This window comes from Streptomyces sp. SD31, from assembly GCF_052068475.1.
Taxonomy (GTDB): Bacteria; Actinomycetota; Actinomycetes; order Streptomycetales; family Streptomycetaceae; genus Streptomyces.
This window is the reverse complement of sequence record NZ_JBQHCX010000007.1, coordinates 397977-455647: the sequence shown is the minus strand read 5'-3', so window position 1 is coordinate 455647 and position 57671 is coordinate 397977. Positions and strand designations below refer to the sequence as shown.

Here is a 57671-nt window from a genome sequence, read left to right as displayed (position 1 = left end):
CGGGCGGCAGGGACAACCGGGTCCAGGACTCTCGGTAGCGCCGGCCGTCCAGAGCGGAACGGCCCTGCCGGCGGGAGCGCCAGGACGCCAGCGCGGGAGCCACGGCGGCGGCGGTGTCGGGGGCCAGGTCGAGCTCGGCGGCCAGGTCGCCGCCGTCGACGAGGTCCCAGAACTCCGTGTCGACCGGGTCGGCGGGGCGGGCGGCGGGCTCGGGCCAGTAGCGCTGCCGCTGGAAGGGGTACGTGGGCAGGTCGACGCGGTGTGCGCCGGTGCCGTCGAAGAGGGGCGCCCAGTCGACGTGCGTACCGGCGGCGTACAGCCGGGCCAGCGCGGTCACCGCGGCCGCCTCCTCCGGGCGGTCCTTGCGCAGTAGCGCGACCACCGGCACGTCGTCGGCCGGGGACGTGCCGGAGGAGGTGGCGTCGAGCCCGTCCGGTATTAGCGCGGAGAGCACCCCGTCGGGGCCCAGTTCCAGGAAGGCTGTCGCGCCCTGGTCGCCCAGGGTGCGTACGCCGTCGTGGAAGCGGACCGTCTCGCGGACATGGCGGACCCAGTAGTCCGGCGAGGTCAGCTCGCCGGGCGCGGCGAGCCGGCCGGTCAGGTTCGACACCACCGGAATGCGCGGCTCGGCGGCCGGCACATCGGCGACGGCGGCCCTGAAGTCCTCCAGCATCGGGTTCATCAAGGGCGAGTGAAACGCATGGCTGACCAGGAGACGCCTAGTCTTGCGGCCGGGGAACCGCTCGACGAGCGCGCCCACTTCGGCCTCCTCGCCCGCGACGACCAGCGAGCGGGGGCCGTTGACGGCGGCGATCGACACCAGGTCCGTCAGATGCGGCAGCACCTCGTCCTCGGTGGCCTCGACGGCGACCATCGCGCCGCCGGTCGGCAGTTCCTGCATCAGCCGGGCCCGCGCGGACACCAGGCGGCAGGCGTCGGCCAGGGTGAACACGCCTGCGACGTGAGCGGCGGCGATCTCGCCGATGGAGTGCCCGGCGACGAAGGAGGGGGTCACCCCGAGGGACTCGACGAGGCGGTACAGCGCGACCTCGACGGCGAACAGGGCGGGCTGGGTGTGCCGGGTGTCGTTCAGTGCGTCGGCGTCATGGCCCCACATCACCTCGCGCAGCCCGGGGTCCAGTTCGGCGAGGGCGGCGTCGAACGCGGCCGCGAACACCGGGAACCGTTCGTACAACTCCCGGCCCATGCCCAGCCGTTGCGAGCCCTGTCCGGAGAAGAGGAGCGCAAGCTGCCGGTCCTGGGCCGTGCCGCGCGCGATCTCGGTGCCGTCGGCGAGCACCGCCCGGTGCTCCAGCGCGGTCCGGGTCGTCGCCAGCGACAGCGCCACGTCCAGCGGGGCCGCCTCCAGCGCGGCCAGGCGGTCGAGCTGGGTGTCGAGGGCTGGGGCGGTCCGGGCCGACACGACCCAGGGCACGACGGAGGGCGCTACCGAGGGCGCGTTGCCGGGCCGGTCCGCCGGATCGTCCGGCTCGGCCTCGGGCGCGGATGCGGAGGCGGGGGCCTCCTCCAGGATCAGGTGCGCGTTGGTGCCGCTGACGCCGAAGCCGGAGACGCCGGCCCGGCGGGGACGGCCGGGGTCGGTCCACGCGGTGGGGGCGGTGAGGAGTTCGACGCCGCCCGTGCTCCAGTCGACGTGGGTGGAGGGGGCGGTGATGTGCAGGCTCTTGGGCAGGACGCCGTGGCGCAGGGCCATCACCGTCTTGATGACCGAGGCGACGCCGGCCGCGGCCTGGGTGTGGCCGATGTTGGACTTGACCGAGCCGAGCCACAGCGGCCGGTCGGCGGGCCGTTCCTGGCCGTAGGCGGCGATGAGCGCCTGAGCCTCGATGGGGTCGCCGAGGGTGGTTCCGGTGCCGTGGGCCTCGACGGCGTCGATGTCAGCGGGGGTGAGTCCGGCGGCGGCGAGCGCCTGGCCGATGACCCGTTGCTGGGAGGGCCCGTTGGGTGCGGTCAGGCCGTTGGAGGCGCCGTCCTGGTTGACGGCGCTGCCGCGCAGCACGGCCAGCACGCGGTGCCCGTTGCGGCGCGCGTCGGACAGGCGTTCCAGTACGACGAGGCCGGCGCCCTCGGACCAGCCGGTGCCGTCGGCGCTGTCGCTGAACGCCTTGCAGCGCCCGTCGGCGGAGAGGCCGCCCTGCCGGGAGAACTCGACGAACGTGGCCGGCGTCGACATGACGGTGACGCCGCCGGCCAGCGCGAGGGAGCACTCGCCCTGGCGCAGTGAGCGTGCCGCCCAGTGCAGGGCCACCAGGGACGAGGAGCAGGCGGTGTCGACGGTCACGGCGGGGCCCTGCAGGCCGAGGGTGTAGGCGATGCGGCCGGAGACGACGCTGCCGGCGGTGCCGGTGGTCCAGTACCCCTCGGTGCCCTCGGGCGCGGCGGTCAGGCCGGTGCCGTAGTCGTGGTACATGACGCCGGTGAACACGCCCCCGTCGGTGCCGCGCAGCGTCGCCGGGTCGATGCCGGCGCGTTCCAGGGCCTCCCAGGACACCTCGAGGAGCAGCCGCTGCTGGGGGTCCATGGCCAGGGCCTCGCGCGGTGAGATGCCGAAGAAACCGGCGTCGAAGTCGGCGGCGTCGTGGAGGAATCCGCCGTGGCGGGTGTGGCTGGCGCCGGCGGCGAGGGCGTCCAGGTCCCAGTCGCGGTCGGTGGGGAACGCGGACACGACGTCCGTGCCGGTGTCGACGATCCGCCACAGGTCCTCGGGGGAGGCGATGCCGCCGGGGAAGCGGCAGGCCATGCCGACGATCGCGATCGGTTCGTCCAGCGGTACGAGTGCGGCGTCGGTGGGCGCCGTGGCGGGGCGTTCGCCGAGGAGTTCGGCCCTGAGGTGACGGGCGAGCGCGGTGGGCGTCGGGTGGTCGAAGGCGACCGGTACGGCCAGGTGCAGGCCGGTGGCGGTGGTGAGCCGGTTGCGGAGGTCCACGGCGTGGGCGGAGGTGAGGCCGAGTTCGCGGAACGTCCTGCGCGGGGCGACGCGTTCGGTGCCGGTCAGGGCGAGCACGGCGGCGACCTCGGTGCGCACGAGGTCGAGCAGGAAGGTGTCGCGCTCCTCCGGTGTCCGGGCCGTGAGCTGCTGCCGCAGTTCGGTCAGCCGGTGGTCGTCCGGTGCCGTCAGGGGTGCGGAGACGTCGATCAGTCCGCGCAGCAGCGGGGGCACTTCGGCCTGTGCGGTGCGCTCACGCAGGGCGGCGCTGTCGATGCGCATGATCACGGCCTGGGTCATCCCGGCCCCGGTGGCGATGTCGAACATCGCCGTGAACTCCTGGTGGGGCAGGTCACGCACGTGGCCCGAGGTGGTGGGCGCGTCGGGGGAACCGGCGGCGAGGAACAGGGCGGGCAGGCCGCGGTCGCGGCGGTAGCAGGCCAGCGCGTCGAGGAAGGCGTTGGCCGCCGCGCGCTCCTGCGAGCCGGGCAGGCCGAGGGCGCCGGCGACGGTGGACAGCATCACGAAGGCGCGTACGTCGCCGTCCTTGGTGAGCTGGTGCAGGTTGACCGCGCCGGAGACAGCCGTGCGGAACGCGTCGCGTTCGTCGGCCCCGGTGGCGCCGGGGGCGTCCGCGTACTCGCCGTCGCAGTGGACGACCGCGCCGACGGGCCGCTTCAGTCGGCCCAGAGCTTCGGCGAGGGCCTTGCGGTCGGTCACGTCGCAGGCGGCGACGGCCACCCGGGCGCCGAGTGCGGCGAGTTCGCCCTCCAGCCGGGCGGTGGCGTCGTCGCCCCGGCCGCGGGGGCCGATCAGCAGCAGGTGCCGGGCGCCGTAGGCGGCGACGAGGTGCCGGGCCAGGGCGGCGCCCAGTGGGCCGGCCGCGCCGGTGACGACGACGGTGCGCTGGGGGTCGACTCCTTGCGCGAGGCCGGAGTTGACGGTGGCGGACACCCGCTTCAGACGCGGTGCCAGCACGCTTGCGGAACGCACCGCGAGCTGCGGCTCGTCGGTGGCGACGGCGGACGGCAGCACGCCGGGCGAGGTGTCGTCGGCGTCGATGTCGACGAGGGTGAACCGGTGCGGGTGGGCCACCTGCAGTGAGCGGAGCAGCCCCCACACCGGGGCGTGCAGGAGGTCGCGCACGCCTTCCTCGCCGGCGGCGACCGCGTTGCGGGTGAGCACGACCAGGCGGCAGGGGGCGAGGCGGTCGTCGCCGGCCCAGGTCCGGAGGATGTCGCGCACCTCGTCGGTGGCCGTGTGCGCGGCGCGGGCGAGTCGACCGCCGGGGTCCAGGTCGTCGGGGAGGCACAGCACGGCCACGTCCGGCGCGGGATCGCCGTCCGCCAGGGCGGTGTGCAGGGCGGCGGCATCGGTGTGCGGGGTGACCTGGAGTCCGGTGGCGGTGAGGGCGGCGGTGAGGCCGAAGCGGTCCGGTCCCACGACGGCCCAGCGTGCGGCGGCCTGGAGTCCGGCGGTGCGTAGCGAGGGCAGTGGCGCCCAGTCCATGCGCAGCAGTGCCTCGTGCTGGCCGCCGCTCGCCGCGCGCAGCCGTGCGGGGCGCTCGCGCAGGACGTGCCGGGTGATCTTGCCGGAGCTGGTGCGCGGGATGTGGTCGATCTCGTAGACGGCCTCGGGCACCTTGAAGCCGGACAGTTGGGCGCGGCAGGCGTCGTAGAGCTGTTCGGGGTCGAAGCCGTCCTCGGCGGGGACGACGAAGGCGATGGGCACCTCGCCGAGCACGTCGTGCGGGGTGCCGACGACGGCGGCGTCGAAGACGCCGGGCACCTTCAGCAGGACCTGCTCCACCTCGCCGGGGTGGATGTTCTCGCTGCCGCGGATGATGAGTTCCTTCACCCGGCCGGTGATGGTGAGGTAGCCGAACGCGTCGCGGCGCGCGAGGTCGCCGGTGCGGTACCAGCCGCCCGGCATCGCCTGTGCGGTGGCCTCGGGCTGGTTGTGGTAGCCGAGCATGAGGTTGGGGCCGCGCACCCAGACCTCGCCCTCGGCGCCCTGCGCGACGTCCTCGGCGGTGTCGGGGTCGACCAGACGCACCGTCACCCCGGGCACGGGCAGTCCGCAGGAGCCGGGGATGCGGGTGCCGTGCGGCCAGTTGACGGTGATCAGGCCGCAGGTCTCGGTGGAGCCGTAGCCGTCGAGGAGGGGGATGCCGAAGACCGTCTCGAACTCGGCGCGCAGCGGGGTGGGGCAGTTGGAGCCGGCGGTGAGGCAGCGGGTGAGGGTGGTCGCGCCGGGGGGCGCGGGGCGTGCGCGGGCCGCCTCCAGGAGGTGGTGGTACATGGTCGGGACGCCGGCCATGAAGGTGTACGTGTCCTCGTCGAGGGCGTGCAGCACCTCGTCGGCGGAGAAGCCGTCGAGGAGGCGTGCGGTGGCGCCGGTCGCGGTCACGCCGATCACGCACAGCACATGGGCCAGGGAGTGGTGCAGCGGCAGCGGCCACAGCACCGTGTCGTCCTCCGAGAGGCCGACGACGGGTGCGTAGCAGGCGGCGACCGACCACAGGCAGGAGCGCTGGGTCGACAGCACGCCCTTGGGCTTGCCGGTGGTGCCGGAGGTGTAGAGCATGAACGCGGCCTCGTCCAGGCCCTGGTCGTCGCGGGCGGGCTGCGCCGGGTCGCGGCCGACGAGGTCGTCGTACGACACCAACGCGCCGCTGCCCGGGCGGGGTTCGGGGGCGTCGCCGGTGACGACGACCCTGAGGTAGGGGCGGCCCGGCAGCAGGGTGCGTACCTGCTCCAGGTGGGCGGGGTCGGTGATGACCACGCGGGCGCCGCTGTCGTCGGCGGCGTGGGCGAGTTCGGCGTCGGCGCAGTGCGGGTTGAACGGCACGGCGACGCCGCCGGCACGGGTGACGGCGAGGTAGCTCTCGACGATCTCGACGCCGTTGCCGAGGTGGATCAGCGCGCGGTCGCCGGGTTGCAGGCCCAGGTCGGCCAGATGTCCGCCGAGGCGCCGGGTGCGCCGCTCCAGCTCCGCGTACGTCACGGTGCGCCGGTGGTCCTGGAAGGCGACCTTGCCGGGGATGCGCTCGGCGTGATCGCGGAGCAGGTCGGACAGGGGCCGGATCAGTTCGGTGCGAAACATTCCGACGACGCTCCCTCATTACGGGCGACAGGCGCGATGCTGACGTCGAGCATGCCCGAACAACAAGTAGGAAAAATCCGAGTCATCGGGCCGCCGGAAGCGCTCCCCCTATCGAATCCCGGGCACCGGGCGGAACCACCCCTATGACCCCCCTATCCGCACGCAGCTCCAAAGGTCCACGCCGGGCGGGCCCGAAATGCCCGTACTGCGGGTGCTACGAATGAGGCCGATCGATTTCCTGATCCCGAGAAGGGCGTTCTTCGATGACTCAGGTGAATCCGGCGGTCGGCCTCGGCCTTCCTTCCTCCACTTTCATGAATCCGGCCGATGTCACCGACGCGGTGCTCGGCGGGAACGTCCTCGGAGTCGTCAACTACACGACCGAGCCGACCGATCCGGGCATCGAGAACGGCGCGCTGACGATCGGCCTGCACATGGCGCACACGGCGGACGAGGCGTTCGCCGAGGTGTGGACCACCGACCGGCCGGTGGAGACCGGAGTGGTGCGGGAGGTCGCCTACGCGCACGACGGCGAGTATCTGATCGTGGCGGGCCGCATCCCCCAGGCCGGTCGCTATACGGAAGCCACCCGTGCCGCGTACTGCACCGCGCTGGAGCTGATGGACGGCCTCGGCTACAAGAACTGCTTCCGGATGTGGAACTTCGTGGCCGACATCAACGGGGACAACGCCGACGGCCTGGAGGTCTACCGCGACTTCTGCCGGGGGCGCGCGGAGGCGTTCGAGCTGTTCCACTTCGGGGACCAGGAGGTGCCCTCCGCCACCGGCATCGGCGCGCTGGGCGGCGGGATCTCCTTCTACTTCCTGGTCAGCCGGTCGGCCGCGCCGACCTCGGTGGAGAACTCCAAGCAGGTGTCCGCCTACCACTACCCGCAGCAGTACGGCCCGCGCCCGCCGAAGTTCGCGCGCGCCACCTACCTCGCCGAGACGCACACCGACCGCAGCGGCGGGCAGATCTATGTGTCGGGCACCGCGAGCATACGAGGACACGAGACGCTGTACGAGGGCGATCTGGTGAAGCAGGTGGAACTCTCGCTGGACAACATCGCCCACCTCATTTCCCGGGACAATCTCGCCGCCCATGAGATCGAGCGGCGCACCGGACTGAGCGACCTCGACAACATCAAGGTGTACGTGCGCCACCGCGAGGACATTCCCGTCGTACGCCGAATGTGCTCGGAGTATTTCTCACCCGCCGCGAGGACCGCCTATTTGAACGTCGACGTCTGCCGTTCCGGTCTCCTGGTGGAGATCGAGGGAATCGTCCCCTGAAGCCCTGTCGCACAACTGGGCAATCACCTCGACACCTCGGCCCTATCATCCGGGAGGCGTGATCGATTCCGTTTCCCGACCGCGGAGATGCCCCCCATGATGCCGTCCTCAGCAGCGCGCTCCGGCCCCGCCGCCTCCGGTCTCACCGCGGACGTCGCGGTGGTCGGGTGCGGCCCGGTGGGACTCGTACTGTCCATCCTGCTGGCCCACCGCGGATGGCAGGTCGTCATCCTGGAGAAGTACGAGAACCAGTACCCGTTCCCGCGCGTGGTCGCCTTCGACGGCGAGACCGCACGCACGTTCGCCACGGCGGGCATCGGTGCCGAGCTGATGGAACTGGGCGAGCCGCTCGGGCAGTACATGTTCCAGAACGGCGCGGGCCGGGAGCTGTTCAGCTTCGAGGCACCGTACGAGCCCGGCCGCGACGGCTGGCCGATCGCCACCGTCATGCACCAGCCGACATTCGAGAAGGCGCTGCGCGCACATGTCGCCGAACTGCCGAACGTCACCGCCCTGTTCGGGCACGAGGTGCGGCAGATCACCGACCACGGCGACCATGTCGAGATCACCGCCCCGGGCGCCGGCGAGCCGGCGGACGGGCGGGTCACGGCGTCGTACGTCGTCGGATGCGACGGCGCGAACAGCTTCGTGCGCGACGCCATGGGCGCGAAGCTGACCGACCTCGGCTTCGCGCACGACTGGCTGCTCGTCGACGTCGTGTTCCACGAGCCGCGCTCGTTCCGCCCCAACGACGTCCAGATCTGCGATCCGAACCGGCCGACCACGATCGTCGCCTCCGGCCGGGGCCACCGCCGCTGGGAGTTCATGCGGCTGCCGGGCGAGTCCGTCGAGGAGCTCAGCACCCACGAACGCATGTGGCAACTGCTCGCACCGTACGACGTGACGCCCGAGAACGCCGATCTGACCCGCAACATCGTCTACACGTTCCAGGCGGCCCTCGCCGACAGTTGGCGGGCCGGGCGGCTGCTGCTGGCCGGTGACTCGGCGCACCTGATGCCGCCGTTCGCGGGGCAGGGCATGTGCTCGGGCATCCGGGACGCGGCGAACCTGGCGTGGAAGCTGGACCTCGTGCTGCGCGGCACGGCCCGCGACACGCTGCTCGACGTGTACCAGGCGGAGCGGTCCCGGCAGGTGCGGCACACCATCGACATGTCCATCGAGGTCGGCAGGATCGTCTCCGAACTCGACCACGCGGCCGCCGCACGCCGCGACGCCTATCTGATCGGCCTGCACTCCCGGCCCGACGCTCCGTCGTTGTCGCCGTCGTGGTTCGCCCTGGAGGACGGTGTCGTACGCCGTGACGCCTCGGGGTCGGTGGCGCCGCGGGCCGGTGAGCTGTCGCCGCAGGGCGTGGTGGCGCGCGGCACGGTCAAGGACCGCTTCGACGAGGTGGTGGGCCGCGGCTTCCAGCTGATCACGACCGTCGACCCGTACGAGACACTGTCCGAGGACGACCTCGACTTCCTCAAGTCGATCGGGACGCGCCTGGTCCGGGTCCTGCCGGCGGGGATCCCGCCGAAGCGGGCGCGGGATCACGAAGTGGTGGACGTGCAGCGGACGTATCTGCCCTACCTGGCGCAGACCCGCCAGACGGGGGTGCTGGTGCGGCCGGACCACTATGTGTTCGGGTTCGCCGCGGACCGCGCCGACCTGTCGGTGCTGGTCGGTGAACTGCGCGAGCAGCTGCACCTGGCCTGACCCGGTTCAGGCCGTGTCCGGCAGATGGCTGTGCAGGCCGGTCGGCAGGTCCTTGCGGTACTTCACGTTGAGTTTGCGGTAGACCCGGGTGAGGTGCTGCTCGATGGTGCTCGGGGTGATGAACAGCTTGCCGGCGATCTCCCGGTTGGTGAGGCCGACCGCGGCGAGCGCCGCCACGCGCCTCTCCGCGTCGGTGAGCCGGGAGATCGGGTCGGTCGGCGGCTGTTCCTCGGATGACTCGTCGTCGGGCCCGCGCCGGCTGGGCAGGAGTTCGTCGCGCAGCGCCGTCGCGTCGCACACGTTCGCCACGTGCCAGGCGCGCCGGGCGACGCTCCAGGCCCGCCGGTGCTCGCGCAGCGCCTGGTGCGCGTTGCTCAAGTCGCCCAGTGCGCGGGCGAGTTCGTACTGGTCGCCGCACTCCTGAAGGACGGCGACGGCCTCGTCGAGCAGCCGGGGCCGGTGCTGGGGCGCGGTGGTCGCCGCGAGCAGGCGCAGGGCCACGCCGCGGGTGCGCGAGGTCTCCGGGCCGAGCCGGGCGAGCTGTTCGCCCAGGAGCCGTTTGGCCTCGTCGCGGTTCTTGCCGTGCCGCAGCCACGCCTCGGCGGCACTGGTACGCCATGGCACGAGCACCGACTGGTCGATGCCCCACTCGGTCATCAGCTCGCCGCACGAGAGGAAGTCCGCGAGCGCGGCGTAGTGCCGGTCGGTGGCCAGGTAGTGGTGGCCGCGGGCGTGCAGGTAGGGCAGGCCGTAGCGGCTCTGGAACATGGCGTCGGGCACGGGCTGGGTGAGGTGGGCAGCGGCCTCCTCGTGCCTGCCCTGCTTGGTCGCCGTCTCGACGAGGACGCCCAGCGGGGCGCCGACCGCGACTCCCCAGCCGCCCGGGGGCATGAGGGTGAGCGCGTCGCGGGCGTGGGCGTGGGCCCCGGCGAGGTCGCCCTCGCGCAGGGCGATGTCGCCGCGCACCCCGGCGTAGAGCGCCTGTGCCACGGCGAGGTCCCTGGCCCGGGCGTCGTCGAGGAGTTTGTCGCACCAGGACCGGGCGAGGTCGAGGCGGCCGGCGTGCACGAGGGCGTGCAGCGCGGGCAGTGCCGTCTGGGGCCCCCAGGACATGCCGTCGCTCGGCCGCGCGACCTGCAGCACGTGCTCGGCGTCGGTGACGGCGTGTTCGTCGGGCCCCTGGGTGAGGACGGTCGTCAGCGCCGTCACGGCCCTGAGTGCCGGGCCGGTGGTGCGGCCGGCCGGTCCGCTGTCGCGGTCGGTCCCGGCGGGTGGCCGGGTGCGTCGGGCGAGCGGCGGGTGGGTGCAGGCCAGCCACAGCTCGGTGGTCCGGTCGGCGGTGCCCGGCTGGTGGCGGGCGCGCCGCAGCCGTTCCATCGCCTCGGCCGCCTCGTCGACGCGCCCGTGCCACAGCAGGGGCGGCACCAGGGAGCGCACATCGCGGTCGGACAGCCGCCCGGCGCGCATCGCGTCGGTGACGGTGGTGAGCCGGCGGCCCGCGGCGGCGGGGTTGACCCGCGACTCCACGCGCACCAGCTTCGCCGCGATCGCCGCCTGCCGGTGTGCCTCGGGGCAGGCGCGGTGGGCGCGTTCGAGGCAGCGCAGCGCCGTGTCGATCCGTTCCTCGCGCAGCGCGTGCTCGGCGGCCTCCTCGAACACCGGTACCGCCCAGCTCTCGTCGGCCCTGTCGGCTCCGTCGGCGCGCAGCAGGTAGGGCGCCACCTCGGTCGCGGGCGCTCCCTCGTCGTGCAGCAGCAGAGCGGCGGTCCGGTGGGTCCGGCCGCGTTCGTCGGCGGGCATGTCGTCGAGTACGGCGGTGCGGGCGGCGTCGGTGCGGAAGCGGCCGTCGGCCAGCAGCCCGGCGTCGGTCAGGAGGTCGAGCGCCGAGCGCACCGCCTCGACATCGAGGCCGGCGAGGCGGCCCAGCCGCTCGACGGTGGCGTGGGCGCCGGTGACGGCGAGCGCGCGGGCGACCGCCACGACGTACGGCTCGCAGCGGTGGACACAGCTGACGAGGGCCCGGCGGAACCCGGGGCCGGGCGCCGGTACGCCGTCCGCGTCCGGCCCGGCCGTCCGCCGGTCGGCGAGCAGGCACCGGGCCAGCAGCGGGTTCCCCCCGGTGAGCGCCATGGCCTCGCGGCCCGCGTCGGCGCCGCCGAACAGGTCGGTTATGCCCGCCTCCGACAGGGGCGCCACGCCGATCTCATGGCAGTGCGGGTGCCGTGACAGCTCGGTGTGCAGCGGGGAGTGGGCGACGCCGGGGCTCGCCGTGCGGGCGAGGAGCAGCAGGATGCCGGCCCGGCCGAGGCGGCGGACGAGCGACAGCAGCCAGTGCAGGGACTGCGGGTCCGCGTGCTGCACGTCGTCGACGCCGATCACCAGCGGGCTGTCCGCGGCGAGGTCGAGCAACGCCAGGCACAGCGTGTGCAGTTGGTGGGCGGTCGCGGGTCCCGCGGTCCGGGCCGCCGCGTCGAGCAGGTCCCTGACCTCGGCAGGCGCGCCGAGCGCATGCAGGAGCTGGCCGGCCACGCCGAAGGGCAGGTCGCGTTCGAGGGCCGAGCAGGTCGCGGACACGAACCGTTCGCCGCAGCGGTCGCCGAACCGGTGCAGCAGCTCGGTCCTGCCGCAAGCCACCGGGCCCGTCACGAGGGCGACCCGGCCCGATCCGGCGACGGCGTCCGACAGCAGCGCGGTGAGGTTGGCCCACTGGGCGTCGCGTTCGATCAGTCCCGTGCACCCCGCCTCGGCGCGCCGGTCCGTGCCGGTCATGTCGCTGCACCTCTCACCTGGGGCCCTTCCGACGGAGTCCGCGCGGCGTCGCGATGCCCGTCAGGCGCTCTCACCGCACCGCGAGAGCACGAACGGACGCCGCTCCCTCTGGTACGGAGATCCGTCAGAAGGGCCCATGGCCGCGTGCTCATCGTCGCGGCCGCGGACGGGGTGCCGAAAGCGCAGCACAGAGGTTCTAGGGCATCACCTGGACATCGGGCGGGCGGCAACTCTAGGGCTTCACCTCGACATGGCCCGCACCCGGCGACACCGGCACACGGCGTCGGGCAGGCTCGGCGCCACCAGCAGATTCCGCGGTGCCAGATTCCGTCATGCCGCCTGAAGGGTGCAGCCATGAGTCAGCGGCCGATCCTGTTCGTCAGCCTGCCCGAGAGCGGTCTGTTGAACCCGATGTTGGTGCTCGCGGAGGAACTGTCCCGTCGCGGCGTGGCCGACCTGTGGTTCGCCACCGACGACAAGGCGCGCGAGGAGGTCGCGGCGACGGCGGTCGGCTCCCCCGTCGAGTTCCTCTCCCTGGGCGAGGTCGTCTCCGAGATGTCCTCGGTGACCTGGGACGACAGCACGTATGCGGCGGTGACGCAGCGGTCGCGGTTCAAGGCGCGGCGCGCCGTGATCGAGCAGACCGACCGGCCCGCGCTGCGGGTGCCCAAGTACCGGGCGCTGGAAGAGGCGGTGGAGAAGATCCGGCCGGCCCTGATGGTCGTGGAGAGCATGTGCCAGTTCGGCTGGGAGCTCGCCATCTCCAAGGGGATCCCGTTCGTGCTCAGCGACCCGTTCGTGCCGTCGAACCTGCTGACCTCGGCCGTGCCGATCGGGCCCTCGCACACCCCCAAGGGCTTCCCGGTGCCGCACTCGGGCCTGCCCGCCGACATGTCGTTCCTGCAGCGGTGGCAGAACAGGCTGTTCCAGTGGCGGACGCTGGCCATGGCGTTCGGGAAGTTCAACAAGGAGCGCAACGCGGTCGACGCGCGGGTGCGGGCGGAGCTGGGCATCGCCCCTGAGGCGTACGGCCAGTTCTGCCGCGTGGAGCGGTCCGAGCTGGTGCTGTGCTACTCGATCCCGGAGATGGACTACGCCTTCGACATCCCGGCGAAGCTGCGCACGGTCGGCGCGCTGGTGCCGCCGCTGCCGCAGTGCCCGCCCGGCGAGCTGTCCGCCTGGCTCGACGCGCAGGGGTCCGTGGTCTACATGGGCTTCGGCACGATCACCCGGCTCACGGCCGGGCAGGTGCGGGCGTTCGTGGAGGTGGCCCGGCGGCTGGAGGGCCGGCACGCGGTGCTGTGGAAGCTGCCGCGCGACCAACAGGCCCATCTGCCCGCGGACCTGCCGGGGAACCTGCGGGTGGAGACCTGGGTGCCGTCGCAGCTGGACGTGCTGGCGCACCCGAACGTGAAGGTGTTCTTCACCCACGCGGGCGGCAACGCGTACACGGAGAGCATCCACTTCGGCAAGCCGATGGTGTCCCGTCCGCTGTGGGTCGACTGCTACGACCAGGCCGTGCGCGCCGAGAGCTTCGGCGTGGGGCTCACGCTGTCGAAGCCGCACACCGTCGACCCCGACGACGTGCTCGACAAGCTGACGCGCGTGCTCGACGACCCCGCGTTCACCGAGAACGCCCGGCGTCTGGCCGCGCTGCAACAGGCCGCCGGCGGCCGGACCGCCGCCGCCGACCTGATCCTGGACCTGCCCGCGCTGTCTTCGGAAGTGAGTCGATGAGCTTCACGTATCCCGTGTCGATGCCGTCGCTGAAGGGCAACGAGCTCGACTACGTCACCCAGGCCGTCACCAGCGGCTGGATCTCCTCGCAAGGGCCTTACGTGCCCCGCTTCGAGGAGGCGTTCGCCGCCTACAACGGGGTGGCCCACGGGGTGGCCTGCTCCTCGGGGACGACCGCGCTGACGCTCGCGCTGCGCGCCCTCGGGGTCGGTCCCGGCGACGAGGTGATCGTGCCGGAGTTCACGATGATCGCGTCCGCGTGGGCGGTCACGTACACGGGCGCCACGCCGGTGTTCGTGGACTGCGCCGACGACCTCGACATCGATGTGACGAGGATCGAGGAGAAGATCACCCCGCGCACCAAGGTGATCATGCCGGTGCACATCTACGGCCGGCGCTGCGACATGGACGCGATCCTGGAGCTGGCGTACGAGTACAACCTGCGCGTGGTGGAGGACTCCGCGGAGGCGCACGGCATCGCGCCGACCGGCGACATAGCCGCGTTCTCCCTGTTCGCCAACAAGATCATCTCGGCGGGCGAGGGCGGCATCTGCCTGACCGACGACCCCCATCTGGCCCGCCAGATGGCGCATCTGCGCGGCATGGCGTTCACCCGGGACCACAGCTTCCTGCACAAGAAGCTCGCCTACAACTTCCGCATGACCAACCTCCAGGCGGCCGTGGCGCTGGCCCAGACCGAGCGGCTGGACGAGATCCTGGCCACCCGGGCACGGATCGAGAAGCGCTACGACGAGGGACTGCGCGGCATCGACGGCATCACCTTGATGCCGGAGCGGGACGTGCTGTGGATGTACGACCTGCGCGCCGAACGCCGGGAGGAACTCCGGGAGTTCCTCGCCGGCCGGGGCATCGAGACCCGCCTGTTCTTCAAGCCCATGAGCCGCCAGCCCGGCTATCTGGACCCGGTCTGGCCGACGCTGAACGCGAACCGCTTCGCCGAGGACGGCCTGTATCTGCCGACGCACACCGAACTGACCGAGGAAGACCAGGAGTTCATCGTGGCGCAGGTCCGCGCGTTCTACGAGGTGTCGTCATGACCTCCTCCCCCACGGCCGGCGCCGAGGCCGACGCCGAGGACGAGATCGTCCCGTTCGTGCTGCGCCGCCCCGGCGCCCCGTTCCCGCCCCCCGAGTACACGGACTTCCGGCAGCGGCCCGGCCTGGTGAAGGCCGCACTGCCCTCGGGCGACACGGTGTGGCTGGTGACCCGGCACGAGGAGGTGCGCCAGATCCTCACCGATCCGCGCATCAGCGCCAACCCCGCGCACCCGGGCTTCCCCCGCCCTTCGCGCACCGGGGGCGTGCCCACCGCCGACGAGGTCCCGGGCTGGTTCGTGGCGCTCGACCCGCCGGACCACACCAAGTTCCGCAAGGCGCTGATCCCCGAGTTCACAGTGCGCCGCATCCGCGCGCTGCGGCCGGTCGTCGAGGAGATCGTCGACCACACCATCGACCAGATGCTCGCCCGGGGCGACACCGCCGACCTCGTCGAGGACTTCGCGCTGTCGGTGCCGTCGCTGGTGATCTCGTCCCTGCTCGGTGTGCCCAAGGTGGACCGCGGCTTCTTCGAGGCCAAGACGAAGGTCCTCGTCACCATCAACTCGACCGACGAGGAACGCGACAACGCCTCCCAGCAACTGCTGCGCTACCTCAACCGGCTGATCGCGATCAAGACCAAGCGGCCCGGCGACGACCTGATCAGCAAGCTGGTCGAGGGCGGGCTGCTGTCCCCGCAGGAGCTCTCCGGCGTGGCCATGCTGCTGCTGATCGCCGGCCACGAGACGACGGCCAACAACATCGCCCTCGGCGCGGTCACCCTGCTGAACGACCCTCGGTGGATCGGCGACGAGCGCACGATCGAGGAACTGCTGCGCTTCCACTCGGTCGCCGACCTGGTGGCGCTGCGCGTGGTGGTGGAGGACATCGAGATCGGCGGCCGGCTGCTGCGGGCCGGCGAGGGCGTCGTACCGCTGGTGGCCGGCGCCAACCACGACCCCGCGGCCTTCGACCACCCGCATGTGTTCGACCCGTCCCGGTCCGCGCACGGGCATGTGGCGTTCGGCTACGGCGTCCACCAGTGCCTGGGGCAGAACCTGGTGCGTCTGGAGCTGGAGGTCGCCTACCAGAAGCTGTTCGCCCGCATCCCGACCCTGCAGATCGCGGTTCCGCCGGAGGAACTGCCGTTCAAGTACGACGGGGTGCTCTTCGGACTCCACGCACTGCCGGTGCGGTGGTAGCGCCCCTTCAGCGCCCCTTCCCGGAGGAAAGATCATGACGCGCATCAGTGTGGACACCGACAAGTGCATCGGGGCGGCGCAGTGTGTGCTGACCGCGCCCGAGGTGTTCGACCAGGACGACGACGGGTTCGTCGCCCTCCTGCAGGAGGAGCCGGAGGGGCCGGAGGAGCGTTCGGCACGGATGGCCAGGTCGGTCTGTCCGGCTCAGGCGATCACCGTGCACGAGTGACCCGCCCCCGAACGCTTCCGAGCATCGAAACGGCCCCCGCCCTTGGGCGGGGGCCGCTTTTCGTGCGGGTCACCAGGTGACGGGGAACCTCGCCAGGCCGCCGGCCAGCCGGCCGCCGGGGTGCGACTCCAGTTCGGCCTCCGGCACCGCGAGGCGCAGCGAGGGCAGGCGGGAGAACAGTGCGGTGTAGGCAACGGCCAGGATGATGCGCACCAGCGGCGCGCCCGTGCAGTGCCGCATGCCGTGCCCGAACGTGAAGTGCGGGTTGGGCGTGCGGGTGACGTCGAAGCGGGACGGCTCCTCGAAGGCGCGGGCGTCGTGGTTGGCCAGCGAGAAGTCGAGCATCACCAGGTCGCCCTCGGCGATGGTGACCCCGCCGATCTCGATGTCCTCGCTCGCGTACCGGGGCAGCACGGGGCTGCCGATCGTGGCGCGCATGACCTCGTCGACCGCCCGGACCATGACGTTCGGGTCGGCCATGGCGAGGGCGAGCTGGTCGGGGTTGCGCAGGAACAGCAGCACCCCGAAGTCGAGGTGGGAGGCGAGCCCGGACAGGCCGGTGAACAGCAGCGTGACCGTGTGCAGTCCGATCTCCTCGTCGGTGAGACCGGAGTCGATGAAGCGGGAGATCACGTCGTCGCCGGGTTCGTCACGGCGTTTGGCGCCCAGCTCGGCGGCGTAGCCGAACAGGGCGTCCATGCCGGACTCGGCGTGCTGCCGGTCGGTGTCGCCGACGGTGTCCATCATGGCGAGCAGCCGCCGGCGGTCCTCGGCGGGGACGCCGACCATGTCGCACAGCGCCTGCTGGGAGTACTCCATCGAGTAGGACTCGTGCAGGTCCGCGGTCGGGCCGGCGGCGATGATCCCGTCGAGCGTGGCGTGCGCGATCGCCTCGACGCGGGAGCGGCGGTCGAGGACCTTCCGGGCCGCGAAGCTCTTGGTGTACAGGACACGCTTGTTCTCGTGGGCGCGCCGCTCGGTCTCCACGTCGTCGCTGGTGACGAGCATGTCCAGCATCGGGTTGCGGAAGAACCGGGGCGCGTTCTGCGGATCCTTGTGCGAGCGGCCGAGGCGGTGGTCCTGCAGCAGCGCCTTGACCTCGGCGTGGCGGGTCACCAGCCACCCCTCGTCGCCGGCGGGCGTGAGGATGCGGCACACGGGGGCCTGTTCCTGCAGACGCAGGCGGATGTCGCTGAAGGCGAGGATCGAGGGCTGTTCGACCCCGATCAGGGGCAGTTGCTGTGCGGTGGACATGGGTTCCTTCCGGCTGGTGGGGGTGGCTGGGGCCCGCTGGTGGGGGTGGCTAGGGCCGGTCGGTGGCCAGGGTGGTGAGCCAGTCCTCGATCACGCCGGCGGTCAGGGCGGCGTCCTCCTTGACCATGGCCATGTGGTCGGTGGGCACGATGCGGATCTCGTCCGCGGGTACGGACACCTCCTGGCCGGTGGTCGTGAACTCCGTGCCGTCCACTTCCCGGCCGCACCGCACGAGCAGCTTCGGCACGGTGGGGTGCAGGCCGGTGTCGGTGATGCGGACGAACCAGTGGGCCATCGCCGACAGGCGCGCACTGTTCAGGTTCACCGCGGGCGAGTCCATGGTGGTGAAGTAGTTGGTGGTGACCGAGTCGAAGTCGAGGCCCTCGTTGGTGTCGTAGTTGAGGCTGAGCGTGTCGAGCATGATCACGGCTTCGGGGGCGATGCCCCAGGTCTCCTCCAGCACGGCCGCGGCGAGGTAGGCCAGGGTGCCGCCGGAGGAGTGCCCGACCAGGCAGAACGGTTCACCATCGCTGGCGTGCAGCACGCTCTCGGCGACCCAGCGCACGGCGGCCGCGGTGTCCCTGGGCAGCGGCTCGCCCGGCTCGAACCCGATCAGCGGCAGCGCCGACACCTGCCGTTTGCCGCGCAGGTGCGCCGCGAGGCGGGCGTACATGTGGACGCCGGCGGTCGCGCCGGGCGCGCTGACGCAGATCAGCTTGGGCAGCGCCGGGCCGTCGGCGAGGGTCACCGCCGTGGGCAGGTCCTCCAGTTCGGCCGGGGTCTCGAACATCGGGCGCAGGTTCGCCACGGCCTTCAGCAGGCTCAGGCCCTGCAGCACCTTGCCGGTCGACACCGACTCCATGAACAGCCCGAACACGGTGTCGGACGGGTCGATGGCGGCGCCGGTACCGGCGGAGGCCGCGGCCGGGCCATGGAGCGTGCCGAGGTCGGCGAGCAGGGTCCGGGCGAGGTTCGCCGGGGTCTTGTTGTCGAAGACGATGGAGCCCGCCAGCTTGCGGCCGCCCAGCAGTTCGCCCAGCTGGTTGCGGAGTTCGACGGCGATGAGCGAGTCGAAGCCCAGCTCCAGGAAGTCCTTCTCCGGGTCGACGGCGCTCGGGTCGGGGTGGCCGAGCAGCGCCGCCGAGGTGCCCACGACGAGGTCGCGCAGCAGGGTCTCGCGGGCCTCGGGGCCGGCGCCGCGCAGCCGGTCCAGGACGGTGACGGCGGCCTTCTCGGCGGGCACCGCGGTGGGCGCGTCGGTGAGGAGGCCGCGCAGCAGCGGGGCGACGGGGCCGTGGGCCCGCTGGCCGGCCGGGTTGACGTACATCGGCACGAGCAGTGCCTCGTCGCGGGCGAGCGCCGCGTCGAACAGGGCGAGGCCCTGCTCCGCCGCGAGGGGCGGCATCCCGGAGCGCGCGATGCGTTCCATGGCGGCCTCGCTCAGCCCGCTCGTCATGCCGCTGTCCTGCGCCCAGGGACCCCACGCCAGCGAGACGGCGGGCAGCCCCTCGGCCCGGCGACGGACGGCGAGGGCGTCCAGGTAGGCGTTGGCGGCGGCGTAGTTGCCCTGCCCGGCGGCGCCCATGACGTTCGCGACCGACGAGTACAGCGCGAACACCGCGAGGTCCAGGTCCCGGGTGGCCCGGTGCAGATGCCAGGCACCGTCGGCCTTGGGGCGCAGCACCGCGTCGAGGCGTGCGGGGGTGAGGGTGTCGACGAGGCCGTCGTCCAGCACGCCGGCGGTGTGTGCGACACCGGTCAGCGGGTGGGCGGCGGGCACGGCGGCGAGCAGTTCCGCGACCGCGTCCGCGGTGGAGACGTCGGCGGCGACGACGGTGACCGAGGCGCCCCGCGCCTCGAGTTCGGCGCGCAGTTCTCCCGCGCCGGGCGCGTCGGGGCCGCGGCGGCCGGCGAGCAGCAGGTGCCGTATGCCGTGGCGGGCGACGAGGTGGCGGGCGAGTGCGGCGCCCAGGCCGCCGGTGCCGCCGGTGATCAGGACCGTGCCCTCGGGGTTCCAGGCGGGGGCGGACGGCGCGGTGGCGGGCAGTTCGGCGAGGCGGGCGACCTTGACGACGCCGTCGCGGACCAGCACCTGGGGCTCGTCCCACGACACCAGCCGTACGACCGTGGCGATCGACACGTCCGACGCGTCGAGGTCGACCAGGGTGAACCGGCCGGGGTGCTCCGCCTGTGCGGTGCGCACCAGGCCCCACGCCGCGGCGGCGGCCAGGTCCTCGCCGGTTGCCGCGCCCCGGCTGACGAACACCACGCGGGCGCTCTCGTACCGCAGGCTCTCCTGAAGCACCGTCAGGACCCGGGTCGTCGTGTCCCGCACGCTGTCGGGCGTCTCGGCACCCGACACCGACACGACGAACACGTCCGGCGCGGCGGCCTGGCCCGCGGCGTCGGCCAGGGTCTCGCCGTAGCCGGTGACGGTCTGGCCCGCGCTGTAGAGGACGTGGGCCACGTCGAACTCGTCGGTGCCGACCACGGCCCAGCGGGCGGTGGCCACGGGCACGCCGTCCAGCGGGGCGGTGACCCACTCGACCTCGTGGAGCGCGGGGCGGTGGGCCTGCTGCGGTCCGGCGTACGGGCCGCCCGGCGCCATGGTGGACTGCGGCCAGAACCGGTGCCGGTCGAACGGGTAGGTGGGCAGGTCGACCCGGCGGCCACCGGCGTAGAACGACGACCAGTCGACCTTCGCGCCGGCCGTGTGGAGCCGGGCGAGCGCGGTGACGAGGGCGGTCTCCTCGGGCCGGTCCCGGCGCAGCAGGGGCACACAGCCGTCGACGAGGGCGGAGAGCACGCCGACCGGGCCGACCTCGACGAAGGTGGCGTCGCCGATCGCGGCGACGTGGTCGGCGAACCGCACCGCGTCTCGTACGTGCCGCACCCAGTACTCGGGCGAGGTGACGTCGCCGGTCGTGGCGATGGGCAGGCGCGGCGTGTGGAAGGCGAGGTCCTTGATGGAGCTGCGGAACTCGTCGAGCATCGGCTCCATCAGCGGCGAGTGGAAGGCGTGGCTGACGCGCAGCCGCTTGTGCTCCCAGCGTTCGGCGATCCGCAGGACCTCGCTCTCCTCGCCGGCGATCACCACGGAGTCGGGGCCGTTGACGGCGGCGACGGAGACCTGCGCGGTGAGGTGCGGGAGAACGTCCGCCTCGGTGGCCGTCACCGACACCATGGCGCCGCCTGCGGGCAGGGCCTGCATCAGGCGGGCTCGGGCGGTGACCAGCGTGGCCGCGTCCTGCAGCGTGAGGACTCCGGCGACATGTGCGGCGGCGATCTCGCCGATCGAGTGCCCGGCGAGGTGGTCGGGCTTGATGCCGTAGGACTCCAGCAGGCGGTAGAGGGCGACTTCGAGGGCGAAGAGCGCGGGCTGGGTGTTGCCGGTGCGGTTCAGGGCCTCCTCGTCGTCGCCCCAGATCACGTCGCGCAGCCCGGGGTCCAGGAGCGCGAGCGCCTCGTCGAGGGCGGTGCGGAACACCGGGAAGCGGTCGTACAACTCGCGCCCCATGCCCAGGCGTTGGGCGCCCTGGCCGGAGAACAGCACGGCGAGCGGGCGGCGGGTCACCGTGCCCCGGGCGAGCACGTCGCCGTCGAGGAGTACGGCTCGGTGCTCGAAGGAGGTGGAGCGGGTGGTCAGCAGGGAGTACCCGATATCGACAGCGCCGACGGGGTCGCCGGAAAGCTGTTGTGCCTGCTCCACACGTGAGTTCAGGGCGGTGTCGGACTTGGCGGAGACCAGCCACGGGACCGAGGAGGGGACCGCAGAGGCGGCCGGGCGCTCACCGGCCGCGGGCGCTTCCTCAGCCGGCCCCACCTCAGCCGGCCCCACCTCAGCCGATGCCTCCTCGACCGGCGCCTCCTGGATGATCACGTGCGCGTTGGTGCCGCTGACACCGAACGACGACACACCGGCCCGGCGCGGCTTCTCCGTGGGCGGCCACGGCACGGCGGAGGTGAGCAGTTCGACGTTCCCGGCCGTCCAGTCGACGTGCGAGGTCGGCTCGGTGACATGCAGGGTGGGCGGCAGTTCGGCGTGGCGCAGCGCCATCACCGTCTTGATCACCCCGGCGACGCCGGCGGCGGCCTGGGTGTGACCGATGTTCGACTTGATCGCGCCCAGCCGCAGCGGCGTCTCACGGTCCTGTCCGTAGGCGGCGATCAGCGCCTGTGCCTCGATGGGGTCGCCGAGTGTCGTGCCGGTGCCGTGCGCCTCGACGGCGTCCACGTCGGACGGGGTGAGGCCGCCGGAGGCGAGCGCGGCGCGGATCACCTCGCGCTGGGCGGGGCCGTTGGGCGCGGACAGCCCGTTGGAGGCGCCGTCCTGGTTGATGGCGCTGCCCGCGAGCACGGCGAGCACGGGGTGGCCGTTGCGGCGGGCGTCGGACAGCTTCTCGACGAGCAGCACGCCGATGCCCTCGGACCAGCCGGTGCCGTCGGCGTCGTCGGAGAACGCCTTGCAGCGGCCGTCGGCCGCCAGGCCGCCCTGGCGGGTGAACCCGGCGAAGTTCGACGCCGTCGTCATGACGGTGACGCCGCCCGCGAGGGCGAGGGAGCACTCGCCGCCCCGCAGCGCCTGCGCCGCCAAGTGCAGGGCGACCAGCGAGGAGGAGCAGGCGGTGTCGAGGGTGAGCGAGGGGCCTTCCAGGCCGAGCGTGTAGGAGACCCGGCCGGAGATCACGCTGGCCGCCGTGCCCATGCCGGCGTGGCCCTCGACGTCCTCCTGCGAGGCGATCAGCACATGGCCGTAATCCTGGCCGTTGGTGCCGACGAACACGCCGGTCCGGCTGCCGCGCAGCGTCACCGGGTCGATCCCGGCGCGTTCGATCGCCTCCCACGAGGTCTCCAGCAGCAGCCGCTGCTGCGGGTCCATGGCCAGCGCCTCACGCGGGGAGATGCCGAAGAAGCCGGGGTCGAACTCGGCCGCGTCGTACAGGAATCCGCCCTGCAGGGTGGCGCTGTCGCCGCCGGCGAGCGTGCCCAGGTCCCAGCCCCGGTCGGTGGGGAAGCCGGAGACGGCGTCCCGGCCCGAGGACACCAGGTCCCACAGGTCCTCGGGCGAGCGGACGTCGCCGGGGAACCGGCAGGCGATGCCGACGATCGCCACCGGTTCGTGCCGGGCGTTCTCCGCCTTCTCCAGCCGCTGCCGGGTCTGGTGCAGGTCGGCGGTGACCCACTTCAGGTACTCCACGAGCTTCTCGTCGTTCGGCATCGCCGCAAACCTTCCTGGTCAGCTCTCGGTACGTCGGCCGAGTTCGTTGTCGATGAAGGCGAGGACCTCGTCGGTGCTCGCGGCGCTGAGGCGGTCGGCCACCGCCGTCTCCTCCTGGGGCGCGGCGGATCCGCCGTACTGGGCGAGGAGGTTGCGCAGCCGGGCCAGGGCGCCCGACTGTGCGAGGTCGTCGTGGGTGCCGGCGGCGAGGGCCGCCTCCAGCCGGTCGAGTTCGGCGGTGATCGCCGGGGTCTCGGGGGCGGCGCCCAGCAGTTCGCCGGCCAGCTGGTCGGCGAGTTCCTGCGGGGTCGGGTGGTCGAACACCAAGGTGGCGGCGAGCTTCAGGCCGGTCGCCGACGACAGGCTGTTGCGCAGTTCCACCGCGGTGAGCGAGTCGAAGCCGAGCGAGCGGAACTCCTTGTCGGCGTCGATCGCGGCAGGTGTGGCGTGCCCGAGGACGCCGGCGGCGTGTCCGCACACCAGGTCCAGCAGGTACTTCGCGCCCTCCTCGGGCGGCAGCTCGGCGAGCAGGCCCGCCAGGTCGGGTGCGGCCCCGGTCGTGCCGCCGCCTGCGGTGCGCTTGCCGCCGCGCACCAGGCCGCGCAGCACCGCCGCGACCTCGACGGGCCGTTCGGTGCGACCGGTGGCGATCAGCGCGGGCACCAGCAGCGCGTCCTCGCGGGCGATGGCGTCGTCGAACAGCGCGAGGCCCTGTGCCTCGGACAGCGGTGGCATCCCGGAGCGTCCGAGGCGGTCCATGGCGCCCTCGGCGAGGTGGGCGGTCATGCCGCTGTCCTGCGCCCACGGCCCCCACGCCAGGGAGGTGGCGGCGAGGCCGAGGCCGTGCCGGTGGGCGGCGAGGGCGTCGAGGAAGGCGTTGGCCGCCGCGTAGTTGGCCTGTCCGGCGGCGCCGGTGACACCGGCCACCGACGAGTACAGGACGAACGCCGCCAAGCGGTGCTCGCGGGTCGCCTCGTGCAGGTTCCAGGCGCCGTCGACCTTGGGGCGCAGCACCGCGTCGAGCCGTTCGGGGGTCAGGGAGCCGATCACGCAGTCGTCGAGCACCCCCGCCGTGTGCACCACCGCCGTCAGCGCGGGCACCGACGCGACCAGCTCGGCGACCTCGGCACGGTCGGCGACGTCGCACGCGGCGACGGTCACCTCAGCGCCGTATCCAGCGAGTTCCGCGCGCAGCGCCTCGGCCTCCGGCGCGTCCGGCCCCCGGCGGGATACGAGCAGCAGGTCCCTGACGCCGCGTCGCGTCACCAGGTGGCGGGCGAGTGCGGCGCCTAGGCCGCCGAGGCCGCCGGTGATCAGGACGGTACCGTCCGGGTCCCAGTCGCGCGGTGTGCCGTCGCCGGTGACCCGGGCGAGCCGTCCGACCAGCACCTCGCCGTCGCGTACGACGACCTGGGTCTCGCCGGAGTCGAGCAGCGCGGGCGCGAGCGGCAGGGCGGCCGCCGGGTCGTTGCTCTCGACGAGCAGGAGCCGGCCGGGGTTCTCGGACTGCGCCGAGCGCGCCAGGCCCCACACGGTGGCCGCCGCGAGGTCGCCGGGGCGGGTGGTGAACACCAGGCGGGCGTCGGCGTACCGGTCGTCTTCGAGGAAGTCCCGTACGACGGCCAGGGCGCGCCCGGCGAGCGCGTGCGCCTCGCCCGGCACGTCGCCGTCGCGGGCGGCCTCCAGGGCGAGGGCGACCACGTCGGGCACGGTGGTGCCGACCTCGGCGAGGTCCGTCACCCGTGCCACGGTCGGCGCACCGGCCGCGTCGAGCTGCGCGGGCACCCAGTCGAGCCGGAACAGGTCCTTCTGCGCGGCGCGTTCGGCGAGGGGGGCGCCGAAGGTGACCGACCGGGCGGAGAGGACCGGCGCTCCGTTGCCGTCGGCGGCGGCGAACGAGCCGTCCGCGCCCCACCGCACGCGCAGCGCCGAGGCGCCGACGGCGTGCAGGGAGACACCGTGCCACTCCAGGGGCACCCGGTCCGCCTCGCCGTCCCGCACGGCGCAGTCCAGCAGCGCCGGGTGCACGCCGTAGAACTGGGCGTCGGCGGCGCCTTCGGGGAGTTCGACGGGCGTCCAGCCGTCGCCCGTGAAGTCGGCGACATGCTCGCCCGGTGCGAGGACGCCGGAGGCGAGCGGAGTCCAGGGCCCGTCGCCGTCGGCGCGTGAGTGAACGGTCAGCTCCCGTTTGCCGTCGCCGTCGGGTGCGCCCACCCACACCTGGAGCACGCCCGCTGTCAGCGGGGCGGTGACGGTGAGGGACTCGACGGTGCCGAGGCCCACCTGGTCGGCGGCGCGGAACGCGATCTCGGCGAACGCGGTCTCGGGGAAGCCGACCGGGAGCCGGTTGGTGAACACCACCGCGTCCGCCCCGGCGACGGCCATGGCGGCGCCGAGGATGGGGTGGTCGACGGGGCCGAGACCGACGGCGCTCACGTCGCCGGTCTGCCGCAGCGGCGTCGGCCAGTAGCGCTCGTGCTGGAAGGCGTACGTCGGCAGCGCGACCCGGCGTGCGCCGGTGCCCTCGAACAGGGGCGTCCAGTCGACGTGCACGCCCGTGACGTGCAGCCGGGCGAGTGCGGTGAGCAGGGCGGTGGGTTCGTCCCGGTCGCCGCGCAGCAGCGGGATCGCCGCGGCGGAGGCGGACTCGGTGATCAGGGCCGAGAGCACACCGGTGGGACCTATCTCCAGGACCGTGTCCGTGCCTGCGGCTTCGAGCGCGGCGACGCCGTCGGCGAAGCGGACGGTCTCACGGACGTGGCGGACCCAGTAGTGCGGCGAGCACAGCTCGTCGCCGGTGACGAGGTGTCCGGTCAGGTTGGACACCACGGGGATCTGCGGCGGGGCGAACGACAGGTCCGCGAGCAGCTCACGGAAGTCGTCGAGCATCGGCTCCATCAGCGGCGAGTGGAAGGCGTGGCTGACCGGCAGCCGCTTGGTCTTCCGCCCGTTCTTCGCGAAGTCGTCGGCGATCTGCCGGGCCTCGCTCTCGTCACCGGCGAGCACGACGGAGTCGGGTCCGTTGACGGCGGCGATCGAGACGCTCGCGGTGAGGAGCCGGGCCACCTCGTCCTCGGTCGCCTGGATCGCGATCATCGCGCCGCCCGCGGGCAGCGCCTGCATCAGCCGGGCGCGCGCGGTGACCAGCGTGGCCGCGTCCTTCAGCGTGAGCACGCCGGCGACATGCGCGGCGGCGATCTCGCCGACGGAGTGCCCACCGACGAAGGCGGGCCGGACGCCGTAGGACTCGACGAGCCGGTAGAGGGCGACCTCGACGGCGAACAGCGCGGGCTGGGTGTGCCCGGTCCGGTTCAGCGCCTCCTCGTCCTCGCCCCAGATCACGTCGCGCAGCCCCGGCTCCAGGAGCGCCAGCACCTCGTCCAGCGCGGCACGGAACACCGGGAACCGGTCGTACAACTCCCGTCCCATGCCCAGGCGTTGGGCTCCCTGGCCGGAGAACAGCACGGCGAGTTCGGGCCGTCCGGCGCGGCCGCGGGCGATCTCGTGGCCGTCCAGGAGTACGGCGCGGTGCTCGAACCGGGACCGGTCGAGCAGGGAGAGTCCGACGTCGAGCGGGTCGGCCTCGACCGCGCGGAGCCGGGTGAGCTGGGCGTCCAGCGCCGCTTCGGACTTGGCGGAGACGGTCCAGGCGGTCGGCGGTCGTGCCGTGTCGGGGCGGGGGGCCGGCGCCTGCCGGCCGGACCGCGGCGTCTCCTCCAGGATGACGTGCGCGTTGGTGCCGCTGAGGCCGAACGAGGAGACGCCCGCGCGGCGCGGCCGGTCCGCGGTGGGCCAGGGGGTGGCCTCGGTGAGCAGGGACACCGATCCGGCGGACCAGTCGACGTGGGTGGTCGGCTCGGTGACGTTCAGGGTGCTCGGGAGCACCTCGTGGCGCAGCGCCATCACCATCTTGATCACCCCGGCGACGCCGGCGGCGGCCTGGGTGTGGCCGATGTTCGACTTGATCGAGCCGAGCAGCAGCGGCCGATCGGCGTCGCGGTCCTGGCCGTAGGCGGCGATGAGGGCCTGGGCCTCGATGGGGTCGCCGAGGGTGGTGCCGGTGCCGTGCGCCTCGACGGCGTCCACGTCGGCGGCGGTGAGCCCGGCGGAGGCCAGCGCCTGCCGGATCACCCGCTGCTGCGAGGGACCGTTGGGCGCGGTCAGACCGTTGGACGCACCGTCCTGGTTGATCGCCGAACCGCGTACGACGGCGAGCACCTCGTGCCCGTTGCGCACGGCGTCGGAGAGCCGCTCGACGACGAGCACGCCGATGCCCTCGGACCAGGCGGTGCCGTCCGCGCTGTCGGAGAACGGCTTGCAGCGGCCGTCGGGGGCGAGCCCGCTCTGCAGGCTGAACTCCATGAACGCGCCGGGCGCCGACATCACCTGCACCCCGCCGGCCAGCGCCAGCGAGCACTCCCCGCCGCGCAGCGCCTGCACGGCCAGGTGCAGGGAGACGAGCGCCGAGGAGCAGGCCGTGTCGACCGTCATCGACGGGCCTTCGAGGCCCAGCGCGTAGGACAGCCGGCCGGCGATGACGCTCGGCGAGGTGCCGGTGCCGGAGTAACCCTCCAGGGACTGCTCGGAGTTGAGCATCAGGTGCGCGTAGTCCTGCCCGGAGGCGCCGATGTAGACGCCGGTACGGGTGCCGCGCAGCGCCACCGGGTCGATGCCGGTGCGCTCCAGGGCCTCCCAGGAGGTCTCCAGGACGAGGCGCTGGTGCGGGTCCATGGACACGGCCTCGCGGGGCGAGATGCCGAAGAACGCGGCGTCGAAGTCGGCGATGCCCTCGATGAAGCCGCCCTGTCCGGTGACGCTGCGGCCGGCGCCCTCGCCGACCAGGTTCTCGTCCCAGCCCCGGTCGGTGGGGAACGGCGTGATCGCGTCACGGCCCTGGGCGACCAGCTCCCACAGGTCCTCGGGGCCGTCGACGCCGCCGGGGAAGCGGCAGGCGATGCCGACGATCGCGATCGCCTCGCCGTCGTGCCGTGCCGCGACGGACGGCAGGTCGGGCTCGTCGGCGCCTGCCGGGCCGCCGAACACCTCGGCGACCAGGTACTCGCCGAGTGCCTGCGGGGTCGGGTAGTCGAACACCAGGGTCGCGGGCAGGGTCAGGCCGGTCGCCGCGCCGAGGCGGTTGCGCAGTTCCACCGAGGTGAGCGAGTCGAAGCCGAGGGCGCGGAACTCGCGGTCGGCGTCCACGGCGTCCGGCGAGGCGTGCCCGAGCACCGCTGCCGCCTCGCCGCGCACCACGTCGACGAGGGCGCGCACCCGGTCGGCGGGGCGGGCGTCGTCGAGGCGCCGCAGCGCCCCTGCCGCCGTGCCGCCCGAGGTGGCCGTACGGCGGCCCCGCAGCAGGTTGCGCAGCAGCGGCGGCACGAAGCCGGTGGTGACGGTGCCGGTGATGACGCGGGCCGGCACCAGCAGCGGTTCGTCGACCGCGGTCGCCGCGTCGAACAGGGCGAGGCCGTGCTCCAGGGGCATCGGCGGCATGCTGGACTTCTCCAGCCGCTCCAGCGCCGCCGCGTCCATCGTGCGGGTCATGCCGGCCTCGGAACTCCACGCGCCCCACGCGAGGGAGAGCGCGGGCAGCCCGAGCGAGCGCCGGTACTGGGCGAGGGCGTCGAGGAAGGCGTTGCCCGCCGCGTAGTTGCCCTGCCCCGCGGTGCCGAGCACGCCGGACACCGACGAGTACAGGACGAACGCCGCGAGGTCCTTGTCCCGGGTCAGCTCGTGCAGGTTCCAGGCGGCGTCCGCCTTGGGCCGCAGCACCGCGCCGAGCCGGTCCGGGGTGAGCGAGGCGATCACGCCGTCGTCCAGCACACCGGCCGTGTGGACGACCGCGGTGAGGTCGTCCACGCCGTCCAGGACGGCCGCGAGCGCGTCCCGGTCGGCGGCGTCGCACGCGGCGACGGTGACGTCGGCGCCGTGGGCCAGCAGTTCGGCCTGCAGCTCCAGCGCGCCGGGCGCATCCAGACCGCGTCGGCTGAGCAGCAGCAGCCTGCGGGCACCGCGCTCGACGAGGTGGCGGGCGAGTTCCGCGCCGAGCCCGCCGGTGCCGCCGGTGATCAGGACCGTGCCGTCGGGGTCCCAGCCGCCCGGCACGGTGATGACGATCTTGCCGATGTGCTGGGCGCGGCTCATGTACCGGAACGCGTCCCGGGCCCGCCGTACGTCCCAGGTGCTGATCGGCAGCGGCTCCAGGACACCCTGGTCGAACAGCTCGACGAGGGCGAGCAGCATCCGCTGGATGTGGTCGGGGTGGGCCTCGCCGAGGTCGAAGGGCCGGTAGGCGATGCCGGGCGGGTCCTCGCGCAGGTCGGTCTTGCCCATCTCCAGGAACCGGCCGCCCGCGCCGAGCAGGCGCAGCGAGGCGTCGATGAACTCGCCGGTCAGCGCGTTGAGTACGACGTCGATGCCCTGGCCGGACCGACTGGACCGACTGGACCGACCGGCCTGGGCGAACTTGGTCTCGAACGCGGTGTCGCGGGAGGAGGCGATGTGGTCGTCGTCGAGGCCGAGGCCGCGCAGCACGTCCCACTTGCCCTCGCTCGCGGTGGCGAAGACCTCGGCACCGAGGTGCCGGGCGACCTGGACGGCCGCCATGCCGACGCCGCCGGCACCGGCGTGGACGAGCACCTTCTCGCCGGGGCGGACCTGGCCGAGTTCGACGAGGGCGTAGTACGCGGTGAGGAACACCAGCGGTACGGAGGCGCCCTGTTCGAAGGTCCAGCCGTCGGGGAGCCGCGTGAGGTAGCGCTCGTCGATGACGCCGAGCGGGGCCATGCCGCCGAACAGCATGCCGAAGACCGGGTCGCCGGGTCGCAGCCCGGTCACCTCGGGGCCGGTCTCGACGACGACGCCCGCCGCCTCGGCGCCGAACGAGCCCGCCTCGCCCGGGTACATGCCGAGTGCGTTGAGGACGTCGCGGAAGTTGAGGCCGGCCGCGCGGATGGCGACGCGCACCTGCCGGCCGGTGAGGGGTTCGGCGACCTCGGGGCAGGGGGCGAGGGTCAGCGCGTCGACGCTGCCCTTGGCGGTGGTGTCGAGCCGCCACGGCACGCCCACGGGCGGCACGAGGGACGGTCCGCCGGCGATCCGGGCGAGTCGGCCGGCGTAGGTGACGCCGTCGCGCACGATCAGCTGCTGTTCCTCGCTGACCAGCATGCCGGGGCTGAGCTCGCCGCCGGCATCGAGGTCGACGAGCAGGAACCGGCCGGGGTTCTCGGCCTGGGCGCTGCGCACCAGGCCCCACACGGCGGCTGCGCCGAGGTCGGTGACGGGTTCGTCGCCGATGGCGGCGGCTCCGCGGGTCACGAACACCGTGCGCTGGTCGGCCTGTTGGAGGAGCTCCAGCACCCGGGCGGTCTCGGTGTGCGCGCAGGCCGCGTCGGTGCCGCCGGTGACCTCGACGATCCGTACGTCGGCGGCTTCGGCATCCGCGTCGGGGAGCGGTATGCGGGTCCACTCGACGCGGAACAGGGAGTCGCGCAGGTCGGCGCCGGGTGCGGGCCGTTCGGTGGACGGTCTGCGCACCACGAGGGACTTGGCCGACAGGACCGGGGCGCCCTCGGCGTCGACCGCGGTGACGGAGACGGCGTCGCCACCGGCGGGTGACAGCCGTACGCGTAGCCGCGACGGGCCGATGGCGTGCAGGGACACGCCGTTCCACTCGAAGGGCAGGCCCTGGCCCGCGCCCTCGACGAACGTGATGGCGTGCAGGGCGGAGTCCAGCAGGGCAGGGTGCACACCGAACCGGGCCGTGTCCTCGGCGTCGTCGGGCAGCGCGACCTCGACGTAGACGTCGCCGCCCGCGCGCCAGGCGGCCTTCAGGCCCCGGAACACCGGCCCGTAGGACAGGCCGGCCTCGCCCAGGGTGTCGTAGAAGCCGTCCAGGTCGACGGGGTGGGCTCCGGCGGGCGGCCATTGCGCGGTGTCGAGGGCGGCCTGGTGCGGGCCCTCGGCGAGGGTGCCGCTCGCGTGCTGGACCCAGGTGTCGGAGCCGGTCGGGCGGGAGTGGACGCTCACCGCGCGCCGGCCGCTGTCGTCGGGGGCGCCGACGCGGACCTGGACGGGCACGGCGTCGCGTTCGGGCAGGACCAGGGGTACGACGATGGTGAGTCCGTCCACGCGGTCGCAGCCGGTGACATCGCCGGCGCGGATGGCGAGGTCCAGGAACCCGGTGCCGGGGAACAGCACCGCCCCGCCGACGACATGGTCGGCGAGCCACGGTTGGAGCGCCGGGGACAGCCGGCCCGACAGCACCAGTTCGTCGGTGCCGGCGACGGACACCGAGGCGCCGAGCAGCGGGTGGCCGCCCGGGGCCAGCCCGTAAGCGGTGGGGTCGCCTGCGCGGCCGCCGACGGAGGCGCGGGGCCAGAAGCGCTGGTGGTCGAAGGCGTAGGTGGGCAGGTCGACGAGGCGGCCCTGCGGGAACCACGGCGCCCAGTCGACGGGCACGCCGTCGACGTGCAGCCGGGCGAGGGCGGTGGCCAGGGCGGTCGCCTCGGGACGGTCCCTGCGCAGCGCGGGCACGGCACCGTCGACGAGGACCGACAGCACGCCGTCGGGCCCGACCTCCAGGAACCTGGTGGCGCCCGCCGCGCGCAGCCGGTCCACGTTGTCGGCGAACCGCACCGCGTCCCGGACGTGGGCGACCCAGTACTCGGGGTCGGTGACATCGCCGCTGGTGAACAGCGGGATCGCGGGCTCGTGGAAGGAGAGCCCGGCGAGAGCCGTACGGAAGTCGTCGAGCATCGGGTCCATCAGCGGGGAGTGGAAGGCGTGCGACACCTTCAGCCGCTTGTGCTTCCACCGTTCGGCGATGCGCAGCGCCTCGTGCTCGTCGCCCGCGATGACGACGGAGTCGGGCCCGTTGACGGCGGCGACCGAGACGTTCGCGGTGAGGTGCGGGACGACCTCGGCCTCGGTGGCCTGTACGGCGACCATCGCGCCGCCGGGCGGCAGCGCGTCCATGAGGGCGGAGCGGGCGGTGACCAGTTCGGCGGCGTCGGCGAGCGACAGCACCCCGGCGGCATGGGCCGCGGCGATCTCGCCGATGGAGTGGCCGGCGAGGAGCGCGGGCCGGACGCCGAAGGACTCCAGGAGCCGGTACAGGGCGACTTCGACGGCGAACAGCGCGGGCTGGGTGTTCCCGGTGCGGTTCAGTGCCTCCGCGTCGTCGCCCCAGATGACGTCGCGGAGCGCCGGGTCGAGGTGGACGAGTACGTCGTCCAGGGCGGTGGCGAAGACCGGGAACCGCTCGTACAGCTCGCGGCCCATGCCGAGACGCTGGGAGCCCTGCCCGGAGAACAGAACGGCGAGGGTCTGCTCGGCCGCCACGCCGGAGGCGATCTCGGCGCCGTCGAGGAGCACCGCGCGGTGCTCGAACAGGGTCCGGGAGGTGACCAGCGAGTACCCGATGTCGGCGGGGTCGCCCGGGAGTTGGGCCGTCTTCTCGACCTGGGCGCGGAGCGAGGCGGGGGACTTCGCGGAGACGATCCACGGGGCCGGTGGCGCATGCTCGGGGGCGGGCGCGGCGCCCTGGCGGGCGGCGGGCGCCTCGGGGGCGGGCCGTTCCCGGGCGGGTGCCTCCTCCAGGATCACGTGCGCGTTGGTGCCGCTGATGCCGAAGGAGGAGACGCCGGCGCGGCGCGGCCGGCCGCCGGTCGCGGGCCAGTCCGTGGTCTCGGTCAGGAGCGATACGGCGCCGGTGGACCAGTCGATGTGCGACGACGGTTCGGTGACGTGGAGGGTCCGGGGCAGCACGCCGTGCCGCAGCGCCAGCACCGTCTTGATGACGCCGGCCGCGCCCGCCGCCGCCTGCGTGTGCCCCAGGTTCGACTTGACGGAGCCGAGCCGCAGCGGCCGGTCGGCGGGCCGGTCGTGGCCGTAGGCGGCGATGAGGGCCTGGGCCTCGATGGGGTCGCCGAGGGTGGTTCCGGTGCCGTGCGCCTCGACGGCGTCCACGTCGGCGGGCCGCAGTCCGCCGCTGGCCAGCGCCTGCCGGATGACGCGCTGCTGCGACGGACCGTTCGGCGCCGTGAGGCCGTTGGAGGCGCCGTCCTGGTTGAAGGCGGAGCCGCGTACGACGGCGAGGACCGGGTGCCCGGCAGCCACCGCGTCGGAGAGCCGCTCCACGACGAGGACGCCCACGCCCTCGGACCAGCCGGTGCCGTCGGCGTCGTCGGAGAACGCCTTGCACAGGCCGTCCGGGGCGAGCCCGCCCTGCCGGGAGAACCCGGAGAAGCTGGTCGGCGTCGCCATCACGGTCACCCCGCCGGCGAACGCGAGCGAGCACTCACCGGCCCGCAGTGCCTGCGCGGCGAGGTGCAGCGCGACCAGCGCCGAGGAGCATGCGGTGTCGACGGTGACGGCGGGCCCTTCGAGGCCCAGCGCGTAGGAGACGCGCCCGGAGATCACGCTGGCCGCGAGCCCGGTGCCGGCGTGGCCCTCCAGGTCCTCGTCGGAGGCCATCACGACGTGCTGGTAGTCCTGCCCGTTGGTGCCGTAGAACACGCCGGTGCGGCTGCCGCGCAGCGAGCCGGGGTCGACGCCGGCGCGTTCGACCGCCTCCCACGACGTTTCGAGGAGCAGCCGTTGCTGCGGGTCCATGGCGAGGGCCTCGCGGGGCGAGATGCCGAAGAAGGCGGGGTCGAAGTCCGCGACGCCGGTGAGGAATCCGCCGCGTCCGGTGGAGCTGGCGAGGGCGCCGAGGTCCCAGCCGCGGTCGGCCGGGAACTCGGTGATCGCGTCCCGTCCCTCGACGAGCAGCGTCCACAGGTCCTCGGGCGAGTCGATGCCGCCGGGGAAGCGGCAGGCCATGCCCACGATGGCGATGTCGTCCGTGGTGCGGACCACTTCGCTGTCGGCCAGGTCGGCGGCGGCCGGATCGGCCCCGGTGCCGAGGAGTTCGCCAAGTAGGAACTCGGCGAGCGCGCGGGGGCTGGGATGGTCGAAGACGAGCCCGGCGGGCAGCGCGAGCCCGGTGACCTCGGTGAGCTGGCCCCGCAGTTCGACGGCGGTGAGCGAGTCGAACCCGATGTCGCGGAACGCCTTGTCCGCGGCGACGGCCTCCTTGCCGGAGTGGCCGAGCACGGCCGCCGCCCGGGTACGCACCAAGTCCAGTACGGGTGCGATGCGTTCGCCGTCGGGCAGGGCGCGCAGGCTGCCGCGCAGGGCGGCGCCGGCGGACTCGCTGTCGCGCCGTGCGGCGTCGAGCGCGTCGAGCACGCCGCGCGCACCGGGCAGTTCGCCGAGGACCGGGGTGGGGCGCAGGCTCAACAGGGCGCTGAGCAGCTGCGGGTGACGCAAGTCGGCGACGACGGCGGTCGCGGCGGGTTCGACGACGACGTGCCGCAGGGCTTCGAGCGCGAGGGCGGGGTCGAGGCTGGTGGCGCCGGTCTGCCGGATGGCGGCCGCGGCGCGTTCGCCTCCGGCCATGCCGTCGCCGGCCCACGCTCCCCAGGCGACCGAGGTCGCGGCGAGACCGGCGGCGCGCCGGCGCTGGGCGAGGGCGTCGAGGACGGCGTTGGCGGCGGCGTAGTTGGCCTGCCCGGGGTTGCCGACCGCGCCGGCGACCGAGGAGAACAGCACGAAGGCGTCGAGGTCGCGTGCGCGGGTCAGCTCGTCGAGGACGAACGCGGCCTGCGCCTTGGCGCGGAAGACGTCGGCGAACCGCTCGGGCGCCAGGCCTTCCAGGACGCCGTCGTCGAGGACACCGGCGGCGTGGACCACGGCGGTGAGGTCGTCGATGCCGTCCAGCAGCGCGGCGACGGCCTCGCGGTCGGCGGCGTCGCAGGCGGCGATCACGATGTCCGCGCCGAGTCCGCCCAGTTCCGCGCGGAGCTCGGCGGCGCCGGGCGCGTCCGGGCCCCGGCGGCTGAGCAGGACGACGCGGGCGGCGCCCCGGGCGGCGAGGTCGCGGGCGACGTGGCGGCCGAGGGCGCCGGTGCCGCCGGTGACGACCACGGTGCCGGAGGGCTCCCACTCGGGGCCGCCGGGTGCGCGCGGCGCCACGACGACACGTCGGCCGAAGACACCGGAGTCGCGTACGGCGACCTGGTCCTCGGTCGAGCCGAGGACGGTCAGCAGGCGCCGTACGGCGCGTTCGTCGAGCTCTTCGGGCAGGTCGACGAGGCCGCCCCAGCGCCCGGGGTGTTCCAGGGCGGCGACCCGGCCGAGTCCCCAGACGCCGGCCTGCCACGGGTGGGCGACGGGGTCGGTGCGGCCGACGGACACCGCCGCGCGGGTCACGGCCCACAGGGGCGCGGTGATCCCGGCGTCACCGAGGGCTTGGAGGAGGGTGGCGGTGGCGACGGCCGGGGTCTGGTCGCCCGGGTCGTCGAGCGCCATCAAGGAGACGACGCCGGCGCATCGGCTCGTGTCGAACTCCGAGAGCAGCGCGGCGAGTTGGGCACGGTCGGCCGCCGCCGGGACATCCAGGCGGGTGGCATCGCCGAGGACGGTGACGACGGCGTCGGCCCACGGGTCGTCGGCCACGCGCTGCGGCACGGCGACCAGCCAGGGGCCCGTGGCGGGGGTGAGTCCGGTGACGGGCTGCCAGGTCTCGCGGTGCAGCCAGGAGTCCACGGTGGAGCGGGCCTTGCGCCGGCCGCGCCACGCGGACAGCGCGGGCAGCACGCCGTCGAGGGTGTCGGCGTCGAGGCCGAGGGTCGCGGACAGGGAGGCGACGTCCGCGCTCTCCACGGCGGCCCAGAACGCGGCGTCGGCCGGGTCCTGCACCATCGCCCCGGCGTCGGCGGTCTCGGGCCAGTACCGCTCGTGCTGGAACGGATAGGTCGGCAGGTCGACGAGGCGCCCGCCGGGGTAGCAGGGCGACCAGTCGACCTCGACGCCGCTGACGTGCAGCCGGGCGAGGGCGGTGAGCAGCGCGGTCGCCTCGTCGCGGTCCCGGCGCAGCACCGGCACCGCGTCCTCGACCAGCGCGGACAGCACGCCGTCGGGGCCGACCTCCAGGAACGCCGTCGCGCCCCGCTCCCGCAGCCGTACGACGTTGTCGTGGAAGCGGACCGCGTCGCGCACATGGCGCACCCAGTACTCGGGATCGGTGACGTCGCCGCTGGTCACGACCGGGATGCTCGGCTCCCGGAACGTCAGGTCGGCGATCGCGGCGCGGAAGTCCTCAAGCATGGGGTCCATGAGCGGCGAGTGGAACGCGTGGGACACCCGCAGCCGCGTCGCCTTGCGCCCGATGCCCTCGAAGTGGGCCGCGACCCGCGCCGCCTCGGTCTCGACTCCGGCCACGACCACGGAGTTGGGGCCGTTGACCGCGGCGATCGACACCTCGGGGGTGAGGTGCGGCAGGACCTCCTGTTCGGTGGCCCGGATCGCGATCATCGCGCCGCCGACGGGCAGCGCCTCCATCAGCCGGGAGCGGGCGGTGACGAGCCGGGCCGCGTCGGCCAGGTCGAGCACCCCGGCGACATGGGCGGCGGCGATCTCGCCGACGGAGTGCCCGGCCAGCAGCCGCGGCCTGACCCCGTAGGACTCGATCAACCGGTAGAGGGCGACCTCGACGGCGAACAGGGCGGGCTGGGTGTGCCCGGTCCGGTTCAGCGCCGCCTCGTCGTCCCCCCACATGACCTCGCGGACCGCCGGGTCGAGCCGGGCCAGCACCTCGTCCAGCGCGGCGGCGAAAACCGGCTGCCGTGCGTACAACTCCTGCCCCATGCCGAGGCGTTGGGCGCCCTGTCCCGAGAACAGCACGGCGAGAGACCGGTCGGCGGCGACGCCGGAGGCCAGTTCCGTGCCGTCGAGCAGCACCGCCCGGTGCTCGAACAGGGACCGGGAGGCAGCAAGCGAGTGCCCGATGTCGACGGGGTCGTCGCCCGTCAGCGCGCGCACCTGCTCGACCTGGGCCCGCAGCGCCGCCTCGGACTTGGCGGAGACGAGCCATGGCACCGGTTCCGTGCGGGGCCCGGCGGCCGGGGCGGCGGGTTCGGCGGGGCCCTGCTCCAGGATGATGTGCGCGTTGGTGCCGCTGAGGCCGAACGAGGAGACGCCCGCCCGGCGCGGCCGGTCCGCCTGCGGCCACGAGGTGTTGTCGGTGAGCAGCGAGACCGCGCCCGCCGACCAGTCGACGTGCGAGGACGGCTCGGTCACGTGCAGCGTCCTGGGCAGCACCCCGTGCCGCAGCGCCAGGACCGTCTTGATGACACCGGCGACACCCGCCGCCGCCTGGGTGTGCCCCAGGTTGGACTTGACGGCGCCCAGGTACAGCGGCGTCTCGCGGTCGCGTCCGTAGGCGGCGAGCAGCGCCTGTGCCTCGATCGGGTCGCCGAGCCGGGTGCCGGTGCCGTGCGCCTCCACGGCGTCCACGTCCGTCGCGGACAACCCGGCGTTCGCCAGCGCCTGCCGGATCACCCGCTGCTGCGCCGGACCGTTCGGCGCCGTGAGCCCGTTGGACGCACCGTCCTGGTTGACGGCCGACCCGCGCACCACGGCCAGGATCCGATGCCCGTTGCGCAGCGCATCCGACTGCCGTTCGAGTACGACGATGCCGACGCCCTCGGACCAGCCCGTGCCGTCGGCGTCGTCGGAGAAGGCACGGCAGCGGGCGTCGGCCGCGAGGCCGCCCTGGGCATTGAAGCCGGCGAAGTTCATCGGCGTCGACATGACCGTGACACCGCCGACCAGGGCGAGTGTGGACTCCCCGGAGCGCAGGGACTGCGCCGCGAGGTGCAGGGCGACCAGCGACGACGAGCAGGCGGTGTCGACGGTGAGGGCGGGCCCCTCGAAGCCGAACACGTACGACAGGCGGCCGGAGATCACGGCGGCGGCGAGGCCCGTGCTCGCATGGCCCTCGATGTCGCCGCGCGCTCGCAGGACGAGGTTCGTGTAGTCCTGGCCGTTGGTGCCGACGAACACACCGGTCCTGGTGCCGCGCAGGGTGGCGGCGTCGATGCCGGCGTGCTCGACCGCCTCCCACGCCACCTCCAGCAGCTGGCGCTGCTGCGGGTCCATGGCGAGGGCCTCGCGCGGGGAGATGCCGAAGAATCCGGCGTCGAACTCGGCGGCCCCGTACAGGAATCCGCCCTCGCCCGTGCCGCCCGCCGCGAGGGCGTCCTGCTCCCAGCCGCGGTCCGTGGGGAAGCCGGAGATGGCGTCCTCGCCGTCGTACAGCAGCCGCCACAGCTCCTCGGGCGAGCGCACTCCCCCGGGGAAACGGCAGCCCATGCCGACGATCACGATCGGGTCGTCGGCGTCGGCGACGTCCTGCGCCACCGCCTCCAACGCGCCGCTCTCACCGAGGAGTTCGGCCAGCAGGTGGTCGGCCAGCGCGGTCGGGGTCGGATAGTCGAAGATCAGGGTCGCGGGCAGGGCGAGCCCGGTCTCCGCGGTGAGGGCGTTGCGCAGCTCGATCGCGGTGAGCGAGTCGAAGCCGAGCGCGCGGAACTCCTTCTCCGCGCCCACTGCGTCGGCGGAGTCGTACCCGATGACCTTGGCGGCCTCGGTGCGCACGAGGTCGAGCAGCAGCCGCTGCCGTTCCTCGCCGGCCAGCCCGGCGAGCCGCTGGGCGGTGTCGCCGGACGCGGTGGCGGCGACGCGGCGCCCGGTGCGGGTGAGTCCGCGCAGCAGCGCCGGTACGGGGCCGCTGCCGCCGGAGGCGCCGGGGGCCAGGGGCGCGAGCAGCGGCTCGTCGGAGCGCAGCGCTGCGTCGAACAGGGCCAGGCCCTGGGCGACGGACAGCACGGGCATCCGGCGCAGGGCGGTGGCGTCCAGGGTGGCGGTCATGCCGGCGCCGGAGTCCCAGGCGCCCCACGCCAGCGACAGCGCGGGCAGGCCGAGGGAGCGGCGGTGCACGGCGAGCGCGTCCAGGTAGGTGTTGCCCGCCGCGTAGTTGGCCTGCCCGGCGGCGCCGAGCAGGCCGGACACCGACGAGTACAGGACGAACGCCGCGAGGTCCTTGTCCCGGGTCAGTTCGTGCAGATGCCAGGCCGCGTCGGCCTTGGGCCGCAGCACGGTATCGAGCCGGTCCGCGGTCAGCGAGCCGATGACGCCGTCGTCGAGCACGCCCGCCGTGTGGACGACGGCACGGAGGTCGTCGACGTCGGCCAGCAGCGCGGCCAGCGCCTCGCGGTCGCCGACGTCGCAGGACCGTACGGTCACCTCCGCACCCTGCGCGACGAGTTCGGCCCGCAGCTCCGCCGCCCCGGGCGCGTCCTGCCCTCGCCTGCTGACCAGCAGCAGCTTGCGGGCGCCGCGCTCCACGAGGTGCCGCGCCATGATCGCGCCGAGCCCGCCGGTGCCGCCGGTGACCAGGACGGTGCCGGTCCAGTCGGGAGCCTCGCCCTCGTACCGGGGAGCCTTGGCCAGCCGGCCAACGCGCAGCTCGCCGTCGTACACCACGACCTGTGTCTCACCGGCGTCGATGAGCGCGGGGAGACCCGGCAGGACGGCGGCCGACTCCGCCGACCCGTCGAGGTCGACGAGCAGGAACCGGCCCGGGTGCTCCGACTGCGCCGAGCGCACCAAGCCCCACACGGCGCCCGCCGACACGTCCTCGCCGGACACCGCGCCACGCGTCACGAACACCAGGCGCGCCCTCGTCGGCAGCCACTCCTGGACGATCTCCAGCGTCCGCGCGGCGAGTGCGTGTGCGGACTCGGGCCCGGGCTCCCCCATGAGGGGTACGAGGACCACGTCCGGGTCGTTGTTCACGTCCGGGTCGGCCCCGTCCGCCGACGACGACACGAAGTCCCGCACGTCGAGCCCGAAGGCGTCCTCCCCGAGCAGCGCCCAGCGCTCCCCGCCGGGCTCCGGCACCTCCTGGGGCACCCAGTCGAGCCGGAACAGCGAGTCCGCGTCGGTGCGCGCGGCGAGTTCGCCGACCTCCTCGACCGTGACACGGGCGGCGGAGAGCACGGGCGCGCCGGCCGGGTCGGCGGCGGCGAGCGTGATCCCACCGTCGTTCGCCGTCAGTCGCACGCGCAGCACGGCGGCGCCCGAGGCGTGCAGGCTGACGTCCTGCCAGTGGGTGGCCACGCCGTCGAGGCCCAGGTGGGCGGCGGCGTGCACGGCGGCGTCGAGCAGCGCGGGATGGATGCCGAACCCCTTGGCCTCGCCGGGCAGGGCTACCTCGGCGAACACCTCGTCACCGCGCCGCCAGACCGCCCTGAGGCCCTGGAACGCCTCGCCGTGGTCGGTGTCGTCGTAGAAGCCGTCGATGCCGACGACCTTGGCGCCCCGCGGCGGCCACACGGAGCCGTCGAACCGCTCGGTCCGCTCCCCGGGCGCGAGCACGCCCGTGGCGTGCTCGATCCAACCGCCCTCGCCGAGCCGCGAGTGGAACCGCAGCTCCCGCCGCCCGTCCGAGTCCGGCCGTCCGACCCACAACTGCACCTGCACGGGCGCCGCCTCGGGCAGCACCAGCGGGGCGACCGTGGTGAGTTCCTCGATCCGCTCGCAGCCGACCTGGTCCGCCGCACGCAACGCCAGCTCGACCACCCCGGCACTGGGGAACAGCGGCGCGTCCGCCAGCCACGGGTGCGTCGCCCGCGACAACCGCCCGGTCAGGATCAGCTCCCCGGACCCGGCGACGGTCATGGCGGCGCCGAGCAGGGGGTGGTCGGCGGGCGCGAGCCCCAGTCCGTGGGCGTCACCGGCGCTGACCGACACCGACGGCCAGTAGCGCTGCCGTTGGAAGGGGTAGGTGGGGAGGTCTGTGCGGCGGCCGCCCTCGTAGAACGGCGTCCAGTCGACGGCGGTGCCTGTCACGTGCAGGCGGGCCAGGGCGGTGACGAAGGCGGTGGGCTCGTCGAGGTTCTTGCGCTGCGCGGGGACGGCGAACGCGCCCGCGGCGGCGGCCATCGCGGACAGGACGCTGTCCGGGCCGATCTCCAGGAACGCCTTCGCACCGAGGGCGGTGACGTGGTCGTGGAAGCGGACCGTCTCGCGGACGTGGCGGACCCAGTACTCCGGGTCGGTCACATCGCCGCTGGTCACGATCGGGATCTGCGGCTCCCGGAATGTCAGCCCGGCGATGGCGGCACGGAAGTCGTCCAGCATCGGCTCCATCAGCGGCGAGTGGAAGGCGTGGGAGACCTTCAGCCGCTTGGTCCGGCGGTCACCGAAGACTTCGGCGATCCGCTCGACTGCAGCCTCGTCACCCGCGATCACCACTGAGGAGTGGCCGTTCACGGCCGCTATCGACACCAACTCGGTGAGCTGCGCGGCGACTTCCTCTTCGGTGGCCTCGATCGCCACCATCGCGCCCCCGGGCGGCAGCGCCTGCATCAGCGCCGCCCGCGCCGACACCAGCTTCGCCGCGTCCTCCAGGCTGAGGACACCCGCCACATGCGCCGCCGCGATCTCACCGATCGAATGACCGGCAAGGCTCTCCGCCTGCACGCCGAAGGACTCGGCCAGCCGGTACAGCGCGACTTCGAAGGCGAACAACGCCGGTTGCGTGCAACCGGTCCGGTTCAGGGCTTCCTCGTCCTCGCCCCACATCACGTCCCGCAGCGCCGGGTCGAGATGAGCCAGTACGGCGTCCAGTGCCTCGGCGAAGACCGGGAACCGCTCGTACAACTCCCGCCCCATGCCGAGCCGTTGAGACCCCTGCCCGGAAAAGAGCACGGCCGTCGGCTTCACGCCGCCCGCCACTCCCCTGGCTATCTCCTCGCCGTCCAGCAGCACGGCCCGGTGCTCGAACAACGACCGCGTGGTCGCCAGGGAGAAGCCGATGTCGGCCGCGTCGCCCTCGATACCCCGCAGCGCCCCGACCTGCTCGCTCAACGCCTCATCGGACTTGGCCGAGACGATCCACGGCACCGCGTGCGCAGGGCGAGCCGCGGGCTCAGGGACGTCCGCCGCGGGCGCCTGCTCCAGGATCACGTGTGCGTTGGTGCCGCTGACGCCGAAGGACGAGACGGCGGCGCGGCGCGGATGGTCCGTGGTGGGCCACTCGGTGTCGGTGGTGGCCAGCTGCACCGAACCGGTGTCCCAGTCGATGTGTGTGGACGGTCGCGAGACGTGCAGAGTCCGCGGCACGACGCCGTGGCGCATGGCCATGACCATCTTGATGACACCGGCGACACCGGCGGCGGCCTGGGTGTGCCCGATGTTGGACTTCACGGAGCCCAGGTAGAGCGGTACGTCACGGTCCTGGCCGTAGGTGGCGAGGAGGCTGCGGGCCTCGATGGGGTCGCCGAGGGGGGTGCCGGTGCCGTGGGCCTCGACGACGTCCACCTCGGCGGCGGCCACCCCGGCGCGGTCCAGGGCCTGGCGGATGACGCGCTGCTGGGCACGGCCGTTGGGGGCGGTGAAGCCGTTGGAGGCGCCGTCGGAGTTGACCGCGCTGCCGCGCACCACGGCGAGCACCGGGTGCCCGTGGGCGATGGCGTCGGAGAGGCGTTCCAGCATCAGCATGCCGACGCCCTCGGACCAGCCGGTGCCGTCGGCGTCGTCGGAGAACGCCTTGCAGCGGCCGTCGCGCGCGAGGCCACCGGCGCGGCTGAACTCGACGAGCGAACCGGGCGTGCACATCACGTTGACGCCGCCGGCGAGCGCCAGGGTGCACTCTCCGGCGCGCAGGGCGTGCACGGCGAGGTGCAGTGACACCAGCGAGGACGAGCAGGCGGTGTCGACGGTGACGGTGGGGCCCTCCAGGCCGAGGGCGTAGGAGATGCGGCCGGACTCGGCGGAGGCGGCGATGCCGGTGCCGACGTCGCCGGTGGCGTCGTCGAGGCCGCGGATCAGCAGGTGTTGGTAGTCCTGGCCGTTGGTGCCGACGAACACGCCGGTGCGGGAGCCGCGCAGGGTGGTCGGGTCGATGCCCGCGCGTTCGATGGCCTCCCAGGAAGTCTCGAGGAGCAGCCGTTGCTGCGGGTCCATGGTGACCGCTTCGCGCGGCGAGATGCCGAAGAAGCCGGGGTCGAACTCGGCGAGGGCGGGCAGGAAGCCGCCCTGGACGCTCAGGCTGTTGCCGCGCTCGTCGACCTCGCCGCCCAGCAGCGAGGCGATGTCCCAGCCCCGGTTGGTGGGGAAGCCGGTGATGGCGTCGCGCCCGGCGGCCACGAGCTCCCACAGCTGTTCCGGGGAGTCGATGCCGGCCGGGAAGCGGCAGGCCATGCCGACGATCGCGACCGGCTCGGTGGCGGCGGCGACCAGTTGCCGGTTCTGCCTGCGCAGCCGCTCCGCGTCCTTCATCGCGGCGCGCAGTGCCTCGACAACCTTCTCGCTGGAGGTGTTCATCCATCAGCTCCGTCGTCCGCAGTCATCCGAAGTCGTCCGACCGCCATTGCAGCAGCCAACCCAGTAGCGATTTCCTCAGAAAAACGGCCGGTCGTCCGTGCGGGACGACCGGCCGTCGGCGGACGTCAGTCGAGCTGTCCGTCCAGCTGTCCGTCCAATTGCCCGCCGGGTTGTCCTTCGAGTGCCGCCTGCACCAGGTCGTCGACGGACATGTCGTCGATCGAGCCGGTGTCGTCGCTCTCCTCGGCCGAGGACTTGCCGAGGAGGTGCAGCAGCGGTTCCAGTACGCCGATCTCGCGCAGCTGGGTGAGCGGCACCTTGGCCAGGAGGTCGCGGATCTCGGCTTCTTCGCCGTCGGTCTCGGCCGCGTCCTCGGGTACCAGCTGGTCCAGAAGGTGGGTGGCCAGCTCGGCGGGCGAGGGGTGGTCGAAGACCAGCGTGGAGGCGAGGCTCAGGCCGGTCGCCGCGCCCAGACGGTTGCGCAGTTCGACCACGGCGAGCGAGTCGAACCCGAGGTCGCGGAACGGGCGGTCCGCGCGCACCGCGTCGGTGTCGGTCCGGCCCAGTACCTCGGCGGCCTGGGTGCGGACCAGGTCGAGCAGCGCCTCGTGGCGCTTGGCCGGCGCCAGGCCGAGGAGCTGCTCGCGCAGTGCGCCGGAGGGTGCCGCTTCGGGTGCCGCCGTCTCCTGGGGTCCGGCGAGTTCCCGCAGCAGCGGGTTGGGCCGGAAGCCGCCGGAGAAGCGGCCCTTGTCGACGGCCGCGACGACCGCGGTCGCCCCGTCCTCCGCGGCCAGCTGACGCAGGGCCGTGCAGGCGAGTTCGGGGTCCATCGCCGCGATGCCCGCGCGCTGGGCGTTGGCCACGGCGTCCTCGGAGTCGGCCATGCCGCCGCCTCCCCAGGCGCCCCAGGCGATCGAGGTGGCGGCCAGGCCATGGGCCCGGCGCCGTTCGGCGAGCGCGTCCAGCATGGCGTTCGCGGCGGCGTAGTTGGCCTGGCCGGGGCTGCCGACCGCCGACGACGCCGACGAGAACAGCACGAACGCGTCGAGGCCCGAGGTCAGCTCGTCCAGCAGCAGCGCCGGGTCGGCCTTGCTGCGGAACACGTCCCGGAACCGTTCGGGCGTCATCTTGTCGAGGACGCCGTCGTCGAGCACGCCCGCCGTATGGACCACGGCGGTCAGGTCGTCCACCCCGTCCAGGACCGCCTGCAGGGCGGCCCGGTCGGACACGTCGCAGGCGGTGATGGTGACTTCGGCGCCCAAGTCGCGGAGGTCGGTGCGCAGTTCCTCGGCGCCGGGGGCATCGGGGCCGCGCCTGCTGAGGAGCAGCAGGTGGCGGGCGCCCTCGCGGGCGAGGGTGCGGGCGACATGGCCACCGAGCGCGCCGGTGCCGCCGGTGATGAGGACCGTGCCGCGCGGCTCCCAGACGCGGGCCGGCGCGGGGGCGGGCGCGGGGAGGAGCCTGCGGCCGAAGACGCCGCTCGCCCGTACGGCCACCTGGTCCTCGCCGTCGAGTCCGGCGAGGACGGAGGCGAGGCCGCGCAGGATGCGGTCGTCGAGTCCGGCGGATCCGGCGGGTTCGGCGGGCAGGTCGATCAGGCCGCCCCAGCGCTCCGGGTACTCCAGCGCGGCCACCCGGCCCAGGCCCCAGATCGCCGACTGCGTCAGGTCGTCCGGCGCCTCGGCGGCGCTGACGGCCACGGCGCCGCGGGTGACGCACCACAGCGGTGCGGTCAGGCCCGCGTCGCCGAGCGCCTGGATCAGCGCCGCCGTGAGCAGGGTCCCCTGCGGTGTGCCGCCGGGGTCCGAGGGGGCGAGGCCGAGCAGGGAGACCACTCCGGTGAAGCCGGTGCCGAGGGGGGCGAGGGCCTTGGCGATCCGGGCGCGGTCGGGGGTGTCGAGCGCGACGGTGACGACGTCGGCGCCGAGCGCGGCCACGACCCGTGCCGCCCAGGCGTCGTCGCCGGCCGGGGTCACGGCCAGCCAGCGTCCTGTCGGCGTACCGGAGCCGCCGTCCAGCGGCTTCCAGGCGATCCGGTGCCGCCAACTGTCCACGACCGCCAGGTCGTTGTGCTGTCGGCGCCAGTCGAGCAGAGCGGGCAGCACCTGGGAGAGCGCGCCGCCGTCGACGTCGAGCACCTGCTCCAGCGCGCCGAAGTCCTCGCCCTCGACGGCTGCCCAGAACGCGGCGTCGTCGCTGCCGGGCTCGGCGGCCGAACGTGTGGCGGTGCCGGTCATGGTCGAGGGCCAGAACCGCTGGTGCTGGAAGGCGTAGGTGGGCAGGTCGACGCGGTTGCCGCCGCCGAAGAAGCCGGCCCAGTCGACGCGTACGCCGCGGGCGTGGAGCCTGGCGAGCGCGGTGACGGCGGTGGTCTCCTCGTCGCGGTCCTTGCGCAGCAGAGGGATCGCCACCGTGCCGGGGGCGTTGTCCGGGACGAGGCCCGACAGGGTGGCGTCCGGGCCGAGTTCGACCAGGGTCGTGACGCCGCGCTCGGCGAGGGTGCGGACGTTGTCCGCGAAGCGCACGGCCTCGCGCACGTGCCGTACCCAGTACTCGGGGTCGGTCAGGTCTCCCCCGACCACGACCGGGATGGTCGGCGCGGCGAAGGCCAGACCCGTGACGACCTTGCGGAACTCGTCGAGCATCGGGTCCATCAGCGGCGAGTGGAAGGCGTGCGACACTCGCAGCCCGCGGTGCTTCCAGCGGCCCACGACGGCGTCGACCGCCTCCTCGGGACCGGCGACGACCACCGACTCCGGCCCGTTGACCGCGGCGATCGTGACACCGTCGGTGAGGTGCGGCAGGACGGCGTCCTCCGACGCCTGCACCGCGACCATGGTGCCGCCGGCCGGCAGGGCCTGCATGAGCGAGGCCCGCGCCGACACCAGGGTGCACGCGTCCGCCAGGGAGAGCACCCCGGCGACGTGCGCGGCGGCGATCTCACCGATCGAGTGCCCGGCGAGGAAGTCGGGCCGCAGCCCCCACGACTCGGCGAGCCGGTAGAGGGCGACCTCAAGGGCGAAGAGGGCGGGTTGCGCGTTGCCCGTCCGGTTCAGTGCCGCCTCGTCGTCGCCGCGGACGATCTCCCGCAGCGCGGGGTCGAGGAGTTCCGTGACCTCGTCCAGCGCGGCCCGGAACACCGGGAACCGCTCGTACAGTTCGCGGCCCATGCCGAGCCGCTGCGAGCCCTGTCCGGCGAACAGGAAGGCGAGCTTGCCCGCCCGGGCGGCCTCGTCGACGACGACGTGCGGGGTGCGGGCGCCCTCCGACAGTGCGGTGAGGCCGGCCAGCAGGTCGTCCCGGCCGTCGGCGAGGACCACCGCGCGGTGCTCGAAGGCGGCGCGGCCCGTGGCCGCCGAGTAGGCCAGGTCGGCGGGTTCGGCGGTGGATGCGGTGGTGAGCAGGCGGGCGGCCTGGTCGCGCAGCGCTGCGGGGGTACGCCCGGAGACGAGTACCGGCAGCACTCCGGCCGTGCGCTCCACCGGCTTCGTGGGCTCGGGCTCGGCCTGCTCGATGATCACGTGCGCGTTGGTGCCGCTCGCGCCGAACGACGAGACACCCGCCCTGCGCACCCGGCCGGTGTTGGGCCACGGTGTCCGCTCCGACAGCAACTTGACCGTGCCGGCACTCCAGTCGACGTGCGTGGTGGGTTTCTCGGCGTGCAGGGTGCGGGGCAGTTCGCCCGCCCGCATCGCCATGACCATCTTGATCACGCCGGCGACACCGGAGGCGGCCTGGGTGTGGCCGAGGTTGGACTTGACGGCGCCGAGCAGCAGCGGGTTGGCCCGCTCCCGGCCGTAGGCGGCGATCAGCGCTTGGGCCTCGATCGGGTCGCCGAGCTTGGTGCCGGTGCCGTGCGCCTCGACGGCGTCCACGTCGTTCGGGCGCAGTCCTGACGCGGCCAGCGCGTGGTGGATGACCCGCTGCTGGGCGGGGCCGCTGGGTGCGGTCAGGCCGTTGGAGGCGCCGTCGGAGTTGATGGCGCTGCCGCGGACCACGGCGAGGACCTGGTGGCCGTTGCGACGCGCGTCCGACAGCCTCTCCAGTACGAGCATGCCCACGCCCTCGGCCCAGCCGGTGCCGTCGGCGTCGTCGGAGAACGCCTTGCAGCGGCCGTCCTCGGACAGGGCGCCCTGGGCGCTGAACTCGATGAACCCGACCGGCGTCGACATCACGCACACACCGCCGGCCAGCGCCATGGAGCACTCGCCCGCACGCAGCGCCTGCGCGGCCAGGTGCAGGGCGACCAGGGACGAGGAGCACGCGGTGTCGACCGATGCCGTCGGCCCCTGGAGGCCGAAGGTGTAGGCGAGGCGGCCGGACAGCAGCGACGCGGACTGCGCGGTCTGCCACTCCAGGCCGGTCTCCTCCGGGGAGGACCGGTACTCGCCGCTGCCGCCGCCGACGAACACGCCGGTGTCGGTGCCGCGCAGCAGGCCCGGGTCGATGCCCGCGCGCTCCAGTGCCTCCCAGGCCGTCTCCAGCACGAGGCGCTGCTGCGGGTCCATGACGAGGGCCTCGCGCGGCGAGATGGCGAAGAAGTCCGGGTCGAAGTCGGCGACGTCGTACAGGAATCCGCCGCGCCGGGTGGCGCTCTGTCCGGCGGCCAGCGCGGCCAGGTCCCAGCCCCGGTCCGCCGGCATGTCGCCGGTGGCGTCGATGCCGTCGAGCAGCAGCCGCCACAGGTCCTCGGGGCTCGTCACGCCGCCGGGGTAGCGGCAGCCCATGCCGACGATGGCGATGGGCTCGTCGAGGGCCCTGGCCCGTGGGACGAGCACGCCCTCGGCCGGGTCCTCGGTGGTGCCGAGCACCTCGTCGAGCAGATGGGTGGCGAGTTCGCCGGGTGTCGGGTGGTCGAAGACGAGCGTCGCGGGCAGGGTGCGGCCGGTCGCGGCGCCGATCTGGTTGCGCAGGTCGAGCGCGGTGAGCGAGTCGAAGCCCAGGTCGCGGAACGGCACGTCCGGTTCGATCGCGTCGGGCCCGGAGTGGCCGAGCACCACGGCCGCGCGCTCGCGCACCAGCGTGAGGACCTCGCCGTGCCGCTCGTACTCCGGCAGCTCAAGGAGCCGCTGTGCGAGGGCGGAGTCGGGCTCGGCGGCCTCGACGCGGGCCTCGGGCAGGGCGGCGAAGACGGTGCTGGGGCCGAACGCGGGCGCGAACGTCTCCCAGCGCACATCCACCACGGCGACCGTGCTGCGCCCGGCCGCGACCGCGAGCCCGAGCGCGGACAGCGCCTGCCGGGCGGGCATGACCGGCATGCCGCTCAGCCGCAGGTGCGCGGTCATGCTCGGGTCGGTCGTGTCGGCCCACGGGCCCCACGCCACGCACAGTGCCGTACGGCCCCGGTCGCGCCGCCCGCGGGCGAACGCGTCGACCAGCGCGCCGTGCGCGGCCTGCGGCCCCTGCCCCCGCGCGCCCCAGATCCCGGCGACGGACCCGAACACCACGAAGGCGTCCAGCTCCCGGTCGCCGAGCCGTTCGTCGAGGTCGTACAGGACGTCGAGCGGGGTGTCCTCGCCGACGTAGAGGACGGCGTCGGCCCGCTCCAGGTCGTCGAGATCGTGGCTGACGACGACGTCGTCTCCCTCGTCCTCCAGCCACCGCACCACATGCCGTCCCATCGTGCCGTCGGCGCCGACGACGAGGACCGTGCCGCGCGGCGTCCAGGACGGCGCGGTGACGGTCGTACGGGCCAGCCGCCGGGCGTGGACTGCGTCGGCGCGGATCGCGACCTGGTCCTCGCCCTCGGGTATCCGGGCGAACCAGTCGGCGACGGGCTCGGCCAGGTCGACCAGGCCGCCCCAGCGCTCGGGCTGCTCCAGCGCGGCGACCTGTCCCTCGCCCCAGACCGGGGCCAGGGCGGGGCTGCGCAGCGGCTCGTCGCCGACCGCGACCGCGCCCCTGGTGACGCACCACAGCGGCGCCGTGACTCCGGCCTCCGCCAGGTCCGCCAGCAGTTGAGCCGGACCGGTGGGCAGCAGCGAGAGCACCCCGGCGTAGTCGCCGGCCCGCACCTCGTGGGCCACCTCCGCATCCCCGCCGAACGCGGCGACCGCCTCGGCCGCCCACGCGTCGCCCTCCGGCACCAGCGCGAGCCAACGCCCCTGCGGCCCGCCGGTCCCCGCCGCGACCGGGGCCCACGTCACGTCGTACAGCCAGCCGTCCACGGCGGCGCGGGCCGGCTGCGCGGACGAGATGGTGTGCGGCCAGTAGCGCTCACGCTGGAAGGCGTACGTCGGCAGTGCCACGCGGCGGGCGCCGGTGCCCTCGTAGTACCTCTCCCACTCGATGCCGGTGCCCCGCAGGAACAGGTGGCCGAGGGCGAGAGCGAACGCGTCCCGCTCGTCGCGGTCCTTGCGCAGTGCGGGCACGGCGTCCTCGACGAGCGCGGAGAGCACGCCGTCGGGGCCGATCTCCAGGAACGTCGTGGCGCCCTCGGAGCGCAGCGCGGTGACGTGGTCGTGGAAGCGGACGGTTTCGCGGACGTGGCGGACCCAGTACTCCGGGTCGGTCACATCGCCGCTGGTCACGATCGGGATCGTCGGCTCATGGAAGGTGAGCCCGGTGATGGCGGCGCGGAAGTCGTCCAGCATCGGGTCCATCAGCGGCGAGTGGAAGGCGTGGGAGACCTTCAGCCGCTTGGTCCTGCGGTCGGCGAAGTGCTCCGCGATCCGCTCGACTTCGTTCTCGTCGCCCGCGATCACCACGGAGGACGGGCCGTTGACGGCCGCGATGGATACCAACTCGGTGATCTGCGCGGCGACTTCCTCTTCCGTCGCCTCGATGGCCACCATGGCGCCCCCGGTGGGCAACGCCTGCATCAGCGTCGCCCGAGCCGTCACCAGCTTCGCGGCGTCCTCCAGGGCGAGGACACCGGCCACATGGGCCGCCGCGATCTCACCGATGGAATGACCGGCGAGGTGGTCGGGCCGTATGCCCAGCCACTCCGCCAGCCGGTACAACGCGACCTGGAGTGCGAACAGGGCGGGCTGGGTGTGCCGGGTCTGGTTCAGCGCGTCTGCGTCCTCACCCCACATCACCTCCCGCAGCCCCGGCTCCAGGTGTGCCAGTACGTCGTCCAGGGCGTCGGCGAAGACCGGGAACCGCTCGTACAACTCCCGTCCCATACCCAGCCGTTGGGACCCTTGCCCGGAGAACAGCAGTGCCGTTGCGGCGGCCTTGCGGGCGGTGCCGTTGGCGATCTCTGTGCCGTCGACGAGAAGGGCGCGGTGCGGGAAGGCGGTTCGGGTGGTGGCCAGTGAGTAGGCGATGTCGAGCGGGGCGGCGTCCAGCGTCCTGATCCGTTCGATCTGGGCGCGCAGGGCGTGCTCGGACTTCGCGGAGACCAGCCACGGGGTGCCCGGGGCTCGATCCGCGTCGGCCGGGGTCGGGGCCGTGGCGGCGGGGCCCTCCTCCAGGATGACGTGGGCGTTGGTCCCGCTGAGGCCGAACGCCGAGACACCGGACCGGCGCGGATGCCCGTTCTCCGGCCAGTCGACGGAGTCGCCGAGCAGCGACAGCGTGCCCGAGGACCAGTCGACGTGCGAGGTGGGCGCGTCGACGTGCAGCGTCCTGGGCAGCATGCCGTGTCGCATCGCGAGCACCATCTTGATGACGCCGGCGACACCGGCGGCGGCCTGCGCGTGGCCGATGTTCGACTTGACCGAGCCCAGGTAGAGCGGGGCCGGCCGGTCCGTGCCGCCGAACGTGGACAGCAGGGCCTGCGCCTCGATCGGGTCGCCCAGCGTGGTGCCGGTGCCGTGCGCCTCGACGGCGTCGATGTCGGCGGGCGAGAGGCCTGCGTCGGCGAGGGCCTGCCGGATCACGCGCTGCTGGGAGGGGCCGTTGGGCGCGGTGAGGCCGTTGGAGGCGCCGTCCTGGTTGACGGCCGAGCCGCGGACGACGGCAAGGACGTCGTGTCCGTTGGCGACCGCGTCGGACAGCCGCTCCAGGACGAGCAGACCGGCGCCCTCGGACCACGCGGTGCCGTCGGCGGCCTCGGCGAAGGCCTTGCAGCGGCCGTCGGGGGCGAGGCCGCCCTGGGTGGTGAACTCCACGAACGAGTCGGGGCTGGACATGACCGACACGCCGCCCGCGAGGGCGAGCGTGCACTCGCCGCCGCGCAGCGCCTTGGCGGCCCAGTGCAGGGCGACCAGGGAGGAGGAGCAGGCGGTGTCGACGGTGACGGCCGGGCCCTCCAGGCCGAGTACGTAGGACAGCCTGCCGGACATCACCGACGCGGTGTTGCCGGTGGCCAGGTATCCCTGGACCTCGGCGACGGTGTCCTCGGTGGCGCGGCGCAGGACGTTCTCGTAGTCCTGGCCGTTGGTGCCGATGAACACGCCGGTGCTGCTGCCGCGCAGGCGCGAGGGGTCGATGCCCGCCCGCTCCAGGGCCTCCCAGGCGGTCTCCAGGACGAGTCGCTGCTGCGGGTCCATGGACAGGGCCTCGCGCGGCGAGATGCCGAAGAAGCCGGCGTCGAAGTCGGCGACCGCGTCGAGGAATCCGGCCTCCAGGGCGGCGGAGGCGCCGGCGCCGAGGGCGTCGAGGTCCCAGCCGCGGTCGGCGGGGAACGCGCTGACGCCGTCCCGTCCCTCGGCCAGCAGCCGCCACATCTCCTCCGGCGAGCCGACGCCGCCGGGGAAGCGGCAGCCGATGCCGACGATGGCGATCGGGTCGTCGTCGACCGGGGCGGCCGTCACCGCGGGTGCCGAGGTGCCGGACTCGGTCCCTGTCCCGCCCAGTGCTTCGGCGCGCAGGAACTCGGCCAGCTCCGCCGGGGTCGGGTAGTCGTAGAGCAGGGACGCGGGCAGCGTCAGCTCCAGTGCGGCCTGGAGGCGGTTGCGCAGCTCCAGCGTGGTCAGCGAGTCGAAGCCGAGGTCCAGGAAGGCCCGGTCGACGTCGACCTCGGCGGCGTTCGCGTGGCCGAGGACGGCGGCGATCTGGCCGCGTACGAGGTCGAGTACGGCGCGGGCGCGATCCGCGGCGGGCAGGGACGCGAGCCGGCCGCGTACCTGAGGCTGCTCGGCCCCGGCAGTGTCCTCGGCGGTGCGCAGGCGCCTGACCTCGGGCAGGTCTTCGACGAGCGGCGCGGGCCGCAGGCCTGCCAGGGCCGGCAGATAGCGTTCCCAGTCGATGTCGGCGACCGTCACCGAGGCGTCGCCGTGCTCGATCGCCTGGCGCAGCGCGGCCATCGCGAGGTCCGGCGCCAGGGGCGTGAACCCGCCGCGCCGCAGCCGCTCGGACACCCCGGCCCCGTCGACGGCCATCCCGGCCTCGGCCCACGGGCCCCATGCCACGGAGGTGGCCGCGAGGCCCTGGGCGCGCCGGTGTTCGGCGAAGGCGTCGAGGAAGGCGTTGGCCGCCGCGTAGTTGCCCTGTCCGGCGGCGCCGATGACGCCCGCGGTGGAGGCGAACAGGACGAACGCGTCCAGGCCGGCGGTCAGTTCGTGCAGGTTGCGGGTGGCGGTCTCCTTGGCGCGCAGCACGCTCGCGAAGGCGTCCGGTGCCATCGTCTCGACCAGCCCGTCGTCCACGACGCCGGCCGTGTGGAACACCGAGGTGACCGGATGTTCGGCAAGCAGGGCGGCCAGTGCGTCGCGGTCGGCGACGTCGCAGGCGGCGATGACGGCCTTCTCGCCCAGTTCGGCGGCGAGTTCGGCCGCGCCGGGCGCGTCCGTGCCACGCCTGCTGACCAGGACGATCTTTTCGGCGCCGTTGGCGGCGAGCCAGCGGGCGACGTGCGCGCCGATGCCTCCGGTGCCGCCGGTGACCAGGGCCGTGCCGGGGCGGAACTCGCGGGCGGTGCCGTGGACGGCCCTGCGGCTCAGGCGGCGGCCGTAGGTGCCGGAGGGGCGCACCGCGACCTGGTCCTCATCGCGCTGGGCGAGGATGCCCGCGAGACGGCGCAGGGAGTTGCGGTCCAGTTGCTCCGGCAGGTCGACCAAACCGCCCCAGCGGGTGGGGTGTTCGAGGGCGACGACCCGGCCAAGACCCCACACAGCGGCCTGTTCGGGCCGGGTGACGGTCTCGGAACCGCCGACCGACACCGCGCCCCGGGTGGCGACCCACAGCGGGGCGTCGACGCCCGCCTCCCCGAGTGCCTGCACGACGAGGGTGGTACGGGCGAGGGCGGTCTCGGTGTCGGCGCCGAGCGCCACGAGCGAGAGCACACCGGCGTAGGGGCCGCCGTCGAGTCGGGCGGCGAGCGCGGCCCGGTCGGTGTCGGCCTCGATCACGTCGGTTCCGGCGCCGAGCGCGGCCACGATGTCCTGGACGTCGGCGGCGTCGTGGCCGTCCGCCGTCAGCACCAGCCACGGCCCGGTCGCCACGCCGGTCGCGGTGAGCGGCTTCCAGGTGACGCGGTAGCGCCAGGAGTCCACGGTGGACCGGAGCTTGCGGCTGCGCCATTCGGCGAGCGCGGCGAAGTCCTCGCGCTCGACGGCGTCCCAGAACGTGTCGTCGACACTGTCGCCGGCGGCCTGCGCCGACTGCGGCGCGACGGGCTCCGGCCAGTAGCGCTGGTGCTGGAACGGGTAGGTCGGCAGGTCGACGGTGCGCGCTCCGGCACCGTCGAAGTACGCCCGCCAGTCGACCGCGGTGCCGCGCACATGCACACCCGCCAGCGCGGTGAGCAAGGTGACGGCCTCGGGCCGCTCACCGCGCAGCGCCGGGACCAGTACGGCGTCCTCGGCCAGGCTCTCCCCCGCCATGCCGCACAGCACTCCGTCGGGTCCGAGTTCCAGGTACGTCCGCACGCCCCGGCTCTCCAACTGTCGTACGGCGTCGGCGAATCGCACCGTCTCGCGCACGTGCCGCACCCAGTGCTCCGGGTCGGTCACGTCACCGCTGGTGGCCAGCGGGATCTCGGGAGCGTTGAACGACAGCCCCGCGATGGCGGCACGGAAGTCGTCCAGCATCGGGTCCATCAACGGCGAGTGGAAGGCGTGCGACACCTTCAACCGCTTCGTACGACGGTCGGAGAACCGCTCCACGACCCGCGCCACATCGGCCTCGTCACCCGCAACCACCACGGACGACGGCCCGTTGACGGCCGCGATCGACACCGCACCATCCAGGTACGCAGCCACCTCCTCCTCGGTCGCCTCGACCGCCACCATCGACCCACCCGACGGCAACGCCTGCATCAACCGCGCCCGCGCCGACACCAGCGCACACGCGTCCTCCAGCGACAACACACCCGCCACATGCGCGGCCGCGATCTCACCGATCGAGTGCCCGGCGAGGTGGTCGGGCGTGACGCCCCACGACTCGACCAGGCGGTACAGGGCGACTTCGAGTGCGAAGATCGCGGGCTGGGCGTATCCGGTGCGGTCGAGGGTGTCCTGGTCCTCGCCCCACATCACCTCGCGCAGCGGCCGGTCCAGTTCGGCGTCGAGGTGGACGCAGACGGCGTCCAGGGCGTCGGCGAACGCGGGGTGGGTGTCGTACAACTCGCGGCCCATGCCGAGGCGTTGGGAGCCCTGGCCGGTGAACAGCAGTGCCGTACGACCTCGGGCGGCGGTGCCGCGGACGAGGGAGGCGTCCGGGAGGTCGTCGCGCAGTGCGGTCAGGCCGCGTACGAGTTCGGCGTGGTCGTGCGCCACGATGACGGCGCGCCGCTCGAAGGTGGAGCGGTGTCGGGCCAGGGATCCGGCGAGGTCGACGGGGTTGGCGTCCAGTTCCAGCAGCCGTGCGGCCTGCTGTCGCAGGGCCTCGTCGGCGCGTGCCGACAGCAGTACCGGGACCAGGGTCGGGGCGGGTTCCGGTGCCGGGTCCGCGGTGGGCGGCGCCTGTTCCAGGAGCAGGTGGGCGTTGGTGCCGCTGAGTCCGAAGGACGACACCGCGCCGCGGCGGGCGCGGCCGGTCTCGGGCCAGGGCTGCTGCTCGGTGAGCAGTTCGATGGTCCCGGTGGACCAGTCGACCTTGGTGGACGGCTGGTCGACGTGGAGGGTGCGGGGCAGGATGCCGGTCTGGAGCGCCTGGACCATCTTGATGACGGAGGCGACGCCGGAGGCCATCTGGGTGTGGCCGATGTTGGACTTCACGGAGCCGAGCAGCAGCGGCCGGTCGGCGGCGCGGTCCTGACCGTAGGTGGCGAGCAGGGCCTGCGACTCGATGGGGTCGCCGAGGTCCGTGCCGGTGCCGTGGCCCTCGATGGCGTCCACGTCGGACGGTGCGAGGCGGGCGTTGGCCAGGGCCTGGCGGATGACGCGCTGCTGGGAGGGGCCATTGGGTGCGGTGAGGCCGTTGGAGGCGCCGTCCTGGTTGATGGCGGAGCCGCGGACGACGGCGAGGACTCGATGGCCGGCCGCGATGGCGTCGGAGAGGCGTTCCATCAGGACCAGGCCGACGCCCTCGGCGAGGGTCATGCCGTCGGCGGAGTCGGAGTAGGCCTTGCAGCGGCCGTCCTTGGCGAGGGCGCGCTGCCGGCTGAAGCCGACGAAGGCGCCCGGGGTGGCCATGACGCTGACGCCGCCGGCGAGGGCGAGGCTGCTCTCGCCGTCGCGCAGCGACTGGCAGGCCAGGTGCATGGCGACCAGGGAGGACGAGCAGGCGGTGTCGAGGGTGACGGCGGGGCCTTCGAGGCCGAAGAGGTACGACACCCGGCCGGACAGCACGCTGGAGAGCGTGCCGGTGATCATGTGGCCCTCGTCGCCGGGGGCCGCTCCGGAGCCTCCGGAGGAGTAGTCCTGGTAGCTGGCGCCGATGAAGGCGCCGGTGCGGCTGCCGCGCAGGGTGTGCGGGTCGATGCCGGCGCGTTCCATGGACTCCCAGGCGGTCTCCAGGAGGAGGCGCTGCTGCGGGTCCATGGCGAGGGCCTCGCGGGGCGAGATGCCGAAGAAGCCGGGGTCGAAGTCGGCGACGTCGTGCAGGAAGCCGCCCTGCACGGAGTAGGCGCCGCCGGGGGCGTCGGGGTCGGGGTTGTAGAGCGCGGAGGCGTCCCAGCCGCGGTCGGCGGGGAAGCCGGAGATGGCGTCGACGCCGTCGAGCACGACCCGCCACAGGTCCTCGGGCGAGCTGACGCCGCCGGGGTAGCGGCAGGCCATGCCGATGATGGCGATGGGCTCGTCGGTGGCCGCGGCCGCGACGACCGGCTGCTGTGCCGTCGGGTCGGAGCCGAGGATCTCGGCGAGCAGGAACTCGGCGAGGGAGAGCGGGCTCGGGTGGTCGAAGACCATCGTGGTGGGAAGGGTGAGGCCGGTCGCGGCGGCGAGCTTGTTTCGCAGGTCGACGGCGGTGATGGAGTCGAAGCCGGCCTCGCGGAAGGCCCGGTGCTCGGTGAGCGCGTCGGGGCTCGCCATGCCGAGCACGCCGGCCGCCTGGGCGCGTACGAGATCGAGCAGGGTCTGCTCCCGCTCGGCGGGCGGCAGGGCGCGCAGCTTCGCGGCGAAGCCGTCGGCCTGCTCGTTTCCGGCCGACTGTGCGGCGGCCGTGGTGAGCGCCCGCACCTCGGGGAGCTCGTCGAAGAGCGTGGTGGGCCGGACGGCCGTGAACACGGGGTGGTAGCGGTCCCAGGCGACGTTGGCGATGGCCAGCTCGGTCTCGTCGTCCTCGATCGCCCGCTCCAGCGAGGCGAGCGCGAGGCGGGCCGGCATGAACTCCAGGCCGCTGCGCCGGATCTGCTCGGTGTCGACGCGGCCGAGGCCGAGGTCGTCGGACCAGATGCCCCACGAGACGGCGGTGCAGCGCAGGCCGCGGGCCCGGCGGGCGGCGGCGAGCGAGTTGAGGTAGGCGTTGCCGGCGACGTAGGCGGCGTGGTCGCCGCTGCCCCACATGCCGGAGACGGACGAGAACAGCACGAACGCGTCGAGGTCCTCGGTGAGCAGCTCGTCGAGGTGGCGGGCGCCGTCCACCTTGGCACTGAGGATGTCGGCGAGTGCCTGGGGGGTGGCGCCGTCGATGGAGTGCAGGCCGATGACCGCGGCGGTGTGGATCACCGAGCGGATGTCGTGGCCGTTCGCGCGCAGGTCGTCGAGCAGGGTGGCGACGGCATCGCGGTCGGCGATGTCGCAGGCCACGACGGTGGTTGGCGTGCCGATCTCGGCGAGTTCGGCGGCGAGTTCGCGTGCGCCGGGCGCGTCGAGGCCTCGGCGGCTGGTGAGCACCAGGTGCTCGGCGCCCAGGTGGGCGAGCCAGCGGGCCACGTGCGGGCCGAGTGTGCCGGTGCCGCCGGTGATGATCGTCGTGCCGCGCGGCGTCCACTCCCGCCGCTTGTCGGGGCGGGCGGGGGCGCGCACGATCCGGCGGGCGAGGGTGCCCGAGGCACGGATCGCCAGCTGGTCCTCCTGACCGGCCCCCGTGAGGGCGGCGACCAGGCGCCGTCCGGCCCGGGCGTCGAGTGCGAGGGGCAGGTCGATGGAGCCGCCCCAGCGCTGCGGGTGTTCCAGCGCGGCGGTCCAGCCGATACCGAGGGCCTGGGCCTGGCCGGGGTGGGTGACGGTGTCGGAGCGGCCGGTGGACAGGGCATCGCGGGTGAGGTTCCAGACGGGCGCGGTGATACCCGCGTCGCCGAGGGCGTTGATCAGGGAGACGGTGAGGAGCAGGCCGAGTGGCAGCCCCGGCGTGGCCGGCCGCTCGGCGGCGGGCAGCAGCGAGACGACGCCGGCGAGGTCGACATCGGCGAGGTCGGAGAGCCTGGCCGCGAGGACGGCACGGTCCGCGTCGGCCTCGCCGAGCGTGATACGGCGGACCTCGGCACCCCCGGCTTCCAGGGCCGCGACCACGTCGGCGTCGTCGCTGTCGTCGGCGGCGACGACCAGCCAAGTGCCGGTGACGGCAGCGCCGTTGAGGCCGCGCAGGGGCTTCCAGGTGACCCGGTAGCGCCAGGCGTCGGTGGTGGAGCGGTCACGGCCCGCCTGACGCCAGGTGGTGAGCGCGGGCAGGACGGCGGCGAGGGTCTCCTCGTCGAGGTGCAGCGAGCGGGT

11 protein-coding genes and 1 pseudogene (2 of these 12 cut by a window edge) are annotated in these 57671 nt (G+C 73.7%); 6 read left to right on the top strand and 6 right to left on the bottom strand.

The genetic code is table 11. The features are described from left to right. Nucleotides 1–6052: the 5' portion of a type I polyketide synthase gene (locus ACTMVF_RS18120; protein WP_441272078.1), read on the bottom strand. The gene continues 1835 nt to the left of window position 1, outside the view; the window shows 6052 of its 7887 coding nt (coding positions 1–6052); its start codon is at nt 6050–6052; the stop codon falls past the left edge of the window. 263 nt (nt 6053–6315) lie between these two features. Between ACTMVF_RS18120 and ACTMVF_RS18115 the strand changes: the two genes are divergently transcribed. Beyond that, complete coding sequence (locus tag ACTMVF_RS18115; protein WP_441272077.1) at nt 6316–7344, top strand: FkbO/Hyg5 family chorismatase; 1029 nt, start codon at nt 6316–6318, stop codon at nt 7342–7344. 96 nt (nt 7345–7440) lie between these two features. Further along, nucleotides 7441–9063 (top strand): bifunctional 3-(3-hydroxy-phenyl)propionate/3-hydroxycinnamic acid hydroxylase MhpA, encoded by a 1623-nt coding sequence (gene mhpA, locus ACTMVF_RS18110; RefSeq protein ID WP_441272076.1) that lies wholly within the window; start codon nt 7441–7443, stop codon nt 9061–9063. A 6-nt stretch (nt 9064–9069) separates the two neighbouring features. On the opposite strand, the gene ACTMVF_RS18105 is transcribed toward mhpA, so the two are convergent. Further along, on the bottom strand, nt 9070–11832 hold the full coding sequence (locus ACTMVF_RS18105; RefSeq protein WP_441272075.1) for an AAA family ATPase: 2763 nt from the start codon (nt 11830–11832) through the stop codon (nt 9070–9072). Between the two features lie 354 nt (nt 11833–12186). Here ACTMVF_RS18105 and ACTMVF_RS18100 point away from each other — a divergent pair, with 354 nt between their 5' ends. Genes ACTMVF_RS18100 through ACTMVF_RS18085 form a run of 4 tightly spaced genes read left to right on the top strand, consistent with a single transcriptional unit; the run spans nt 12187 to nt 16055 of the window. Next, nucleotides 12187–13569 (top strand): glycosyltransferase, encoded by a 1383-nt coding sequence (locus ACTMVF_RS18100; protein WP_441272074.1) that lies wholly within the window; start codon nt 12187–12189, stop codon nt 13567–13569. Further along, nucleotides 13566–14627: a DegT/DnrJ/EryC1/StrS family aminotransferase gene (locus ACTMVF_RS18095; RefSeq protein ID WP_441272073.1), complete on the top strand. Its 1062-nt coding sequence runs from the start codon at nt 13566–13568 to the stop codon at nt 14625–14627. The genes ACTMVF_RS18100 and ACTMVF_RS18095 overlap by 4 nt, the downstream gene beginning before the upstream one ends. Further along, complete coding sequence (locus ACTMVF_RS18090) at nt 14624–15826, top strand: cytochrome P450 (protein ID WP_441272072.1); 1203 nt, start codon at nt 14624–14626, stop codon at nt 15824–15826. Before ACTMVF_RS18095 ends, ACTMVF_RS18090 begins: the two co-directional genes overlap by 4 nt. A gap of 34 nt (nt 15827–15860) precedes the next feature. Further along, nucleotides 15861–16055 (top strand): ferredoxin, encoded by a 195-nt coding sequence (locus tag ACTMVF_RS18085; RefSeq protein ID WP_441272071.1) that lies wholly within the window; start codon nt 15861–15863, stop codon nt 16053–16055. A gap of 69 nt (nt 16056–16124) precedes the next feature. Here the strand turns inward: ACTMVF_RS18085 and ACTMVF_RS18080 are convergent, their stop codons facing one another. From ACTMVF_RS18080 to ACTMVF_RS18065, 4 genes and pseudogenes are all read right to left on the bottom strand, one after another. Continuing rightward, nucleotides 16125–17309 carry a cytochrome P450 gene (locus ACTMVF_RS18080; RefSeq protein WP_441272070.1) on the bottom strand — a complete coding sequence of 395 codons (1185 nt, stop codon included), beginning with the start codon at nt 17307–17309 and terminating at the stop codon, nt 16125–16127. Nucleotides 17310–17358: 49 nt separating this feature from the next. Then, a pseudogene (locus ACTMVF_RS18075) lies at nt 17359–22485 on the bottom strand (SDR family NAD(P)-dependent oxidoreductase); the annotation flags it as partial. 60 nt (nt 22486–22545) lie between these two features. After that, nucleotides 22546–42744, bottom strand: coding sequence for a type I polyketide synthase (locus ACTMVF_RS18070; protein WP_441272069.1), 20199 nt, complete (start codon nt 42742–42744; stop codon nt 22546–22548). A gap of 125 nt (nt 42745–42869) precedes the next feature. Next, nucleotides 42870–57671, bottom strand: the 3' portion of a protein-coding gene (locus ACTMVF_RS18065; RefSeq protein ID WP_441272068.1) for a type I polyketide synthase. It continues 12231 nt past the right edge of the window; 14802 of the gene's 27033 nt are visible here — the last part of the coding sequence; its start codon lies beyond the right edge, outside the window; it ends in the stop codon at nt 42870–42872.

Coding starts and splice junctions, on each gene's coding strand:
- ACTMVF_RS18115 (WP_441272077.1), top strand. CDS start 6,316: ATGACTCAGGTGAATCCGGCGGTCGGCCTCGGCCTTCCTTCCTCCACT.
- mhpA (WP_441272076.1), top strand. CDS start 7,441: ATGATGCCGTCCTCAGCAGCGCGCTCCGGCCCCGCCGCCTCCGGTCTC.
- ACTMVF_RS18105 (WP_441272075.1), bottom strand. CDS start 11,832: ATGACCGGCACGGACCGGCGCGCCGAGGCGGGGTGCACGGGACTGATC.
- ACTMVF_RS18100 (WP_441272074.1), top strand. CDS start 12,187: ATGAGTCAGCGGCCGATCCTGTTCGTCAGCCTGCCCGAGAGCGGTCTG.
- ACTMVF_RS18095 (WP_441272073.1), top strand. CDS start 13,566: ATGAGCTTCACGTATCCCGTGTCGATGCCGTCGCTGAAGGGCAACGAG.
- ACTMVF_RS18090 (WP_441272072.1), top strand. CDS start 14,624: ATGACCTCCTCCCCCACGGCCGGCGCCGAGGCCGACGCCGAGGACGAG.
- ACTMVF_RS18085 (WP_441272071.1), top strand. CDS start 15,861: ATGACGCGCATCAGTGTGGACACCGACAAGTGCATCGGGGCGGCGCAG.
- ACTMVF_RS18080 (WP_441272070.1), bottom strand. CDS start 17,309: ATGTCCACCGCACAGCAACTGCCCCTGATCGGGGTCGAACAGCCCTCG.
- ACTMVF_RS18070 (WP_441272069.1), bottom strand. CDS start 42,744: ATGAACACCTCCAGCGAGAAGGTTGTCGAGGCACTGCGCGCCGCGATG.